The 55,248-nt window shown below is 68.9% G+C and carries 52 protein-coding genes, 1 tRNA gene, 4 pseudogenes and 2 riboswitches; of the genes and pseudogenes, 32 read left to right on the top strand and 25 right to left on the bottom strand.

What is annotated here, in order from left to right; translation table 11 throughout:
- From AB6A66_RS15965 to AB6A66_RS15950, 4 genes and pseudogenes are all read right to left on the bottom strand, one after another.
- Positions 1–309 (bottom strand): annotated as a pseudogene (locus AB6A66_RS15965) (hypothetical protein); the annotation flags it as partial.
- Entirely contained in the window at positions 306–689 is a 384-nt protein-coding gene (locus AB6A66_RS15960; protein WP_371056662.1) for an ExbD/TolR family protein, read from the bottom strand. The pseudogene AB6A66_RS15965 and the gene AB6A66_RS15960, both read right to left, overlap by 4 nt.
- Positions 690–694: 5 nt before the next feature.
- Entirely contained in the window at positions 695–1,072 is a 378-nt protein-coding gene (locus AB6A66_RS15955) for an ExbD/TolR family protein (protein WP_371056661.1), read from the bottom strand.
- A complete protein-coding gene (locus AB6A66_RS15950; RefSeq protein WP_371037296.1) occupies positions 1,072–1,728 on the bottom strand; it encodes a MotA/TolQ/ExbB proton channel family protein in 657 nt (218 codons plus the stop codon). The genes AB6A66_RS15955 and AB6A66_RS15950 overlap by 1 nt, the downstream gene beginning before the upstream one ends.
- Before the next feature lie 133 nt (positions 1,729–1,861).
- A riboswitch (cobalamin riboswitch) is annotated at positions 1,862–2,099 on the bottom strand.
- Between the two features lie 102 nt (positions 2,100–2,201).
- Here AB6A66_RS15950 and AB6A66_RS15945 point away from each other — a divergent pair.
- The gene (locus AB6A66_RS15945; RefSeq protein ID WP_371037295.1) at positions 2,202–2,984 is read left to right on the top strand and encodes a sulfotransferase family protein; all 783 of its coding nucleotides are present in this window, start codon (positions 2,202–2,204) and stop codon (positions 2,982–2,984) included.
- A gap of 4 nt (positions 2,985–2,988) precedes the next feature.
- Here the strand turns inward: AB6A66_RS15945 and AB6A66_RS15940 are convergent, their stop codons facing one another.
- A complete protein-coding gene (locus AB6A66_RS15940) occupies positions 2,989–5,892 on the bottom strand; it encodes a valine--tRNA ligase (RefSeq protein ID WP_371056660.1) in 2,904 nt (967 codons plus the stop codon).
- A gap of 94 nt (positions 5,893–5,986) precedes the next feature.
- The gene (locus tag AB6A66_RS15935) at positions 5,987–6,415 is read right to left on the bottom strand and encodes an Lrp/AsnC family transcriptional regulator (RefSeq protein ID WP_371037293.1); all 429 of its coding nucleotides are present in this window, start codon (positions 6,413–6,415) and stop codon (positions 5,987–5,989) included.
- A 115-nt stretch (positions 6,416–6,530) separates the two neighbouring features.
- Here AB6A66_RS15935 and AB6A66_RS15930 point away from each other — a divergent pair, with 115 nt between their 5' ends.
- The 6 genes from AB6A66_RS15930 (at position 6,531) to AB6A66_RS15905 (ending at position 14,379) form a co-directional block, all read left to right on the top strand.
- The gene (locus AB6A66_RS15930) at positions 6,531–7,673 is read left to right on the top strand and encodes a type III PLP-dependent enzyme (protein WP_371056659.1); all 1,143 of its coding nucleotides are present in this window, start codon (positions 6,531–6,533) and stop codon (positions 7,671–7,673) included.
- 59 nt (positions 7,674–7,732) lie between these two features.
- Positions 7,733–10,027, top strand: a complete 2,295-nt coding sequence (locus tag AB6A66_RS15925; protein WP_371056658.1) for a xanthine dehydrogenase family protein molybdopterin-binding subunit — start codon at positions 7,733–7,735, stop codon at positions 10,025–10,027.
- A 144-nt stretch (positions 10,028–10,171) separates the two neighbouring features.
- Positions 10,172–10,247: transfer RNA gene (locus tag AB6A66_RS15920), tRNA-Val, on the top strand.
- A 268-nt stretch (positions 10,248–10,515) separates the two neighbouring features.
- On the top strand, positions 10,516–11,337 hold the full coding sequence (locus AB6A66_RS15915; protein ID WP_371037291.1) for a B12-binding domain-containing protein: 822 nt from the start codon (positions 10,516–10,518) through the stop codon (positions 11,335–11,337).
- 265 nt (positions 11,338–11,602) lie between these two features.
- On the top strand, positions 11,603–12,748 hold the full coding sequence (locus tag AB6A66_RS15910; protein WP_371056657.1) for an MBL fold metallo-hydrolase: 1,146 nt from the start codon (positions 11,603–11,605) through the stop codon (positions 12,746–12,748).
- A 368-nt stretch (positions 12,749–13,116) separates the two neighbouring features.
- Positions 13,117–14,379: a DEAD/DEAH box helicase gene (locus tag AB6A66_RS15905; protein WP_371056656.1), complete on the top strand. Its 1,263-nt coding sequence runs from the start codon at positions 13,117–13,119 to the stop codon at positions 14,377–14,379.
- 335 nt (positions 14,380–14,714) lie between these two features.
- On the opposite strand, the gene irrA is transcribed toward AB6A66_RS15905, so the two are convergent.
- Complete coding sequence (gene irrA / locus AB6A66_RS15900; protein ID WP_371056655.1) at positions 14,715–15,131, bottom strand: iron response transcriptional regulator IrrA; 417 nt, start codon at positions 15,129–15,131, stop codon at positions 14,715–14,717.
- Between the two features lie 186 nt (positions 15,132–15,317).
- Between irrA and fabA the strand changes: the two genes are divergently transcribed.
- Genes fabA through AB6A66_RS15885 form a run of 3 tightly spaced genes read left to right on the top strand, consistent with a single transcriptional unit; the run spans position 15,318 to position 17,867 of the window.
- The gene (gene fabA / locus AB6A66_RS15895; protein WP_371037287.1) at positions 15,318–15,824 is read left to right on the top strand and encodes a bifunctional 3-hydroxydecanoyl-ACP dehydratase/trans-2-decenoyl-ACP isomerase; all 507 of its coding nucleotides are present in this window, start codon (positions 15,318–15,320) and stop codon (positions 15,822–15,824) included.
- A gap of 13 nt (positions 15,825–15,837) precedes the next feature.
- On the top strand, positions 15,838–17,067 hold the full coding sequence (fabB, locus tag AB6A66_RS15890) for a beta-ketoacyl-ACP synthase I (RefSeq protein WP_371056654.1): 1,230 nt from the start codon (positions 15,838–15,840) through the stop codon (positions 17,065–17,067).
- An 8-nt stretch (positions 17,068–17,075) separates the two neighbouring features.
- On the top strand, positions 17,076–17,867 hold the full coding sequence (locus tag AB6A66_RS15885) for an enoyl-ACP reductase (protein ID WP_371056653.1): 792 nt from the start codon (positions 17,076–17,078) through the stop codon (positions 17,865–17,867).
- A 49-nt stretch (positions 17,868–17,916) separates the two neighbouring features.
- Here the strand turns inward: AB6A66_RS15885 and AB6A66_RS15880 are convergent, their stop codons facing one another.
- Positions 17,917–18,786: a hypothetical protein gene (locus AB6A66_RS15880; protein ID WP_371056652.1), complete on the bottom strand. Its 870-nt coding sequence runs from the start codon at positions 18,784–18,786 to the stop codon at positions 17,917–17,919.
- 105 nt (positions 18,787–18,891) lie between these two features.
- On the opposite strand from AB6A66_RS15880, the gene miaB reads away from it, so the two are divergent.
- The 17 genes from miaB to trpB all read left to right on the top strand — a co-directional run bounded on the left by miaB (position 18,892) and on the right by trpB (position 35,691).
- Positions 18,892–20,214 carry a tRNA (N6-isopentenyl adenosine(37)-C2)-methylthiotransferase MiaB gene (gene miaB / locus AB6A66_RS15875; protein ID WP_371056651.1) on the top strand — a complete coding sequence of 441 codons (1,323 nt, stop codon included), beginning with the start codon at positions 18,892–18,894 and terminating at the stop codon, positions 20,212–20,214.
- Positions 20,215–20,657: 443 nt separating this feature from the next.
- On the top strand, positions 20,658–21,623 hold the full coding sequence (locus tag AB6A66_RS15870) for a PhoH family protein (RefSeq protein WP_371037283.1): 966 nt from the start codon (positions 20,658–20,660) through the stop codon (positions 21,621–21,623).
- A 56-nt stretch (positions 21,624–21,679) separates the two neighbouring features.
- Positions 21,680–22,198, top strand: a complete 519-nt coding sequence (gene ybeY / locus AB6A66_RS15865; protein ID WP_371056650.1) for an rRNA maturation RNase YbeY — start codon at positions 21,680–21,682, stop codon at positions 22,196–22,198.
- Between the two features lie 6 nt (positions 22,199–22,204).
- Complete coding sequence (locus AB6A66_RS15860) at positions 22,205–23,089, top strand: hemolysin family protein (RefSeq protein WP_371037639.1); 885 nt, start codon at positions 22,205–22,207, stop codon at positions 23,087–23,089.
- Entirely contained in the window at positions 23,082–24,593 is a 1,512-nt protein-coding gene (lnt, locus tag AB6A66_RS15855; protein ID WP_371056649.1) for an apolipoprotein N-acyltransferase, read from the top strand. The genes AB6A66_RS15860 and lnt overlap by 8 nt, the downstream gene beginning before the upstream one ends.
- Positions 24,594–24,636: 43 nt before the next feature.
- Positions 24,637–24,685, top strand: a riboswitch (SAM-SAH riboswitch).
- Positions 24,686–24,692: 7 nt separating this feature from the next.
- The gene (metK, locus tag AB6A66_RS15850) at positions 24,693–25,859 is read left to right on the top strand and encodes a methionine adenosyltransferase (protein WP_371056666.1); all 1,167 of its coding nucleotides are present in this window, start codon (positions 24,693–24,695) and stop codon (positions 25,857–25,859) included.
- 93 nt (positions 25,860–25,952) lie between these two features.
- Positions 25,953–27,050, top strand: a complete 1,098-nt coding sequence (locus AB6A66_RS15845; RefSeq protein WP_371037280.1) for a DUF1353 domain-containing protein — start codon at positions 25,953–25,955, stop codon at positions 27,048–27,050.
- Between the two features lie 119 nt (positions 27,051–27,169).
- Positions 27,170–27,892, top strand: a complete 723-nt coding sequence (locus AB6A66_RS15840; RefSeq protein ID WP_371056648.1) for a tRNA (guanosine(46)-N(7))-methyltransferase TrmB — start codon at positions 27,170–27,172, stop codon at positions 27,890–27,892.
- A 73-nt stretch (positions 27,893–27,965) separates the two neighbouring features.
- Positions 27,966–29,318 (top strand): 3-phosphoshikimate 1-carboxyvinyltransferase, encoded by a 1,353-nt coding sequence (gene aroA, locus AB6A66_RS15835; RefSeq protein ID WP_371056647.1) that lies wholly within the window; start codon positions 27,966–27,968, stop codon positions 29,316–29,318.
- 4 nt (positions 29,319–29,322) lie between these two features.
- Positions 29,323–29,946: a d(CMP) kinase gene (locus AB6A66_RS15830; protein WP_371056646.1), complete on the top strand. Its 624-nt coding sequence runs from the start codon at positions 29,323–29,325 to the stop codon at positions 29,944–29,946.
- Between the two features lie 195 nt (positions 29,947–30,141).
- Positions 30,142–30,531 (top strand): DUF4168 domain-containing protein, encoded by a 390-nt coding sequence (locus tag AB6A66_RS15825; RefSeq protein WP_371056645.1) that lies wholly within the window; start codon positions 30,142–30,144, stop codon positions 30,529–30,531.
- A gap of 92 nt (positions 30,532–30,623) precedes the next feature.
- Positions 30,624–32,447, top strand: coding sequence for a 30S ribosomal protein S1 (gene rpsA / locus AB6A66_RS15820; RefSeq protein WP_371056644.1), 1,824 nt, complete (start codon positions 30,624–30,626; stop codon positions 32,445–32,447).
- A 284-nt stretch (positions 32,448–32,731) separates the two neighbouring features.
- Positions 32,732–33,019: an integration host factor subunit beta gene (ihfB, locus tag AB6A66_RS15815; RefSeq protein WP_371037274.1), complete on the top strand. Its 288-nt coding sequence runs from the start codon at positions 32,732–32,734 to the stop codon at positions 33,017–33,019.
- A gap of 2 nt (positions 33,020–33,021) precedes the next feature.
- The gene (locus tag AB6A66_RS15810; protein ID WP_371037273.1) at positions 33,022–33,372 is read left to right on the top strand and encodes a LapA family protein; all 351 of its coding nucleotides are present in this window, start codon (positions 33,022–33,024) and stop codon (positions 33,370–33,372) included.
- An 8-nt stretch (positions 33,373–33,380) separates the two neighbouring features.
- A complete protein-coding gene (locus AB6A66_RS15805) occupies positions 33,381–34,043 on the top strand; it encodes a phosphoribosylanthranilate isomerase (protein WP_371056664.1) in 663 nt (220 codons plus the stop codon).
- 37 nt (positions 34,044–34,080) lie between these two features.
- Positions 34,081–34,311, top strand: a complete 231-nt coding sequence (locus AB6A66_RS15800; RefSeq protein ID WP_371056643.1) for an N-(5'-phosphoribosyl)anthranilate isomerase — start codon at positions 34,081–34,083, stop codon at positions 34,309–34,311.
- Positions 34,312–34,464: 153 nt separating this feature from the next.
- Positions 34,465–35,691: a tryptophan synthase subunit beta gene (trpB, locus tag AB6A66_RS15795; RefSeq protein WP_371056642.1), complete on the top strand. Its 1,227-nt coding sequence runs from the start codon at positions 34,465–34,467 to the stop codon at positions 35,689–35,691.
- A 30-nt stretch (positions 35,692–35,721) separates the two neighbouring features.
- On the opposite strand, the gene AB6A66_RS15790 is transcribed toward trpB, so the two are convergent.
- The 4 genes from AB6A66_RS15790 to pth form a co-directional block, all read right to left on the bottom strand.
- Positions 35,722–36,099, bottom strand: a complete 378-nt coding sequence (locus AB6A66_RS15790; RefSeq protein WP_371056663.1) for a DUF2237 family protein — start codon at positions 36,097–36,099, stop codon at positions 35,722–35,724.
- 69 nt (positions 36,100–36,168) lie between these two features.
- Positions 36,169–37,332, bottom strand: a complete 1,164-nt coding sequence (locus AB6A66_RS15785) for a serine hydrolase domain-containing protein (RefSeq protein ID WP_371056641.1) — start codon at positions 37,330–37,332, stop codon at positions 36,169–36,171.
- A gap of 60 nt (positions 37,333–37,392) precedes the next feature.
- The gene (locus AB6A66_RS15780; protein ID WP_371056640.1) at positions 37,393–38,433 is read right to left on the bottom strand and encodes a DUF2332 domain-containing protein; all 1,041 of its coding nucleotides are present in this window, start codon (positions 38,431–38,433) and stop codon (positions 37,393–37,395) included.
- On the bottom strand, positions 38,430–39,143 hold the full coding sequence (gene pth, locus AB6A66_RS15775) for an aminoacyl-tRNA hydrolase (RefSeq protein ID WP_371056639.1): 714 nt from the start codon (positions 39,141–39,143) through the stop codon (positions 38,430–38,432). The genes AB6A66_RS15780 and pth overlap by 4 nt, the downstream gene beginning before the upstream one ends.
- A gap of 83 nt (positions 39,144–39,226) precedes the next feature.
- On the opposite strand from pth, the gene AB6A66_RS15770 reads away from it, so the two are divergent.
- Both AB6A66_RS15770 and AB6A66_RS15765 read left to right on the top strand, forming a co-directional pair.
- Positions 39,227–39,538 carry an antibiotic biosynthesis monooxygenase gene (locus AB6A66_RS15770; protein ID WP_371037267.1) on the top strand — a complete coding sequence of 104 codons (312 nt, stop codon included), beginning with the start codon at positions 39,227–39,229 and terminating at the stop codon, positions 39,536–39,538.
- A 143-nt stretch (positions 39,539–39,681) separates the two neighbouring features.
- The gene (locus tag AB6A66_RS15765; RefSeq protein WP_371056638.1) at positions 39,682–40,530 is read left to right on the top strand and encodes a hypothetical protein; all 849 of its coding nucleotides are present in this window, start codon (positions 39,682–39,684) and stop codon (positions 40,528–40,530) included.
- Positions 40,531–40,684: 154 nt separating this feature from the next.
- Here AB6A66_RS15765 and AB6A66_RS15760 read toward each other — a convergent pair whose 3' ends face one another.
- Positions 40,685–41,335, bottom strand: coding sequence for a 50S ribosomal protein L25/general stress protein Ctc (locus AB6A66_RS15760; RefSeq protein WP_371056637.1), 651 nt, complete (start codon positions 41,333–41,335; stop codon positions 40,685–40,687).
- A 148-nt stretch (positions 41,336–41,483) separates the two neighbouring features.
- On the opposite strand from AB6A66_RS15760, the gene AB6A66_RS15755 reads away from it, so the two are divergent.
- Complete coding sequence (locus AB6A66_RS15755; RefSeq protein WP_371037264.1) at positions 41,484–42,638, top strand: MFS transporter; 1,155 nt, start codon at positions 41,484–41,486, stop codon at positions 42,636–42,638.
- Here AB6A66_RS15755 and AB6A66_RS15750 read toward each other — a convergent pair.
- The 3 genes from AB6A66_RS15750 to trpA all read right to left on the bottom strand — a co-directional run bounded on the left by AB6A66_RS15750 (position 42,618) and on the right by trpA (position 45,285).
- Entirely contained in the window at positions 42,618–43,238 is a 621-nt protein-coding gene (locus AB6A66_RS15750) for a hypothetical protein (RefSeq protein WP_371056636.1), read from the bottom strand. The two genes, AB6A66_RS15755 and AB6A66_RS15750, sit on opposite strands and share 21 nt — an antisense overlap.
- Positions 43,239–43,246: 8 nt before the next feature.
- Positions 43,247–44,416 (bottom strand): L-lactate dehydrogenase, encoded by a 1,170-nt coding sequence (locus AB6A66_RS15745; protein ID WP_371056635.1) that lies wholly within the window; start codon positions 44,414–44,416, stop codon positions 43,247–43,249.
- A 77-nt stretch (positions 44,417–44,493) separates the two neighbouring features.
- Positions 44,494–45,285 (bottom strand): tryptophan synthase subunit alpha, encoded by a 792-nt coding sequence (trpA, locus tag AB6A66_RS15740; protein ID WP_371037261.1) that lies wholly within the window; start codon positions 45,283–45,285, stop codon positions 44,494–44,496.
- A gap of 169 nt (positions 45,286–45,454) precedes the next feature.
- On the opposite strand from trpA, the gene ychF reads away from it, so the two are divergent.
- Complete coding sequence (ychF, locus tag AB6A66_RS15735; RefSeq protein ID WP_371056634.1) at positions 45,455–46,552, top strand: redox-regulated ATPase YchF; 1,098 nt, start codon at positions 45,455–45,457, stop codon at positions 46,550–46,552.
- Positions 46,553–46,591: 39 nt separating this feature from the next.
- Here ychF and AB6A66_RS15730 read toward each other — a convergent pair whose 3' ends face one another.
- The 9 genes and pseudogenes from AB6A66_RS15730 to AB6A66_RS15690 all read right to left on the bottom strand — a co-directional run bounded on the left by AB6A66_RS15730 (position 46,592) and on the right by AB6A66_RS15690 (position 54,492).
- Positions 46,592–47,917 carry an esterase-like activity of phytase family protein gene (locus AB6A66_RS15730; RefSeq protein WP_371056633.1) on the bottom strand — a complete coding sequence of 442 codons (1,326 nt, stop codon included), beginning with the start codon at positions 47,915–47,917 and terminating at the stop codon, positions 46,592–46,594.
- 273 nt (positions 47,918–48,190) lie between these two features.
- Positions 48,191–48,835, bottom strand: a pseudogene (locus AB6A66_RS15725) (IS5 family transposase); the annotation flags it as partial.
- A gap of 401 nt (positions 48,836–49,236) precedes the next feature.
- Positions 49,237–49,527: pseudogene (locus tag AB6A66_RS15720) on the bottom strand (transposase); the annotation flags it as partial.
- A gap of 108 nt (positions 49,528–49,635) precedes the next feature.
- Positions 49,636–50,568, bottom strand: a pseudogene (locus AB6A66_RS15715) (IS110 family transposase); the annotation flags it as partial.
- A 140-nt stretch (positions 50,569–50,708) separates the two neighbouring features.
- Entirely contained in the window at positions 50,709–51,089 is a 381-nt protein-coding gene (locus AB6A66_RS15710) for a hypothetical protein (protein WP_371056632.1), read from the bottom strand.
- A 269-nt stretch (positions 51,090–51,358) separates the two neighbouring features.
- The gene (locus AB6A66_RS15705) at positions 51,359–52,174 is read right to left on the bottom strand and encodes an amidohydrolase family protein (protein WP_371056631.1); all 816 of its coding nucleotides are present in this window, start codon (positions 52,172–52,174) and stop codon (positions 51,359–51,361) included.
- A gap of 251 nt (positions 52,175–52,425) precedes the next feature.
- Positions 52,426–53,670 (bottom strand): CaiB/BaiF CoA transferase family protein, encoded by a 1,245-nt coding sequence (locus AB6A66_RS15700; RefSeq protein ID WP_371056630.1) that lies wholly within the window; start codon positions 53,668–53,670, stop codon positions 52,426–52,428.
- A gap of 37 nt (positions 53,671–53,707) precedes the next feature.
- The gene (locus tag AB6A66_RS15695; protein ID WP_371056629.1) at positions 53,708–54,163 is read right to left on the bottom strand and encodes a hypothetical protein; all 456 of its coding nucleotides are present in this window, start codon (positions 54,161–54,163) and stop codon (positions 53,708–53,710) included.
- Entirely contained in the window at positions 54,148–54,492 is a 345-nt protein-coding gene (locus tag AB6A66_RS15690) for a phosphosulfolactate synthase (protein ID WP_371056628.1), read from the bottom strand. Before AB6A66_RS15690 ends, AB6A66_RS15695 begins: the two co-directional genes overlap by 16 nt.
- A gap of 441 nt (positions 54,493–54,933) precedes the next feature.
- Here AB6A66_RS15690 and AB6A66_RS15685 point away from each other — a divergent pair.
- Positions 54,934–55,248, top strand: a 315-nt coding sequence (locus tag AB6A66_RS15685) for a transposase (RefSeq protein ID WP_371056627.1), incomplete at its 3' end; no start/stop codon positions are given.

The raw sequence follows: 55,248 nt of genomic DNA, 5'->3' as shown, positions 1-55,248 counted from the left end.
CTGCGGGGCGGTCCGGGGCAGCGTCTCCGCCGCCGGCCCGGACGCGGTGTCGGGCCGGCGCAGGGCGGCGGAAAGCGGCGCCGGACGGTCGGGCGGGGATGGCATCGCCGCCTCGGTCTGGGCGGCGGGCGGGGCGCGCCAGGCCGTGACGAGGGCCGTCAGACCCGCGCCTCCCGCCTCGAGCGAGACCGTGGCCGCACCGCCCGCGCCGGCGGCGGGCGCCGCGCCGCCCGACCATTGCGCGAAGGCGCCCACGTGCAGCGCCAGCGCCACGCCCGTGAAGGCGGCGAATTCGAGCCCTCCCTTCATCGCGGCCGTACCGCCAGTTCGATCTCTGCCGCGCCCGTCTCTGCGAGACGCCGCAGCAGCGCGGCGAACTCCGCCGCCGGGAGCGTCGCGTCCGCACGAACGGTGAGCGGGCCGGCCCCGGGGTCGCGCGCGGCGAGCGCCTCCCACGCCGCCGCGCCTTCCGCGCCGCCGAAGGCCACCCGCCCGGCCGCCGAGACGTGCAGGACCGCGCCGGCCTCGGCGCCCGTCTCCGCGCCCGCCTGGGGCGGGGTCACGTCGAAGGGGGCGGGCGGGGCAATCTCGGCCGTCATCAGGAAGAAGATGAGCAGCAGGAAGACGACGTTGATCATCGGCACGATGGCCTCGGGACGGGTGCGCGCAGGGGGACGGGAAAACTCCATCGCGTCTACTCCACCAGCAGGAGCCGGCCGTGGCCCGCGGCGCGGAGCGTCTCGGCCACGTCGGCGAGGCGCTGCAAGTCCGCGCCCGCGACCGCGCGCAGGACCAGCGGGTCGGCCGGCGTCTCGGTCAGCGGGGCGAGGGCGGCGGCGAGGCCGGTTTCGTCCACGGCGCGGCCGTTGAGCGTGACGCGGTCGGGGAAGATCTCCACCAGCCGGGGCGGGCCGCTCCAGTCCGCGCCCCCGCCGGCCGGTGAAAGCGGCAGGGCCGCGTCGCGCCCGAACTGCGCCACCAGCATGAAGAAGACCAGAAGCAGGAACACCACGTCGATCATCGGCGTCAGGCTCGGGCGGCGGCGCGGACGGGCGGCGGCGAAATCGAACATCAGGCCGCCTCCGCCGCGCGGGGGGGCAGGTGCGTGAAGACGCGGGTGGCAAGATCCTCCATCTCGCCCTGGACCGCCTCGGCCACGCTCTCGAACCAGGTGAGCGCGGCGGCGGCGGGGATCGCCACCGCCATGCCGGCGGCGGTCGTCAGGAGCGCCTCCCAGATCCCGCCCGCGAGGACCGAGGGGTCGGCCCGCGCGCCGCTGGCCTGAAGCGCCTGGAAGGCGTCGATCATGCCGAGGACGGTGCCCAGAAGCCCGATCAGCGGTGCGATGGTGGCGATGAGTTCGAGCGCGCGCAGCCCTTCCCGGAGCCGGGCGAGTTCGGCCCGCGCGATGCGCGTCGTCTCTTCGCGGGCGGCGGGCTCGGCCATGGCCGGATCCTCCGCCGCGCCCATGGCGGCGGCCGCGAGCCGGGCGCGCACGCCGCTGCCGCGCGCGGCCTCGGCGCGGGCCTGCGTCGCGCGGCCCTCGGTCCAGAGCGCCACGGCGGCGCGCGCCCGCGCCCCGCCCCAGGCGCCGAGCCGGGCCAGCCGCCAGAGTTTCCAGAGAATGAGCGCCAGGGTGAGGACCGAAAGCGCCGCGATGACCCAGAGCGCCGGGCCGCCACGGGCGAGGAACTCGCCGATCCCGCCGAACGCCGCGTCGCCCGCCATGCGCCTCTCCTCCCGCCGCCGGGCCGGGCCCGGTCTGCGCTTCGTGTCTTGTCCGGGAAGGGGCGGCCTGCCCGGACCGGTGATCGGGTTCACCACGCCGGAAGGCTCCGTCGCCCCGGCGCGCCCCGCGCCCGGACAGGGTGATCGCTCCGGCAGGTCTCCTGACTCGCGGGTCGTCGCTCGGCCGGGCCTTCCCGCGGGCCGTGCCCGCAGTGGCATCTTCCGGCTCCGCTCNTGCCCGCAGTGGCATCTTCCGGCTCCGCTCGCCGCTTACAGTTGCGGGGGCAGTCGCGGGTTTGGCCTCCAGGCCGCACCGCGTTCCCATTTTCACCGGGCGCGCGAGCGCCCGGACCGGAGCATCCCGACCCTTACGCCGAATCGCGCTTTCGGAAAAGCAGAACCTCGTGCGTGCCACTCAGTTGCACGCCGCCCTGCGGGGCTGTACCCGTGCCGGGAGTGGGGGAGATCCGCCTATGCTGGAGCGCCGCAGCGCGAAGATACGTCTGACGAGGGCGTTCCAGGGACAAGCGCAGCGTCTCTACCCGTTCTTCCGGCAGCACACCTATCGCGGACCGCTTCTGCCTTCGGAGGTCGAGAGTCGGGTCGCCGTTTCGCTGCGGGACGGGTTTCTTTACAACCGGATCCCCAAGACCGCGAACTCGCTCATGACCTGGATGCTCGCCAGGGCCTCGGCAGACGCCGCGGGCGAGCCTGCGCCGGAACGGCCGAAGAGCTATTTCCCGACGCCGCGGCGACTGTCATCGGCCGAGGCCGCCCGTGTCGAGCACGAGATCTTCAAGTTCGCGATCGTGCGGAACCCCTATTCGCGCACGCTTTCGGCGTATCTGGACAAGATCGCCGCGGGAAAACAGCAGGCGCGCACCTTCGAGAAGTGGCGCGGCGCCCCGGTTCAGCGGGAAGAACCGAGCTTCGGCGAGTTCTGTCGCTATCTGGACGCGGTCGGGCTGCGGGACGACGTGCACTGGGTGCCGCAGACGGAGCTGCTTTGCGAGGTGCCGGGCTGGTTCGACCGGATCTACCGGCAGGAAAGGCTGGGCGAGGCCGCCGAGGAAATCATGGGGCGGATCTTCGGCGTGGCGCCGGAGTTCCCGGCGCGGGTGGGGCCGCGCCCGACCGGGGCGTCGAAGCTCATCGCCCGCCACTACGACGACGAGACGCGCCGGATCGTGGCGCGGCTCTTCGCGGCGGATTTCGATGCCCTGGGCTACGCCCCGGATCTTCCGGGCGCGGCCTGATCCGTCAGCCGATCTCGGCCAGACGTTCGAGCGCCGCGCGCAGGCGCTGCGCCTCGTCCTCTTTCAGGGCGAGGGTCGCGCGGGTTTCGTCCACCACCTCCTCGGGGGCGCTTTCGACGAATTTCGGGTTGGAAAGCCGCCCCGAAAGCCCGCCCATCTCCTTCTCGAGCTTGCCGAGCGTCTTCTCGAGCCGCGCCTTCTCCTCTGCCACGTCGATGACGCCGGCGAGCGGCAGGCCGAGGCTCGCGCCCTCCACGGCCACGGTGACCGTGCCCTTCGGGAAGCCGTCGACCTCCTCGAGGCTCTCGATCCGGGCGAGCCGCTTGATGAGCGCCTCGTTCCGGCCCCAGGCGGCGCGGCCGGTCTCGCCGATCTCGGTGGCGAGCATCGGCACGTAGAGCCCCGCGGGGACGTGCATCTGCGCCCGCGCGCTGCGCACCTCCTCGATGACGGAGACGACCCAGCCCATCTCCCGGTCGGCGGCCTCGTCCGCAAGCTCCGCGGCGGTGTAGCCGGGCCAGTCGGCGTGGACGAGCATCTTCGACCGCTCGCCCAGCGTGCCCCAGAGCTCCTCGGTGAGGAAGGGCATGATCGGTTGCAGAAGGATGAGGCACTGGTCGATCACCCAGGCCATCACCGCCTGCGTCTCGGCCCGAAGCTCCTCGTCCTCGCCCTGCAGGAGCGGCTTGGAGAATTCCACGTACCAGTCGCAGACCTTGCCCCAGACGAAGCCGTAGAGCGCGTCCGCCGCCTCGTTGAAGCGGAAGGCGTCGAGCGCGGCGTCCACCTTCTCGCGCACGCGGCCGGTCTCTCCGAGGATCCAGCGGTTGACAGCGGCGGTGGCCGCGGGGACGTCGGCGCCGCCGCCCACCGCGCCGTTCATCTCGGCGAAGCGCGCGGCGTTCCAGAGCTTGGTGCCGAAGTTCCGGTAGCCCGCGATCCGCTCCTTCGAGAGGCGCAGGTCCCGGCCCATCGCCGCCATGGCGGTGAGCGTGAAGCGCACCGCGTCGGCGCCGTACTCCTCGATGAGTTCCAGCGGGTCGAGCACGTTGCCGAGCGACTTCGACATCTTCTTGCCCTTCTCGTCGCGGACGAGGGCGTGGACGTAGACGGTGTCGAAGGGGCGTTCCCCCACCACGGCGTATTGCATCATCATCATCCTGGCGACCCAGAAGAAGATGATGTCGAAGCCAGTGATGAGTACGTCTGTCGGGAAATAGCGGCGAAGCTCCGGCGTGTCCTCGGGCCAGCCCAGCGTGCCGATGGGCCAGAGCCCCGAGGAGAACCAGGTGTCGAGCACGTCGGTCTCGCGCGCCAGCGTGACCTCGGCGAAGCGCGCCACGCCGTCGCCCTCGGCCTCGCGCAGGCCGCCCGATTCCGCGCCCTCGCCGCCGAAGCGGATCTCGGGCCCGGGCCCGTAATATTCCCGCGCGAGGTCGAACGCCTCGGCCTCGGTGGCGGCGCAGAATTCGCGCGGGCCGCCGGCCGGGTCGTCGCGGTCCGGCCCGTACCAGACCGGGATCTGGTGGCCCCACCAGAGCTGGCGCGAGATGCACCAGGGCTCGATGTTCTCCAGCCAGTGGAAATAGACCTTGCGGTCGGCCTCGGGCAGGATCGTGGTGCGCCCGTCGCGCACCGCGTCGATCGCGGGGCCCACGATCTTTTCGGCGTCCACGAACCACTGGTCGGTGAGGTAGGGCTCGATCGCCACCTTGGAGCGGTCGCCGTGGGGGACCATGTGGCGGTCGGCGTCGATGCCGTCGAGCCAGCCCTCCTCCTCGGCGGTGCGCACGATCCAGTCGCGCGCCTCGTAGCGGTCGAGCCCATCCACCGCCTCGGTCACGCGCGCGAGCCCGTCCGGGTCGCAGCCCTCGGCGAAGTCCGGGTTGTCGCGCAGCCACATGCCCGCGCGCGGCGTCATCACGTTGATCGCGCGCAGCCCCGTCCGCTGGCCCACCGCCCAGTCGTTGAAATCATGCGCGGGCGTCATCTTCACCGCGCCGGTGCCCTTCTCGGGATCGGCGTAGTCGTCCGCGACGATCCGCAGCCGCCGGCCAACCAGCGGCAGGATCGCCTCCTTGCCCACGAGATGGGCGTAGCGCCGGTCGTCGGGATGGACGGCGATGCCGGTGTCGCCCAGCATCGTTTCGGGGCGCGTGGTGGCGACGGTCAGGTAGTCCCGCGTCTCGGTGGCGGTGACGTTGCCGTCCTCGTCGAACTCGACCGGGTGCTCGTAGGTCTGGCCGTCGGCCAGCGGATAGCGCAGGCGCCACATGTGCCCGTCGGTCTCGACCTGCTCGACCTCCAGATCCGAGATCGCGGTTTCGAAATGCGGATCCCAGTTCACCAGCCGCTTGCCGCGGTAGATGAAGCCCTTGCGGTACATGTCCACGAAGACGCGCATCACCGCGTTGTGGAAGTCGGGGCTGTTCTCGTGGCCCACCCGCGTGTCGCCGGGCGCGCCGGCCATGGTGAAGGCGTTGCGCGACCAATCGCAGGAGGCGCCGAGCCGCTTGAGCTGGCCGATGATCGTGCCGCCGGAGCGTTCCTTCTGCTTCCAGACGAGATCGATGAAATCCTCGCGGCTGAAATCGGTGCGGCGCTTGCCGTCCCGGGCGAGTTCGCGCTCCACCACCATCTGGGTCGCGATCCCGGCATGGTCCTGGCCGGGCTGCCAGAGCGTGTCGAAACCGCGCATCCGGTGCCAGCGCACCAGCACGTCCTGCAGCGTGTTGTTGAAGGCGTGGCCCATGTGCAGCGAGCCCGTCACGTTGGGCGGCGGGATCATGATGCAGAAGCTTTCCTCGCGCGAGGCGTTGGCGCCCGCGGCGAAGGCGCCGGCCTCTTCCCAGGCGGCGTAGATCCGGCGCTCGGCCTCTTGGGCGTCGAAGGTCTTCGAAAGCGGCATCGCGTGCATCCCGTCTTGAGCGGCGTCGGCCGCTCCTTACCCGAGCGCCGGGCCGAGGAAAAGCCGCCCGGCGCCCGCCGCGGGCCGGCGCCTCTCAGCGCGTGCGGTCGAGCTTCGTGGCCAGGTGGATCAGGCTTTCCGAGCCCTTCACGCCGCGGGTCTCGCCGATCCGGTCGAGCGTGTCGTCGAGCGCCTCGGTGCTGTCGGCCGAAAGCTGCACGATGAGATCCACCCGCCCCGAGGTGGTGTGCACCGCCTCCACCCCCGGCAGCGACTTGAGCCGGGCGAGAACGGCAGGCCCCGAGCGCGGTTCGATCGACACGAGCACCGTGGCGCGCAGTGGCGGCCGAAGCGCGGGGCCCGCGCGCAGCGTGTAGCCCGCGATGGCGCCGCTGCGCTCCAGCCGCTCCAGCCGCGCCTGCACCGTGGTCCGGGCGAGGCCGAGCCTGCGGGCGAGCGTCGCCGTGGGCAGGCGGGCATTCTCGGCCAGAAGCGAAAGGAGGGCGCGGTCAGTTTCGTCCATCTGTCGGCAAATTTCGTCGTTCCGACGCCAGAATGAACGGATTCGGCGAAAAAGACACTCCAAACCGACGGCACGTCGCGGGAGGATTCCGAAAAACGCGAGCAGTGAGGTTCCCATGCAATCCGGCGCGACGCTCTGGCCTTCCCCCGAAACCCACCTGGCGCGGGCGAATCCGCGGGGTCCGGTGCTCTATTTCTGCCCCGACACGCTGCAGCGGACGGCACGGCGTTTCCTCGACGGCTTTCCGGGGCTCGTCACCTACGCGGTGAAGGCGAACGATGGCCCGGAGGTGCTGGAAAACCTCGTGGCTGCCGGGATCGCGGCGTTCGACGTGGCCTCGCCCGCCGAGATGGCGCAGGTGCGCGCGGCCTTTCCGGGCGCGGTGCTGCACTACCACAACCCCGTGCGCGCCCCCGAGGAGGTGGCGGCGGGCAAGACGCATGGCGTCGTCTCCTGGTCTGTGGACTGCGCCGCGGAACTCGACAAGCTCATGCCGCTGCCGGACGGTGCGGAGGTCGCGGTGCGGCTTCGCCTGCCGGTCGCCGGGGCGGCCTATGATTTCGGCGCGAAGTTCGGCGCCGATCCGGAGGTGGCGGCCGCGCTTCTGGCCGAGGTGGCGCGGCGCGGGCTCACGCCGTCGCTCACCTTCCATCCCGGCACGCAATGCGCCGATCCCGAGGCCTGGGCGGCCTATATCTTCTCCGCGGCGGAGGTGGCGCGCCGCGCCGGCGTCACGCTGCATCGGCTGAACGTCGGCGGGGGATTCGCCGCGCACAGGGACGCCGACGCCCCCGATCTGGAGGCGATCTTCGCGCGGATCGGCGCTGCGTGCGCCGCGGCGTTCGGCGCCTCTGCGCCCGCGCTCGTCTGCGAGCCGGGCCGCGCCGTGGCCGCCGAAGCCTTCACCCTCGCGCTGCCGGTGAAGGCGGTCCGCCCCGACGGGGCGCTGTTTCTCGGCGACGGGATCTACGGCGCGCTCGCCGAGCTGCGCGACATCGCCGCGCCGGGGCGCTTCCGGCTCCTCGACGCCGCCGCGCGGCCGCGCACCGGCGCGCCGGTGCCGCGCGTGGTCTTCGGCCCCACCTGCGACAGCCTCGACCGGCTGCCCGAGCCCCTGCCGCTGCCGGGCGACGTGGCAGAGGGCGACTGGCTGGTCCTGCCGGCCATGGGCGCCTATTCCGCGGCGCTTTCGACGCGGTTCAACGGCTATGGCGCGCTCGACCGGGTCACCGTGGCCGCACCCGCCCGCCAGGGGTAGACACCGCCGCGACGCGGCGTAGGTTCCGCGGGAGACGCAGCGGCGGACAAGGGATGAGCATGGAAAAGTTCGGGCGGAGCCAGCCGGTCACGCGGATCGAGGATCAGCGCTTTCTCACCGGCGAGGGCCGGTATGTCGACGACATCGTGCCCGAGGGCGCGCTCGTGGCCCATGTCCTGCGCGCGCCCATGGCGCATGGCTGGATCGAAACGCTCGACGTGAGCGCGGCGCGCGAGGCGGAGGGCGTGCATGCCGTACTCACGGCCGCCGACCTCGAGGCGGCCGGTCTCGACCTGCGGATGCAGGCCGTCCGCGTGCCGAACCGCGACGGCACGAAGGGCGCGGCCACCGAGCGGCTTCTGCTCGCCCGCGACCGGGTGCGATTCGTGGGCGAGCCCGTGGCGATGATCGTGGCCGAGACGCGCCAGCAGGCGCGCGACGCGGCGGAGCTCGTCGAGCTGGAGATCGAGGAGCTGCCCGCCAAGCTCGATCTCGCGCCGGGGGGCGAGCCGCTTCACGAAAACGCGCCGGACAACCGCGCCTTCGACTGGGCGCTGGGCGACGCGGCGGCCACCGAGGCGGCCTTCGAGACGGCGGCCCATGTCGTGCGCCTCGAGGTCGGCGACAACCGCGTCATCGTGAACTCCCTCGAGCCCCGCGGCGCCTATGCCGAATGGGTGGACGGGCGCGTGCACGTCGCCATCAACGGGCAGGGGGTCTGGAGCCAGAAGGCGGCGCTCGTCCAGGCGCTCGGACTGCCCGAGGACGCCGTGCGCGTGACAAACCCCGATGTCGGTGGCGGCTTCGGCATGAAGGGGGCGCCCTACCCGGAATATCCCGTTCTGGCCCATGCCGCGCGGGTGACGGGACGCCCCGTGCACTGGATGGCCGAGCGCACGGAATCGATGCTGTCCGACCATGCCGGGCGCGACCTCGTCACCACCGCCGAGCTCGCCTTCGACGCGGATCTACGGATCACCGCCTACCGCGTCCACACGCTGAGCAATCTCGGCGCCTACAACTCCAATTTCGGCCAGATCATCCAGAGCACGCTCTTCTCCAAGGTTCTGACGGGCGTCTACGACATTCCCGCGGCGTGGCTGCACGTCGAAGGCATCTATACCAACACCACGCAGGTGGACGCCTATCGCGGCGCCGGCCGGCCCGAGGCGATCTATGTGCTGGAACGCGCGATGGATCGCGCCGCGCGCGAACTGGGCGTGGACCCGTGGGAGCTGCGCCGGCGCAACTTCATCCCGAAGGAGAAATTCCCCTACACCACGCCCTCGGGCGAGACCTACGACGTGGGCGATTTCCACCGCCTGCTCGACCGGGTGGAACGGGAGTGCGACCGCGCCGGGTTCCCCGCACGGCGCGCGGAGAGCGCGGCGCGCGGCAGGCTCCGCGGCCTCGGGCTCTGCTACTACATCGAGAGCATCCTCGGCGATCCCTCGGAAGGCGCGAAGGTGACGTTCGAGGAGGACGGGACCGTCAGCCTCTTCGTGGGCACCCAGTCGAACGGGCAGGGGCACGAGACGGTCTACGCGCAATTCCTGTCGGACCAGACCGGCATCCCGGTAGAGCGCATCCGCGTCGTGCAGGGGGATTCCGACCTCATCGCGCAGGGTGGCGGCACGGGCGGCTCGCGCTCCGTCACCGTGCAGAACACCGCGACGTTGGGCGCTGTCGAGAAGATGGTCGCCGCCTTCACGCCCTACCTCGCCGGGAAGATGGACGTGCCGGAAGCAGAAATCCGCTTCGACGACGACACGTTCCGCGCGCCCGGCTCCAACCGGACGCCGAGCCTTCTGGAGGCGGCGGAAATGGCGCGCGCCGACGGGCGCTCCGACCTCTTGACGCACGAGGCGCGCACCAAGCTGCCCGGCCGCTCCTTCCCTAACGGCGCCCATGCCGCGGAGGTGGAAATCGACCCCGACACCGGCCGCGTCCGCGTGCTGCGCTACACGGTGGTCGACGATTTCGGCAACCTCATCAACCCGCTGCTGGCCGAGGGACAGGTCCATGGCGGCGTGGCGCAGGGCATCGGGCAGGCCCTCTGCGAGCGGACGGTCTTCGACGAGGACGGCCAGCTTCTCACCGCGACCTTCATGGACTACGCGATGCCGCGCGCGGACGATCTGCCCATGTACGATTTCACCTCCGAGCCGGTGCCTTCGGTGAACAACGTGCTCGGCATGAAGGGATGTGGCGAGGCGGGCACGGTGGGCGCGCTCGCCGCCGTGGCCAACGCCGTTCAGGACGCGGTGTGGGAGGCCGGTGTGCGCCAGGCCGACATGCCCTTCACCCCGCATCGCATGTGGGACATGCTGCGCCACGCCCACGCGGCGGAATGAGCGCCGCCTGAGGCGCTTTTCGGCGGCGCCTGCCGCTTCGGCCCTGGCGGCCCGTGCGCGCGGCGTGGTCCCCGCCGTCTCGGCACGGCCCGGCGCGGCGAGTCTTGCCATGACGATCGGACGCGCGGTAAGAGCGCGCGGCGTGGGTGATTAGCTCAGCTGGTAGAGCGCCTCGTTTACACCGAGGATGTCGGGAGTTCGAGTCTCTCATCACCCACCAGCGCGCCGGCCCGGCGTCCCGATCCTTCCCGAGGGGCGGGACATGTTCGCGGCCTCCGCCGCAGCCCGACGCAAAGCGGCACCGGGATCGCGCGGGCCGCGCAACTCGTCCGTTACAACGACGCCGGGCGTGGGCAGCCATGCGGCGACCTCGTCGACGGGCCTCGTCCGCCCGGGACCGGACCCCGAAAAAATCATCCCCGAGTCATCTTAACCCACTTGATCCATCGGTATGCCGAGGTATCCTTTCCGCTTGGGAGGCGTTGCCGATGGGAAAGCCCGAGGTCACTTTCGACGAGGAAATCTTCTCGCGCACGGCATCTCTCTTCGCGACGAAACGCGATACCTTCGCCCCGGATGCGGTTGAGGCGCTGGCAGGCGACATCGTGCGACGCCTTGCACGCTCCGCCGGCACGGGCCCCGCCTTCGACGCCCCGGACATCAGCGACGACAGCATCGCCGCGTTCTGCGACGCGCTGGTCCAGCCTGATCCCGACGCAGCCTTGCGTTTCATAGAGGAGCGTCGTGCCGAAGGCGTGACGCGCCAGGGTGTCTACCTGGGATACATCACCGCCGCGGCGCGCTGTCTTGGCGAAGGCTGGGACGAGGATCGGCTGTCCTTTCTTCAGGTCACCTACGGCACCGGGCATCTCTACGCCCTGATGCGGGCCCTGAGGGCCGAGAGCGCCGCCGCACGGCCGACATTCGACGGCGATCGCTGCGCGCTCTTCGCCACGGTGCCGGGCGAGGATCACGGCATCGGCATAACCGTCGCGGCCGACCTCTTCCGGGAGGCGGGCTGGGAGATCGATCTTCAGATCGGCGCCGATCACGACGAACTCATTGTCCATGTCGAACGAACCCAGCCGCACATAATCGGTCTGTCGCTCAGCACCGAGCACAGGCTCGACGCGCTGGTGCGCCTGGTCGTGGCGATGCGGATCGTCAAGCCGCATGCGATCATCGGCGTTGCGCCGGCGTGGAGTGTCGACGCGGAACGGCTTCACGAACTCCTCGATATCGATATTGTCTTCGGCGATGCGAAGTCGGCCTTCCTGGAGCTGGATCGCCTGATACGACTGCGCGGCTGACCGGACCGGTCCTGCGAAACGCCCCGATGTCGGGGCGCGGGGCCGCATGCGAGAATCCCGGAGACGAGGCCGGTTGTCTTGCACAACGCGCCACCTTTCACGGCAGTGGGGCAGGTTCGGCACGCTCCGGATCCGGGGCGCGTCGGTGCTTTCGCGGTGCGGTTCGACGGGGACGCCCGAGGTGCTGCCGCCGCTCGGTGTGCTTTCCACCTTTCCGCCGTGAGCGCCCCGCCAGTCGCAGACGATACCAGGAAAGGCGATTGGCATGAAAAAGGCCAAGGTCTACGGTTTCGCCGGCAAGCGTCTCGATACGGGCGAGACGACGGTCAGGGAAGCGGCCCGGAAACCCTGCGCCGAGGTGGAGGACTGGAAAATGGCAAGGCAGAAATTCATCGCCATGGAGGGCATCATGCCCAGGCGCGCGGATCGCGGCGGACCGCAGGATCATCCATGCGGGCGGCGTCCCCGACCTGGCGAAGCCCGAACCCGGGCCGCACGCATGATCCGCAGGCTCGCCACCGCCGCCATGGTTGCCGCGCCCGCCCTCGCCCATGCCGACATCCTGAAGGTGCAGCCCGTCACGGACGATGTCTGGGCCATCGTCGGCCCCACCGAGCAACGCAGCCCGGAGAATCTGGGCAACAACGCGACCTTCGGCCTGATCGAGACGGGGACGGGCGCGGTGCTGATGGATCCGGGCGGCTCCTGGAAAGGCGCGGAGATGCTGCACGCGGTCATCCGCGGCCTCACCGATCAGCCGGTTGTCCATGTCATCAACACCGGCGGGCAGGACCACCGCTGGCTCGGCAACGGCTACTGGCAGGCGCAGGGGGCAACAGTGATCGCGTCCGAGGCGGCGGTGGCGGACCAGCGGGCCCGCGCCTCGATGCAGATGACGGCGCTAGCGCAGCTCATCGGCGACGCGCTGGAGGGGACGGAGCCGAGCTTCGCGGACGTGACCTTCACGGATGCCTACACGCTCGAGCTCGGCGGGCTGCGCTTCGAGATCGTCCATCCCGGACCGGCGCACACGCCGGGCGACAGCTTCGTCCTGGTGCCGGCGCGCGACACGGTCTTCACCGGCGACATCGTCTATGTCGCGCGTCTGCTCGGCGTGGGTGCGCAGAGCTCCATCAGCGGATGGCCGTCCGCGTTCGAGGCGGTGGAGGCGACGGGCGCGGCGCATGTCGTGCCGGGCCACGGCCCCGCGACCACGATGGAGAAGGCGCGCGCCGACACCTACGACTATCTGATGCACCTTCGCGCCGAGATCGGCGCGCTGATCGACGAGGGCGGGGACATCATGGAGGCGCCGCAGGTGGACCAGTCGGACTTCGCCTATCTCGAGCAGTTCGAGGCGCTCGCCGGCCGCAACGCGCAGATGGCATTCCAGCAGATGGAATGGGAATGAGGGCGCAGTGAACTTCGCCGCGGTCTGTCGGCGCCGGGATCCGGCGCCCCCCATGGGTGCCGTCCGTGGAGAAGGCCGAAGCGGCGTCCACGCCGTGCATGGGACCGGAAACGCTTGACAGCGCAGCGCGGATGCCCCACTTGCTCCCCAGTGCCGCGCTGCCGCGTGAGCAGATCTGGCCGCCCAAGAGGCCAACGGCGCACCGAATTCAGTTCCCCATCACGCAGGGTTCCTGACGCGACGACCGGACGGATCGGGACTCTCCCCTTCGTCGACTGGCCCGCGAACCCTCATCGGCTGCCTTTCGGCGGCCATTCAGCACGGTTGTGCCGGCTCAAGGTCCGTGCGCGGCCCAAGAAGGATACGATTTGTTCGATTTCGACATGCTCGGCCTCGCGCCGACCCTCAACACCGCGCTGAGCCGCGCGGGATTCTCGCAACCGACCCCGATCCAGGCGCAGGCGATCCCGCTCGCGATGGAGGGGCACGACATCATGGGCCTCGCCCAGACCGGCACCGGCAAGACGCTGGCCTTCGGCCTGCCGCTTGTCGATCATCTTCTCGCCGAGCCGGGCAAGCCCGCGCCGAAAACCGCGAAGGCGCTCATCCTCGCGCCGACGCGTGAGCTGGCGAACCAGATCGCGGAAAGCCTGCGCACGCTGACCGACGGAACCAGACTGCGCGTGGCGACGGTCGTCGGCGGGCAGTCGCTGGGCCGGCAGATCTCGCTTCTGTCGCGCGGCACGGATATCCTCGTCGCCACGCCGGGGCGGCTTATCGACCTGATGGAGCGGGGCGCCGTCGATCTCGGCCAGGTGCGCCATCTCGTGCTCGACGAGGCCGACCAGATGCTCGACCTCGGCTTCATCCACGCCCTGCGCAAGATCGCGCCGCGGCTTGGCACGCCGCGCCAGACCATGCTCTTTTCGGCGACCATGTCGAAGCAGATGGAAGAACTGTCGCGCGCCTACCTCACGACTCCCCGCCGCGTTCAGGTCTCGCCGCCGGGCAAGGCCGCCGACAAGGTCACGCAATCGGTGCATTTCCTCGACAAGGCCGAGAAGCCGGGCCGCCTGCGAGAGATCCTCTTGCGGGACGAGGCGGCGCTGACGCTGGTCTTCGCCCGCACCAAGCACGGGGCGGAAAAGCTCATGAAGGGGCTGGTGGCGGACGGCTTCAACGCCGCCTCGATCCACGGCAACAAGAGCCAGGGCCAGCGCGACCGCGCGATCAAGGCGTTCCGCTCGGGCGCGATCAACACGCTCGTGGCAACCGACGTGGCCGCGCGCGGTATCGACATCCCCGGCGTGACCTATGTCATCAACTACGATCTGCCCGATGTTCCGGACAATTACGTGCACCGGATCGGGCGCACCGCGCGCGCCGGGCGCGAGGGTGAGGCGATCGCGTTCTGCGCGCCCGACGAGGCCGATCTGCTGCGCCAGATCCAGAAGCTGATGAAGATCGAGGTGCCCGTGGCCCGGGGCAACAGCCCGCTTGCGGAAGGCGACGATGCTGCCGGCGGCCGCCGAAACGGCGCGCGGCGCCATCGCGGCAAGCCGGCCGGCGGTGCCGGTGGCGCGCCGAAACCGGCGAAGCGGCGGCGTCCGCGCCGCCCGCAGGCGGCCTGAAAACGGCGGCGCGCCGGTCCCCCGGCGCGCCCTTGACGTCCCCGCCTGAGCGCCGTTCCGGCCCGCCGCGGCGACAGCGCTTGCTCGGTGAGCGCCGCCTCCGTGGTCTTCACCTGGTCCACATGCGGATGAACGACGGTCCGCCCGCGTGCGGGGCGTCAGCCACTGCGAGGCCGCTGCGCCATTCGCACTCGCGCGACAAGTCTTCAATCGGCACTTCGGGTTTTCATGCAGCGCATCGGCGTGACGTGCAGCCCGGCGGCCGGTGCGTCCGGACCCGCGGCGATCGTGGCCAGCGATATCAGCGAAGAGAATGTCGCGCCGAGCGCGCCGGGTCAGCCGCGACGGAGCCGGATCACCACGTCGATCTTGGCGATTTCCGCGCCCTCGGGGGCGGTGGGCAGCCGGGTGATCTCGAGTTCCTCCGACGGCGCGTCGGAGAGACGCCCCTCGTCTTCCCAGAAGAAATGCGGATGATCGTGGATGTTGGTGTCGAAATAGCTTTTCGACCCGTCCACCGTGATCTCCTGCATCAGCCCCGCGTCACAGAACGCCTTGAGCGTGTTGTAGACGGTGGCGAGCGACACGCTTTCGCCGCGCTCCCGCACCGCGGCGAACAGGCTTTCGGCCGTCACGTGACGGTTGTGGCCGTCGCCGACGAGCAGCGCGGCCAGCGTCAACCGCTGCCGCGTCGGCCGGAGCCCGGCCTCGGACAGCCATTCGGATCCGCGATCGAGAGCCTGTTGATCCATGACGGTCATCTTCCTTACCTTCCAGCGGGAATATAGAGCTTCAAGCGGCGATGTTTCAATGCAAATCGGGGAATTTTCGCCGGCGCAAGGCTCTGTGCCGCCGGCCGCGCGCAGTCTTGCAAGCGCCTTTCGCGGGGTGCTAGAGGGAGCGCGGTAAACCGCAGTGTCCCGAGGAGCGCGCCCTGAATGGCCGATCATCCCACCAGCTTCGACAAGGACGATCTCCTGCGCTGCGCGCGCGGCGAGCTCTTCGGACCGGGCAACGCCCAGCTCCCCGAGCCGCCGATGCTGATGATGGACCGGGTCACGGAGATCTCCTCGGACGGGGGCGCGCATGGCAAGGGGCATGTGGTGGCCGAACTCGACATCACGCCCGACCTGTGGTTCTTCAAGTGCCATTTCCCGGGCGACCCGGTGATGCCGGGCTGCCTCGGCCTCGATGCGCTCTGGCAGCTCACGGGCTTCAACCTCGGCTGGCGGGGCATGCCGGGCCGGGGCCGCGCGCTGGGCGTCGGCGAGGTGAAATTCACCGATATGGTGACGCCCGCGACAAAGCTGGTGACCTATATCGTCGACTTCACGCGGGTGATCGACCGCAAGCTGAAGCTGGGCCTCGCCGACGGGCGCATGCTGGCGGACGGGAAGGACATCTACACCGCAACGGACATGAAGGTCGGGCTGTTCACCGACTAGGGAGGAAGCGCCGATGCGCCGCGTCGTCGTCACCGGACTCGGCATCGTCTCGTCCATCGGGACCGATGCCGAGGAGGTTCTTGCATCGCTCCGGGCCGGCCGCTCGGGGATCACCGCGAACGAGGACATGAAGGAGCACGGGTTCCGCAGCCAGATCGCGGGCGCCGTCGACATCGACGTGTCCGAGCACGTGGACAAGCGCACGCTGCGGTTCATGGGGCCCGGCGCCGCCTACGCCCATATCGCGATGAGCCAGGCCATCGCCGACGCGGGGCTCGAGGACAGCGACGTGGTGAACGAGCGGACGGGGCTGGTGGCGGGCTCGGGCGGGCCGTCCACCTCGGCCATGCTCGCCGCGCACCAGACCGTGCTGGAAAAGGGCAGCCCGAAGCGGATCGGCCCCTTCGCCGTGCCCAAATGCATGTCGTCCACGGTGAGCGCGAACCTCGCCACGGCGTTCCATATCAAGGGGATCAACTACTCGATCACCTCCGCCTGCTCGACCTCGCTGCACTGCATCGGCAATGCGGCGGAGCAGATCATGATGGGCAAGCAGGACGTGATGTTCGCCGGCGGCGGCGAGGAGCTCGACTGGACGCTGTCGTGTCTCTTCGACGCGATGGGCGCGATGAGCGCGAAATACAACGACGCGCCGGAAAAGGCGTCCCGCGCCTTCGATGCCGGCCGCGACGGGTTCGTGATCTCGGGCGGCGGCGGCATCGTGGTGCTGGAAGAGCTCGAGCACGCGAAGGCCCGCGGGGCCCGCATCTACGCGGAGGTCACCGGCTACGGCGCCACCTCGGACGGGCACGACATGGTCGCACCGTCCGGGGAGGGCGGCGAGCGGGCGATGCGTCTTGCGCTCGCGACCCTGCCGGCGGACCGCAAGGTGGGCTACATCAACGCGCACGGCACCTCCACGCCCGTCGGCGATGTGGGCGAGGTGGAGGCGGTGCGCCGCGTCTGGGGCAGGGGCGCGACGCCGCCCATCAGTTCCACGAAATCCATGACCGGCCACAGCCAGGGGGCGACCGGCGCGCAGGAGGCGATCTACTGCCTGCTGATGCTGCAGCACGATTTCATCGCGCCCTCGATCAACGTCGAGACGCTGGACCCCGCGATCGATCCGGCCGAGATCGCCTTGACGCGGGTGGACGGCGCCGGCCTCGACACGGTGATGACCAACAGCTTCGGCTTCGGCGGCACCAACGGGTCAATGCTTCTGAGCAGATATCACGGGTGACAGCACCGATGTCGGATCTTCTGAAGGGCAAGCGCGGCCTCATCATGGGCGTGGCCAACGACCGCTCCATCGCGTGGGGCATCGCGAAGGCCATGCACGGCGCGGGCGCCGAGCTTGCCTTCACCTACCAGGGGGAGGCCTTCGGCAGGCGGGTCGAGCCGCTGGCGGCCTCGCTCGGATCCGACATCCTCGTAGACGCCGACGTCACCGACGACGCCGCGATGGACGCCGCGTTCGAGGTCCTGGCCGCGCGCTGGCCCGCCATCGACTTCGTGGTGCACGCCATCGCCTATTCCGACAAGTCGGAGCTGACGGGGCGGTTCATCAACACCACCCGGAAGAACTTCAAGCACTCGCTCGACATCTCGGCCTACTCCTTCATCGACGTGGCCCGGCGGGCGCAGCCGCTGATGCGGGAGAATGGCGGCGCGCTCATGACGCTGACCTACCAGGGCTCCATGCGCGTGGTGCCGAACTACAACGTCATGGGCGTGGCGAAGGCCGCGCTCGAGGCCGCGACGCGCTACCTCGCGAACGATCTGGGGCCCGAGCGCATCCGCGTGAACGCGATCTCTCCGGGCCCGATGAAGACGCTCGCGGGCGCGGCCATCGGCGGCGCGCGGCGCACCTACAAGCATTCCGAGGCGAACGCGCCGCTGCGGGCCAACGCCACGCTGGAGGCGGTGGGCGGCACGGCGGTCTGGCTCGCCTCCGACGCCGGCGCCTGCACCACCGGCGAGGTCGTGCATGTGGACGGCGGCTATCACATCGTCGGGATGCCGCAGATCGAGAACCTCTGAACCGCGCGCCGGGCGGTGGGGTCGCCATGTCCCGCGGGCGTCCGGCGGCTCAGAACCACTGGCCCGGCTCCATCAGGCCGAGGTCCAGTAGCTGGCGGGAGTGCCACTCGAACGGCACGGAATTGTGCCAGCGGAACGTGTCTATCCCGTCGCGCGAGCCCGGGTTGGTGCGCAGCGCCTTCGCCGTGCGGAACGAGACCACCGCCGCCGTCAGGTTGTGGTGCCACGGGCAGGCATAGGTGTTGTATTCCTCGTCGTTGAAAGTGTGATCGCCGCGCAGTGCGAGCCCGGGCCTGGCCCGGAAAAGCGAGATGCGATCGATCTTGCGCCGCGCGGGCGGCACGTGCTCCTCGAAGCGCCAGCGCAGCCCGCCATGGAAATCGAGCTGGCGTTCCCTGGGGTGGTCGTGATGCGCCGGATCCTTCCGGGCGAGCGCGTAGTAGCCCGTCCTGTCGATCTGCGCCGTGTCAAGGCAGACCGCGTTCGGCGCGGTGTCCAGATCGGCGGCGTAAAGGTCGATGACGTAGGTCAGCATCGCCGAGCGCCGCTCTTCGGCATGAAAGGCGAGCATCTCGCCCACCGTGCGCGTCTCGCAGAACGGGTAGAACAGGAACTCGGCATTGTAGCAGTAGAAGAACCACGTACCCGGCGCGGCGGCGGCGATGCGGTTGACGGCCGACTGCAGCGCGCCTTCCGCATAGGGATCGCAGGCGATGCGATGCACCGTGTCCACAAGGTCGGTGGCGAGGGGGACGACATCGGGCATCAGCGCCAGAACGGCGCGGAAGCCCGACTGCATGTGGTGGCGCAGCGTGGTGTCCACCTCGGCGTCGTCCTCGACCATGACGATCGCGACGGGCCCCTCGGCCAGTGCCGCGCGCCCGCGCGCCAGAAAGTCGTCCAGGCCCCGGTAATACATCGCGCCTCACTGGCCTCCCGGCGTGAAACTCCGGCAAATGGCGCCGCATTGCAAGGCGGGCCCGATCCGGTGTAGGCAGCGGGCTGGAACGCGCGAGGCACGATCATGACCCAGCCCCGGAAGCTCTATATCAGGACCTACGGCTGTCAGATGAACGTCTATGACAGCGAGCGGATGGCCGAGGCGCTGGGCGGGCAGGGCTATGTCGAGACCGACAGCCCGGACGACGCGGACATGATCCTGCTGAACACCTGCCATATCCGGGAGAAGGCCGCCGAGAAGGTCTATTCCGAGCTCGGGCGCTTCAAGGGCCTGAAAGCCGCGAAACCGGATCTGAAGATCGGCGTGGCAGGCTGCGTGGCGCAGGCCGAGGGCGAGGAGATCATGCGCCGCCAGCCCATGGTGGATCTCGTGGTCGGCCCCCAGAGCTATCACCGCCTTCCCGACCTCGAGGCGCGCGCCCGCGCCGGCGAGAAGGCGCTCGATACCGACTTCCCCGAGGAGGACAAGTTCGCGCATCTGAAGTCGCGGCCCAAGGCCGCGCGCGGGCCGACGGCCTTCCTGACCGTGCAGGAAGGCTGCGACAAGTTTTGCGCCTTCTGCGTCGTGCCCTACACGCGCGGCTCCGAAGTCTCGCGCCCGGTGGAGCGGGTGATGGCGGAGGCGCGCGACCTCGTGGAGCGGGGCGTGCGGGAGATCACGCTTCTCGGCCAGAACGTGAATGCCTATCACGGCGCCGGGCCGGACGGCGCGGACTGGTCGCTCGCCCGGCTGATCCACGAACTGGCAGAGATCGACGGGCTTGCGCGGATCCGCTTCACCACGTCACACCCCAACGACATGGGCAAGGACCTGATCGCGGCGCACGGCACCTGCGAAAAGCTGATGCCCTACCTGCATCTGCCCGTGCAGTCGGGCAGCGACCGCATCCTGAAGCGGATGAACCGCAGGCACACCGCCGAGGGCTACGTCCGGCTGATCGAGCGCATCCGCGCCGCGCGTCCCGACATCCTGCTCTCGGGCGATTTCATCGTGGGCTTTCCCGAGGAGACCGAGGCGGATTTCCAGGCGACCCTCGATCTGGTCGAGGCGGTCGGCTATGGTTCCGCCTTCTCGTTCAAGTATTCGCCGCGGCCGGGCACACCCGCCGCCGAGCGCCCGCAGGTCGATGCCGATGTGGCGTCGGACCGTCTGCAGCGGCTTCAGGCGCTTCTCACGCGCCAGCAGCGGGCCGCGCAGGACGCCATGGTCGGGCGCGATGTCAGCGTGCTGTTCGAAAAACCCGGCCGGCTCGAGGGTCAGATGGTCGGCAAGTCGGAGTATCTGCACGCCGTCCATGTCGCCGATCCCGCGGCCCGGGCCGGACGGATCGCGACGGTGCGTGTCGTCGAAAGCGGGCCGAACTCCTTGTCCGGAAGGTTGGCCTGACGGCCGCCTGTGTCCGCGACAGGCTGCATGTGATTGAAAGAAGTTTGAAATCCGCTTTTCCACAAGGGCGGCGGATCGTTCGCGTTACCGAAACCGATTGACCATCGGATCGGACTCGCTTCCCCAGCGTAAGCCGTTGTATCTTCGGGGGGTGACGAGTTGGCCGGGCGCTGTCGCGTTCTGGTCGGGGGTGTGGACAAACGCGTGGAAATCCCGGGTTTGTCCAGTTTTTCCGGCGGGTTTCAGGGACGTCCTGGAGTCGCCGGCGAAGAAATTGTTCATGTGTCTTGCTGGTTCCGGGCGCCGCGGGGCTGTTCCGCCTCGCGGCGTCCTGCGTCGTCCCGTTCCGACCCGGCGCTCCCGCCGGCGCGCGCGCCCGCGCGGTTGCAATGGCGCGCCGGACGGGGCACCCTTACGGTGTCCATCCGCGGCAGGAGACATGCGTGAGCACAGGCACTTTGACCGAGGCGCTTATCGAGTTCCCCGACAACCGGCTCCTGATCGACCTTTGCGGCGAACATGATCGCCATCTCGCGGACATAGAGCACAAGCTTCACGTTCAGATCCTGCGCCGGGGCAACCAGCTTGCCGTGATCGGCGAGGAGGCGCCGCGGCAGGAGGCGGTCGAGGTTCTCGAATCGCTCTACCAGCGTCTCGAGCAGGGCAGGCCGGTCAGCGCGGACGATGTGGACCGGGAACTGCGCATGGGCGCGGCGCCGGGCGACCAACTCGAGATGTTCGGCTCCGGCCCGGTGGAGATCAAGACGCGGAAGAAGCTCGTCGAGCCGCGCACCGACGCGCAGCGCACCTATGTCCGGGCGCTTTTCGGGCACGAACTCTGCTTCGGCATCGGCCCGGCCGGCACCGGCAAGACCTATCTCGCCGTGGCGGTGGGCGTCTCGATGTATCTGGCCGGCCACGTCGACCGGATCATCCTGTCGCGTCCGGCGGTGGAGGCGGGCGAGCGGCTGGGCTTTCTGCCGGGCGACATGAAGGAGAAGGTCGATCCCTACATGCAGCCGCTCTACGATGCGCTGAACGATTTCCTGCCCGCCAAGCAGCTGGCCCGCCTGATGGAGGAGAAGACGATCGAGATCGCGCCGCTGGCCTTCATGCGCGGGCGCACGCTGTCGAACGCCTTCGTCGTGCTCGACGAGGCGCAGAACGCGACCTCGATGCAGATGAAGATGTTCCTCACCCGTCTCGGGGAAGGCTCGCGCATGGTCGTCACCGGCGACCGCAGCCAGGTGGACCTGCCGCGCGGCGTCACCTCCGGGCTCGCGGACGCGGAGCGGCTGCTCTCGCCGGTGACGGGGATCTCCTTCAGCTACTTCACGGCGCGCGACGTGGTGCGCCACCCGCTCGTGGCCGCGATCATCGAGGCTTACGACGCCGACGCGCCGGCCTGACCGGCCGGCCGGGAAAAATCGCAAGGGAGCGGGGCCGCCCCCCGGGTATCGAGGCCGTGGTCACGGAAACCGTCATCGAGGATCCGCGATGGGCAGAGGCGGGGCTTGCCGCCATCGCCGAACGCACGGTCGGCGCCGCGCTCGCGCATCTCGGTCTCGGTGCCGAGCCGTGGGAGGTGGTCGTGCTGGGATGCGACGACGCGCGCATCGCGGCGCTCAACGCCCAGTTCCGCGGCAAGGCGGTGCCCACCAACGTGCTGAGCTGGCCCGCGGCCGAGCGCGGCGCGGCGCGGCCCGGAGAGCGCCCCTCGCCGCCCGATCCCGCCGACCCCGAGATCGGCGATATCGCGCTGGCCTTCGAGACCTGCGCCCGCGAGGCGCAGGCGTCCGCCATCCCGTTCGAGCGTCACGTCGCCCATCTGGTGGTGCACGGGCTGCTGCACTGCCTGGGCTACGACCACGAAACCGATGCGGATGCGACACTCATGGAGAGCGAGGAGGCCGAAATCCTTGGCAATCTGGGCCTTCCTGACCCATATACCGCATTGCGGCCCGACCTGCCGCGCTCTGGATAAAAGATGATGGACGATACCGACGGGTCCTCTAGCGCAGCGCAGAGCGCGCAGACCCAGACTGACGACGACTCGGGGGGCGGCCTGATCCGCCGCGTTCTGGGGATATTCTCCCCTTCGGACGAGGAAGAGACGGAGGCCGGAACCGAGGAGATGGCCAGCGCGAAGCCGCAAACGCACGGGATGGTGAACCTGCGCCGCCTGCGGGTGGAGGACGTCGCGATCCCCAAGGCCGAAATCATCGCCGTGCCGGACACGATCTCGCGCGAGGAACTCGTGGACGTCTTTCGCGAGACGGGCATGTCGCGCCTTCCGGTCTACTCCGGCACGCTCGACAACCCCGTCGGCATGGCGCACCTGAAGGACTTCGCGCTCAGCCACGGCTTCAACGGCGGGCAGGAGACGTTCGATCTCGAGGCGCTGCTCCGGCCGCTGCTCTTCGTGCCGCCCTCGATGCCCATCGGCGTGCTCCTGACCAAGATGCAGACGGAGCGGCGCCACATGGCGCTCGTGATCGACGAGTATGGCGGGGTGGACGGGCTGGTCACGATCGAGGACCTGATCGAACAGGTCATCGGCGAGATCGAGGACGAGCACGACGTCGACGAGGACAGCTGGTGGCACGAGGAGCAGCCCGGCTGCTATTCGGTGCAGGCCAAGACACCGCTCGAGGATTTCGAGGCGGAGATCGGGCGCTCTCTCTCCGACGTGGCCGAGGTGGACCCCGAAGAGATCGACACGCTGGGCGGGCTCGTCTTCATGCTGGCTGGCAGGGTGCCCGCCCGAGGCGAGGTGATCCCGCATCCGGCCGGGCCCGAATTCGAGGTGGTGGACGCCGACCCGCGCCGGATCAAGCGGTTGCGCGTGCGCCTGCGCGAGGCGCGCGATGGCTGAAGGCGCGCGCCCGCGGCCCGGGGCCGCGGCGCTCTCCTTCCGGCCGCGGCTGGGGCTCGGGCTGGTCGCGGGCGCGGGCGCGGCGCTCGGGCAGGCGCCCTTCGGGCTCTGGCCCCTCACGCTTCTGGGCTTCGCGGCACTTGCCCTCTTGTGGTCGCGCGCGGGCGCGCCGCGGCGCGCGGCCTTCGTGGCCTGGGTCTTCGGACTTGGGCATTTCGCGCTCGCGCTGCACTGGATCGTGGAGCCCTTCTTCGTGGACGCGGCGCGGGACGGCTGGATGGCGCCTTTCGCGCTGGCATTTCTCGCAGGCGGGCTCGCGCTTTTCTGGGGCGCGGCGGGGTGGATCGCGGCGCGCCTCCGGGCGGGGGCGGTCGGGCTTGTCGCCGCGCTCTGCCTTTCGGAGCTTGCCCGCGCCTATCTTCTGACCGGGTTCCCGTGGGCGATGCCGGGCCATGCCTTCATCGGCACGCCCGTGATGCAATGGGCGGCGTGGATCGGACCGCACGGGCTGACCCTCGCCACGCTCGCGCTGGCCATGCTGCCAGCGGCGCTTTTCGGCGCGGGGCGCCGGGCGTCCGCCCTTGTGGTTGCGGCGGGCGCGCTCGCGGTCCTGTGGGGGGGCGGGCTAGCCCGGCTGTCCCTGCCCCTGCCGGAGCCAACGCCCCACACCGTCCGGCTGATCCAGCCCAATGCGCCCCAGCGCCAGAAATGGGACCCCGAGCATATTCCCGTCTTCTACGCGCGGCAGGTGAGCTTCACCATGGCCGCGCCGCGTCCCGACCTCGTGGTGTGGCCCGAGACCGCGCTGCCGGACCTGCTCGAGCGCGCAGAGGCGCCGCTTGCCCATATCGCCGAGGCCGCGGGCGGCGCCGGCGTCGTTCTGGGCATCCAGCGGAGCGAGGCGGGCCGCTACTACAACTCCGCCGTCTTCCTCGATGCCGGGGGCCGGACGGCCGATGTCTACGACAAGCACCATCTCGTGCCCTTCGGCGAATACATGCCCTGGCCGGCCTTCTGGCGGCGTCTCGGCATCCACGGCCTCGCCGCGCGCGCCGACGGCGGCTACACGCCGGGGCCCGGGCCGCGGCTTCTCGACACCGGCCCGCTCGGCTCCGCGCTGCCGCTCATCTGCTACGAGGCAGTCTTTCCGCAGGACGTCGGGGGCGCGCCGGAACGGCCCGACTACCTGCTGCACCTGACCAACGATGCGTGGTTCGGCACCTTCTCGGGGCCCTATCAGCACCTGGCCCAGGCGCGGCTGCGCGCGGTCGAGCAGGGGCTGCCGCTGATGCGTGCGGCCAATACCGGCGTCTCGGCCGCGATCGACGCGCGCGGCGCCGTGCTGTCGGAGATCGCGCTCGGGCAGGCGGGCTACATCGATGTCGCGCTGCCCGAGGCCCTGCCGCCCACGCCTTACGCGCGCCTCGGGGACTGGCCGGCGGCGCCCGCGCTTCTCGTCCTTTTCGCCATCGCGGCCCGGCGCGCGCGCGGAAAAACCGATTGACCTTTGGCGGGCGGCTGCATACCCCGATCCGGATATAGCGAAACGACCGTCACAACGGCTTCCTGGCGTGGCGGGACAACCCCAATGGAGCATCCCCCGATGGCGCGCGACAACTACATCTTCACCTCGGAGTCCGTCTCCGAGGGCCACCCCGACAAGGTCTGCGACCGGATTTCGGACGCCATTCTCGACACGCTGCTGGCCGAGGAGCAGAACGCGCGCGTGGCGTGCGAGACCTTCGCCACCACCGGTCTCGTCGTCATCGGCGGCGAGGTGGGCCTGTCGGACCCGGAGCTTCTGAAGAACTACATGGGCCGGTTCGGGCAGATCGCGCGCGACTGCATCAAGGATATCGGCTACGAGCAGGAGCAGTTCCACTGGAACACCTGCCACGTCCTCAACTTCCTGCACGAACAGTCCGCGCACATCGCGCAAGGCGTCGACCGGGACGGGGCCGGCGATCAGGGCATCATGTTCGGCTACGCGGTCGACGAGACGCCGGAGCTCATGCCCGCGCCGATCCAGTATGCCCACAAGATCCTGCGCCGTCTCGCCGAGGCGCGGAAATCGGGGCAGGAGCCGGAGCTGCGCCCCGACGCCAAGAGCCAGCTCACGGTGCGCTACGAGGGCGGAAAGCCGGTGGAGGTCACGCAGATCGTGCTCTCGACCCAGCACGCCCATGAAGGCCAGAGCTCGCGCGACATCCGCGACATCGTGGAGCCCTACATCCGCGAGGTGCTGCCGTCCGACTGGATCACCGACGCCACCGAATGGTGGGTCAACCCGACCGGCACCTTCGTGATCGGCGGCCCGGACGGCGATGCCGGGCTGACCGGCCGGAAGATCATCGTGGACACCTATGGCGGGGCGGCGCCCCATGGCGGCGGCGCCTTCTCGGGCAAGGATCCGACCAAGGTCGACCGCTCGGCTGCCTACGCCGCGCGCTACGTGGCCAAGAACATCGTGGCGTCGGGGCTGGCGCGGCGCTGCACGCTTCAGCTGTCCTACGCGATCGGCGTGGCGAAACCGCTTTCGATCTACGTGGACACCCATGGCACGGGGCAGGTGGACGACGAGGCGATCGAGGCGGTCATCCCGAAGGTGATGGACCTCACGCCGCGCGGCATTCGCGAGCATCTGATGCTCAACCGCCCGATCTACGCGCGCACGGCCGCCTACGGCCATTTCGGGCGCGAGCCCGATGCGGATGGCGGGTTCTCGTGGGAGCGCACGGATCTCGTGGACGCGCTGAAGAAGATGGTGTGACCCGTCTTCGCCATCGCGCAAGAAATCTTGTAAGATTCCGCCGTTTTTGAAACACTCGTCCCCGGGTCGATCTTGCGCCCCGGGAGCGCAATCATGGGTGTCCGAAAAATCGTCGTCGTCGGCGCGTGCCTCATCCTGGCAGGCTGCAGTCCGGACGTTCTGCAACCCTCCAGGGCGGATGGCGTGCTGTCGACGCGGGTGTGCCCGGCCGACGCCCCCGAAACCTGCCTGTTCTTCAATTCCCCCGTCCGCCTGGAACCGCGCGAGGTCCCGGTGCCGTTCCGGTTCGGCCGCTTCTTTCCCATGGCGGAGTCCCTCACTTTCGTCGATTCGGGCGGCAAACGCTGGGTCGCGCCGCGGGGCACCCTGACCGACGGTGCGTCGATTCCGCGTGTCTTCGTGCCGATCGTGGGTCAGCCGCGAAGCCCGGAATTCGTCAACGCGGCGGCCATCCACGACGCGTATTGCGGCATCGGCAACGAGAACCTTCCGCAATGGCGCAAGGACGAGTGGCGAAGCGTCCACAGGATGTTCTACGACGCGCTGCGCGCCAGCGGGACGGATGAAATCCGGGCGAAGGTCATGTTCGCCGCGGTCTATCTGGCCGGACCGCGATGGGGCGAGCCGCGCGGCGGGGTGCAGACGCTGCCACCGCCGCGGCAGCGCCAGGTCATGCAGCGCTTGAAAGAGAGCATCGAGGACGAGAACCCGCCTTTCGCGGAGTTGCTGATCGCGCTGGAGGAACTCGATGCCGAGGCCTCCGTCGAAATCGCTCGCAGCCGCGAGGGCCGCGGCCTTGAAAGCGTTCTTTCCCCGGGCAATGGCGACGGGTCCGACGGGGACGACGGGGACGAAGATGGGTCCGACGGGAATGACGACGGGTCGGACGGGGACAACGACGGCTCCGACGGGGACGATGACGGGTCGGACGGGGACGACGGCGGGTCCGACGGGGAAGAGGGCGGATTCGACGGGGACGACGGTGGGTCCGACGAGGACGGCGACGGCTCCGACGGGGACGGCGACGGGGCGGGCGGAACCGGCGACGGGTCCGGCGGGGATCCTGCCGGGGCAGGCGGGACCGGCAACAACATGGGCGTCGGCAACGGCAATGGTGACGGGCGCGGCGACGCCGTGCCCGGCGAGCAGGGCAATGGGGGTCAGGCTCAGGAGAGCGTGGACCTGCCCTGACATCGCGCATGGCCCGCAAGCGCGCCGCCCCCACCGGCCGGTCGGGCCGCCCGCCCTGTTGCGGCGGCGCGCGCCCGGTTATTGCGCCCCCGCTGCGGCCTGCGCTATGTCCCCGCTCCATGAGCGACCGACGCACGACAACGCATTCTTCCGGCGCGCCCTGGCGGAATTTCTACGGCCGGATCCGCGGCAAGGGTCTGCGCGAGAGCCAGCGAGCCTATCTCGAAGAGGATCTGGACAAGCTCTCGCCCGGCCCGGTGGGCTGGCACGAGAACCCCGGACGCAGGCCTCTCGACCTCGATGCGCTGTTCGGCGGCGCGCCGGTCTGGCTCGAGGTGGGGTTCGGCGGCGGCGAGCACATGATCCATCAGGCGCGCGCCCACCCCGGGGTCGGGATCCTTGGTTGCGAGCCTTACGTCAACGGCGTCGCCATGCTGCTCGGCAAGATCCGCGAGGCGGGCGTGTCCAACCTGAGGGTCCATCCCGGCGACGTGCGCGACCTCTTCGACGTGCTGCCCGATGCCTCGCTTGACCGCGTGTTCGTGCTCTACCCCGATCCCTGGCCCAAGAAGAAGCATCACCGCCGCCGCTTCGTGACCCCGGAATACCTGGCCCCGCTCGCCCGCGCGATGCGGCCGGGCGCGGAACTCCGTATCGCGACGGACATTCCCGACTACGTGCGCCAGGCGCTCCAGGAGGTGCCCCGCCACGGCTTCGCGTGGCTGGCCGGGCGTCCGGACGACTGGCGCAGGCCGTGGGCCGACTGGATGTCCACCCGCTACGAGCAGAAGGCACTGCGCGAGGGCCGGGTGCCGCACTACCTGACCTTCCGCCGCCGCTGACGCGCCGCCTGCACAGGCTGGACGGCCCGGACGGGCTGCGCTACTCCGCCCGGGTGCAGCACAAGAGAGGCCCATGTCCGCCCACGGCACCCCCGTTTCGATGACCGCGCGCCGCGCGGGGCCGCTCGCCGGAGAGGCGGTCGTGCCCGGCGACAAGTCGGTCAGCCACCGCGCGCTGATCCTGGGCGCGCTCGCCGTGGGCGAGACGCGGATCACCGGGCTTCTGGAAGGCCAGGACGTGCTCGACACCGCCAAGGCGATGGCCGCCTTCGGCGCCGAGGTGACGCGGCAGGGCGAGGGCGCCTGGAGCGTTCACGGGCTCGGCACCGGCGGCTTCGCCGAGCCCGGGCAGGTGATCGATTGCGGGAATTCGGGGACGGGCGTGCGCCTTGTCATGGGCGCCATGGCCACGACGCCGATCACCGCCACCTTCACCGGCGACGCGAGCCTGAACCGGCGCCCGATGGCACGCGTGACCGATCCGCTGGCGCTTTTCGGCGCGCGCGCCGTGGGCCGCTCGGGCGGACGGCTGCCGATGACGCTGGTGGGGGCCGACGACCCGCTGCCGGTGCGCTACGAGGTGCCCGTTCCCTCGGCGCAGGTGAAGTCGGCGGTGCTTCTTGCCGGGCTGAACGCGCCGGGCGAGACGGTGGTGATCGAGCGCGAGGCGACCCGCGATCATACGGAGCGGATGCTCGCGGGCTTCGGCGCGCGCATCGCCACCGAGCAGACCGGCGAGGGCCGTGTCATCACGCTCGCCGGTCAGCCCGAGCTGCGCCCGCAGTCGATCGCCGTGCCGCGCGATCCGTCCTCCGCCGCCTTTCCGGTCGCGGCGGCGCTGATCGTCGAGGGCTCGGACGTGCGCGTGCCGGGGATCGGCCTCAACCCCACGCGCGCGGGTCTCTTCGAGACGCTGCGCGAGATGGGCGCGGAGCTGGCCTTCGAAGCCCTGCGCGACGAGGGCGGCGAGCCGGTGGCGGACCTTCGCGCGCGGTTCTCGGGCGGCATGACGGGAATAGAGGTGCCGCCCGAGCGCGCGGCCTCCATGATCGACGAATACCCGATCCTGTCGGTGGTGGCAGCCTTTGCCGAGGGGCCGACCGTGATGCGCGGGGTGCGCGAGCTGCGCGTGAAGGAAAGCGACCGGATCGACGCGATGGCGGCGGGGCTGCGCGCCGCGGGCGTCGAGGTCGAGGAGGGCGAGGACTGGTGGATCGTCCACGGCCGGGGGCCGGGCGGCGTGCCGGGCGGCGCGACGGTGGAAAGCCGTCTCGACCATCGCATCGCCATGTCGTTCCTCGTTCTCGGGCTGGCGTCGCAGGCGCCCGTGACCGTCGACGACGGCGGTCCCATCGCCACCTCCTTTCCGGTCTTCGAGCCGCTGATGGCCGCGCTCGGCGCGGATATCAGGCGGGAGGAGGGGTGACGCCATGGGGCTGACCATCGCCGTCGACGGGCCTGCGGCCAGCGGCAAGGGCACGATCAGCCGCGCGATCGCCGCGCGTTTCGGCCTTGCCCATCTCGACACCGGGCTGCTTTACCGCGCGGTGGGGCGGCGCATGCTCGACGGCGAGGAGCCGCTGGTCGCCGCGCGGGCGCTCAGGGCGGAGGATCTCGACGCCGAGGATCTGCGCGGCCCGGACGTGGCCGAGGCGGCAAGCAAGGTGGCGGCGCTGGGCGAGGTGCGTGCCGCGCTCGTGGATTTCCAGCGCGCCTTCGCCGCGCGGGCCGGGGGCGCGGTGCTGGACGGGCGCGACATCGGCACGGTGATCTGCCCGGACGCGCCGGTAAAGCTCTTCGTGACCGCCTCCGCCGAGGTGCGGGCGGAGCGGCGGCACAAGGAACTTCTGGCGCGCGGCCACGACACGCGCCTCGAGGAGGTGCTGGCCGACATCCGCGCCCGCGACACCCGCGACGCGGGCCGCGCCGACGCGCCGATGCGGGCGGCGGAGGATGCGGTGCTCATCGACACCAGCGGGATGGGCATCGACGAGGCCGTGGCGCGCGCGATCGCCGAGGTGGAGGCGCGGCGCCCCGAACCGGACGACGCGTGACAGGGTCCGGGCACACCGCCTGACCCGCGCTTTTGCGGCCGCGCCGGGGCCCTCGCCCCGCCGCTGCCGGCGCGATCCCTCCCTGTGCCCGCACTGCCAGCGGATTCCCGCGCACAGGGTTGCGAGGGCTGCCATGTCCATTAGCTGTAACTTGCAGCAATCGACTGCACCGAATTCACGTTCAACGGAGATCACATGCCCTTCGGAAAAACCCTGACAGCGACAACCATGGCCCTCGGCCTTGCGATGACAGGCGCATCGGTGACGGCCCTGACCGCCCAGAGCGCGGCGGCCCAAGAGGCGGCGGAATACAGCGGCGAGCAGCTCGACGCCTTCACCGTCGCGTATCTGCAGGTGATCGACCTGCGCGAGAAATACGTCCCGGTCCTTCAGGCGGCGGAGAGTCAGGACCAGCAGCAGGCGATCATCGAGGAGGCGAACGCCGAGATGGTCGAGGCCATCGAAAGCACCGATGGCATGACGCTCGACGATTACGAGTCGATCGCGCAGGCGGCCGCCGAGGATCAAGACCTGAACGCGCGGATCATGGCGCGGATCGAGGACATGGCCCAGCCCGCCGAGTGACGGGCGGCCGGTATCGTGGCGGGGCGGCCTTGCAGGCTTGATTCCCTGCCGCGATGCCGCTATGAGCGGCCCGTCACCTGGTCGGGGCGCCGATGACAACGCAGGGGAAACGGGCAGGGTCGGGTCCATCCGGCCCTATTTCGTTTTTGGCCCGTGCTGCCAGGACCAATGTCAAGACCGGCGGAGACAACCGCGCGGCCAGTCAAATTAAACCGAAGGAAACCAAAAGCCACATGGCTCAGAACGCATCCATGGAGGAATTCGAGGCCCTCCTGAACGAAAGCCTCGAAATGGACACGCCCGACGAGGGCACTGTCGTCAAGGGCCGGGTCCTCGCCATCGAGGCCGGGCAGGCCATCATCGATGTCGGCTACAAGATGGAAGGCCGCGTCGACCTCAAGGAATTCGCGATGCCCGGCGAGACGCCGGAGATCAGCGTCGGCGACGAGGTGGAAGTCTACCTGCGCGCGGCCGAGAACGCGCGCGGCGAGGCCGTGATCTCGCGCGAGATGGCGCGGCGCGAAGCTGCCTGGGATCGCCTCGAGAAGGCCTATGCCGACGACCAGCGCGTCGAGGGCGCGATCTTCGGCCGCGTGAAGGGCGGGTTCACCGTGGATCTCGGCGGGGCGGTCGCGTTCCTGCCGGGCAGCCAGGTCGACGTGCGCCCGGTGCGCGACGCGGGTCCCCTCATGGGCCTGAAGCAGCCCTTCCAGATCCTCAAGATGGATCGCCGCCGCGGCAACATCGTGGTGTCGCGCCGGGCCATCCTCGAGGAGAGCCGCGCCGAACAGCGCGCCGAGGTGATCGCCAAGCTCAAGGAAGGCGACGTTGTCGACGGCGTGGTGAAGAACATCACCGAATACGGCGCCTTCGTGGACTTGGGCGGCGTGGACGGCCTGCTGCACGTCACCGACATGGCGTGGCGCCGGGTGAACCACCCGTCCGAGATCCTCTCGATCGGCGAGACGGTGAAGGTGCAGGTCATCAAGATCAACAAGGAGACCCACCGCATCAGCCTCGGCATGAAGCAGCTGCAGGAGGATCCGTGGGACCTCGTGGCCGCGAAATACCCGCTGGGCTCGGTGCATGCCGGCCGCGTCACCAACATCACCGATTACGGCGCCTTCGTGGAGCTGGAGCCGGGGGTCGAGGGGCTTGTCCACGTCTCCGAGATGAGCTGGACGAAGAAGAACATCCACCCTGGCAAGATCGTCTCCACCTCCCAGGAGGTCGAGGTGATGGTGCTCGAGATCGACCAGGCCAAGCGCCGCGTCTCGCTCGGGCTCAAGCAGACCCAGCGCAACCCGTGGGAAGTCTTCGCCGAGACGCACCCGCCGGGCACCGAGGTCGAGGGCGAGGTCAAGAACATCACCGAGTTCGGCCTCTTCGTCGGCCTGCCGGGCGACATCGACGGGATGGTGCACCTCTCCGATCTCAGCTGGGACCAGCGTGGCGAGGAGGCGATCCAGGAGTACCGCAAGGGCGACGTCGTCCAGGCGGTCGTGCAGGAGGTCGACACCGACAAGGAGCGGATCTCCCTCTCGATCAAGGCGCTGGGCGGTGACAAGTTCGCCGAGGCGATGGGCGGCGTGAAGCGCGGCTCCATCATCACGGTGACCGTTTCGGCCATCGAGGATGGCGGGATCGAGGTCGAGTATGACGGCCTGAAATCGTTCATCCGTCGCTCCGACCTCAGCCGCGAGCGGTCCGAACAGCGCCCCGAGCGTTTCAGCGTGGGCGACAAGGTCGATGTGCGCGTGACCAACGTGGACCCGAAGACCCGCCGCCTCGGCCTGTCGATCAAGGCCCGCGAGATCGCGGAAGAGAAGGAAGCCGTGCAGCAGTATGGCAGCTCCGACTCCGGCGCGTCGCTCGGCGATATCCTTGGCGCCGCCCTCAAGGGCGACGAAAAGTAAGCGCGGCGCCCCTCGGGCCTGACCGCTTTACGGCGAGAATGACCCCCGCGGCCTGCCGGCCGCGGGGGTTTTCATGTGCGAATCGGTGCCGCCGGCGCCCGGCCGTGGCCGCATGCGCGCGTCCGCGACCGGCGTCATGCCCCCCGGCTGACGGCCGAAGCCGCTGTCATGGATGGAAAAATGGCCTCGTCGCGGTGTTGCGAGGTTTCCGTCCGCGGCCTTTTCGGCCTATAGTTGCCTCTGAACGAACAGGCCGGTCCAAATCCGGCGGGGGGGCTTCCGGCATGATCCGATCGGAACTGATTCAGAAGATCGCGGACGAGAACCCGCATCTCTACCAGCGCGACGTGGAGCGGATCGTGAACACGATCTTCGAAGAGATCACCAACGCGATGGCGCGCGGCGACAGGGTGGAACTGCGCGGGTTCGGCGCGTTCTCCGTCAAGAAACGCGACGCCCGGGTCGGTCGCAACCCGCGCACGGGTGAGGCCGTGCAGGTGGACGAGAAATGCGTGCCCTTCTTCAAGACCGGCAAGCTCCTGCGCGAGCGTCTTAACCAACATCAGGACTGACCATGCGCTACATCCGTTATCTCTTCTTCGCGGTGCTCGCGGTGGCGCTCGTTTCCGTGGCGGTGGCGAACCGTGACAGCGTGACGCTGCAGCTTCTGCCCGAGGCCCTGTCGCGTCTTGCCGGGCTGAACCGCACGATCGAGCTTCCGCTTTATGCCGTGATCTTCGGCGGTATCGCGGCCGGCCTGCTCATCGGCTTCGTCTGGGAATGGATGCGCGAGGGCAAGTACCGGGCCGAGGCCGCCCGCCACGCGACCGAGGTCAAGCGCCTCAACCGGGAACTGCGCCGCGTGAAGGGCCAGCGCGACGAGGGCAAGGACGACGTTCTGGCGCTGCTTGACGAGGCGAGTTGAGCGGCCCGATGGAAGAGCGTGTCAGGGTCAAGGTCTGCGGGCTGACCCGGGCGGCCGATGTCGCGGCGGCCGCGGGGGCGGGGGCGGCCTATGTGGGCTTCGTGTTCTTCGCCCGGAGCCCGCGCAACCTCGACCCCGCGGCGGCGCGCGCGCTGGCGCTCGAGGTGCCGCCCGGCATCGTGAAGGTCGCCCTCACTGTGAACGCGGAGGATGCGGCGCTCGACGCGATCCTCGACGAGGTTCCGGTGGACATGCTCCAGCTGCACGGTGCCGAAAGCCCCGAGCGCGTGGCGGCACTGCGGGCGCGCTACGGCCTGCCGGTGATGAAGGCGGTGGGGGTCGCGCAGGCCGCGGACCTCGCCGCGCTCGACCGCTACGCCGAGGTGGCCGACCAGATTCTCGTGGACGCGAAGCCGCCCGCGGGCGCCACGCTGCCCGGCGGCAACGGGCTCGCCTTCGACTGGCGCCTTCTTTCCGGGCGGCGCTGGACGTGTCCGTGGATGCTCGCGGGCGGGCTGACCCCCGAGAACGTGGGCGAGGCGATTTCGCGCACCGGCGCGCGGCAGGTGGACGTATCGTCGGGCGTGGAGCGCGCGCCGGGAGAGAAAGACCCCGCTCGCATCGCGGCGTTTCTGCGTGCCACGGCAAGGCGCGCGGAGAAAGCCTCGTAGTCACGTCCTCTTAACCTTCCTGCGCGAGGCTCGCGGCATGTCCACCTTGCCACCCCACCTCACGCCCGACCTCTGGCTCGCCCAGATCTTCGCGTCGCGCGAGGCGCGGACGGGTGGCGTGGTGAAACGGCAGGTGCGCGACGTGGAACGCCTCGTGGGGCGCCGCGCCTTCGCGAGGGAAGTGGCGCGCCGCGGGTTCCAGGCGGTGGAGAACGGACGCCACTTCGTCGTCTTCTGCAACGACGCGCCGGTTCGCCCGCTCCGCTGAAGGGCCTTCGAAGGCCCTTCGCGGAAGCCGCTTGAAAGCGGCTTCCACGCGGTTTCGAAACCGCGTGGGCAAGGCCTTTCGAAAGGCCTTGCCCTTGCCCCGGGCGCGGTGCGGGCTTACTCAGTCCAGAGCACGAGCGCAGGAGGGATCGCGATGCCCGAGGATCTGATCAACAGCTTCATGACCGGCCCCAACGAAAAGGGCCGCTTCGGGGACTATGGCGGCCGCTTCGTTTCGGAAACGCTGATGCCCCTCATCCTCGAGCTCGAGGCGGAATACGAACGCGCCAAGGCCGACGACGATTTCTGGGCGGAGATGGAGCATCTCTGGACGCATTATGTCGGTCGGCCCTCGCCGCTCTACTTCGCCGAGCGGATGACCGAGCGGCTGGGCGGCGCGAAGATCTACCTCAAGCGCGACGAGCTCAACCATACCGGCGCGCACAAGATCAACAACGTGCTGGGCCAGATCCTGCTCGCCCGGCGCATGGGCAAGACGCGCATCATCGCCGAGACCGGCGCCGGCCAGCACGGCGTCGCCACAGCGACCGTCTGCGCCAAGTTCGGGCTCGACTGCATCGTCTACATGGGCGCGCATGACGTGGAGCGGCAGGCGCCCAACGTCTTCCGGATGAAACTCCTCGGCGCGAAGGTCGTGCCGGTGACGTCCGGGCGCGGCACGCTGAAGGACGCGATGAACGACGCGCTGCGCGACTGGGTCACCAATGTGCGCGACACGTTCTACTGCATCGGGACGGTCGCGGGGCCGCACCCCTACCCGGCGATGGTGCGCGACTTCCAGTCGATCATCGGGCGCGAGGCGCGCGAGCAGTTGATGGCCGCCGAAGGGCGTCTGCCCGACACGCTGGTGGCGGCGATCGGGGGCGGCTCGAACGCCATGGGGCTCTTCCATCCGTTCCTCGACGAGAAGGAGGTCGCGATCATCGGGGTCGAGGCCGGCGGCAAGGGCGTGGATGACAAGATGGAGCATTGCGCCTCGCTGACCGGCGGGCGTCCGGGCGTCCTGCACGGCAACCGCACCTACCTGCTGCAGGACGAGGACGGCCAGATCCTCGAGGGCCACTCGATCTCGGCGGGGCTCGACTATCCCGGCATCGGGCCCGAGCATGCCTGGCTGCACGACGTCGGCCGCGCCACCTATGTCTCCATCACCGACAAGGAGGCGCTCGAGGCGTTCCAGTTCTGCTGCGAGACGGAGGGCATCATCCCCGCGCTGGAGCCGTCGCACGCGCTGGCCCATGTCATGCAGATCGCGCCGGAGCTGCCGCAGGATCACCTGATCTGCATGAACATGTGCGGCCGGGGCGACAAGGATATCTTCACCGTCGCCCGGGCGCTCGGTTTCGATATGGACGACTGACGCGGCGGGGGCGCGGGCCCCCGCCGGGTTTCAGCCCGCCTCCAGCGCGTGCCGGCGCAGCACGTCGAGGGGCACGATCTCGAGGGCGCGGGCGTGGGTCGCCGCGAGATTGACCCTCGGTGCGCAGCCCTCGTCGTGGGCCTGCAGGAAACGGCCCGCGCAGACGCACCACTGGTCGCCGGGATTCAGGCCGGGAAAACCGAACTCAGGGCGCGGGCTCGACAGGTCGTTGCCGACATATTTCGAGTAGGCGAGGAACTCGGCGGTCATCACGGCACAGACCGTGTGGCTGCCGTGATCCGACGCGCAGGTGTTGCAGTGGCCGTCCCGGAAAAATCCCGTCAGCGGATCACGGGAGCAGGGCGCGAGCGCCTCTCCCAGCACGTTCTCGGACGGGTCCATTTCCATCATGCGCCTCCATTCCTCGCTTCGGGGCCAGTCTAGCGGCCGCGCGCGCCACGTCCAGCCGGCCCGGCGTCACAGGGCCGCGGCGATGGCGCGGAACATGGCGACATTGCTTTCGTGCACGCCGGGATCGCGGAAGCGCCGGTCGGCGGCGTTCACCGCGACGACGACGCCGCGCGTCCGGTCGACCCAGACATACTGGCCGTAGATGCCGCGGGCCATGAACTCGCCCTCGGCCGCGCCCACCGGCACCCACCAGTGGAACCCGTAGCCGATCTCACCCGGATCGGTCGGGGCGGAGGCCGCGGTGGAGGCGCGGACCCAGCCCTCCGGCACGATCTGCCGCCCGCCGAGCCGGCCGTCCCGCGCGTAAAGCAGCCCGAGGCGGGCATAGTCGCGCGTCGTCATGTTGAGCCCGCCCAGCACGAAGGCCGTGCCTTCGCCGTCTGTCAGGTAATAGGGTTCGGAGTCGAGACCCATCGGCGCCACGATCTTTTCGGACAGAAGCTCGGGGATCGAGCGGCCCGTCGCCCCCCGGATCACCATTCCGATCACATGGGTGTCGATGGAGACGTAGCGCCACTCCGTACCGGGGGCCGCGAAGCTGTCCCGCAGCGCCGCGGCGAACCCGTCCATCGAACCGCCGAGCGCGAGCACGCGCCCCATGCGGTTGATGTCGGAGTTGGGGTCGAGGTAATCCTCTTCGAAGACCACGCCCGACGCCATCTGGAGCACGTCGCGGAGGCGCGCGCCGTCATAGGCCGTGCCCGCGAGCCCGGGCGCGTAGCCGGTCACCGGGGCGTCGAGCGAGGCGATCGCGCCCTCTTCGAGCAGCACGCCGAGAAGCGCCGAGAGGAAGCTCTTGGCGATCGACCAGGAAATGCGGCGATCCTCGGCCCGGGTGCCGAGGCGATAGTCCTCATGGACGACCGTGCCGTCCTTCAGAACGACGATGCCGGTCACGTTCCGCGCGTCGAGCCAGGCGTCGAACCCGTCCGGCATGTCGGCCGGCCGGCCCGGGGGCAGGGGGGTCACCGGGCCGTCGCCGCGCGGCACCGGCACCGACAGGAAGGCCCGGTCCATCGCGCTAAAATTTTCCACGATCCGGGACTCGTCGAAAAGCGTGTTCACGGCCCAGAGCCGCGCGATCGCCTCGCGTTTCCAGAGACCGACCAGAAGCGCGGTGAGGGCGAGCCCCGCGACGATCCGTCCGCCCCAGATCAGGATTCTGCGCATCCACCTTCCCCGTTCCGCGCGAAAGGAAGCACGCGGCGCAGCCTTTGGCAAACGCGATCCTCAGGCAAGCCGGGCAGGCCCGTCCCAGCGCACCCATCGGCCGTGGAAATCCGCCCGGCCGAGCGCCTGGCGGCGATCTCCGGGCCAGAGGCGGAGCGCGAGCGCGGCGCCGTCGGGCCGGCCATCGGTCTCCATCGAGAGCCAGGCGAGGGGCGCGTCCTCGCCGGCCCGTGCGCCCGCGGCCTCCAGCACCGCTGTGGCCCGCGCCTGCGTGGCGCGGGGAAAATACTGCCAGGCGATGGTGTGGTAGACGAGGTGAAGCCGTCCGGGCCGCGCCCGTGCGAGCCGCGCCTCCAGCCAGTCCGCCGCGTCGGCCGCATCCACGGTCGCGTCATGGGCGGCGATGACCGCGCGGGTGCGCGCGAGGCGCTCTGGCTGGTCCGGCCAGAGATAGGCGAGAAGCCGAAGCGCATCGTCGGTGCGGCCGGGATTGAGGGGGGCCACGTCCACGCCGCGGCGCTCTGTCACGCGTATCGGCGCATCGGGTGGCGGCGGACCGTCCCAGTCGGGCGCGAGGGTGAGCACCGGCCCCGCCGGCCCGTACCGCCGCGTCCCGAGATCGAGCGCGAAGCGGTCGAAGTTGAGATTGAGTCCGCCGCTCGCGCCGAGTTCGGACAGGACGAGGGGCAGCGGGTGGCGCTCGGCCAGCCAATGCGCCGCCGCGATCAGCACCGCGCTGCGGCGGATCTCGTTCGTCTGGGGCGCGCGGTCGATCCAGTCGAGGAGAAATGGCTCATGCGTGGCGAGCGTCTCCGCCAGGGCGCGCGCCAGCGCGGCCTCGCCCGCCTGTGCCGGAGGATAGACGGCGGCCAGCGACGGCGCGCGGGCGGAGAGGCAAAGCGCATGGAGCCCGCCCGCAAGGCGCAGCGGCAGCGAGGCGCCCGCCGGGCCGATGTCGCCCTCCCATGCCGCGAAGCGCCGCCCGAGGGCGCTGGTTTCGTCCCAGCCTGCCGCCAGCGTGTCGAGCAGCCGCGCCATGAACGGAGAGCCGAGCCGGTCGCAGGCCCGCGCCTGGGACCGGAAGGCGCCCGGCACGCTCACCGGAAGCGGTCGGCAAGCTTTTGCAGTGGGGAGCGGCGGTCGGGCGGGTCCGCCGTGTCTGCCTCGGGCTCGGGGTCTGCCGGCGCCGACTGCTTCGCCCCTTCCTCCTTTTCCTTGCCCTTCGCGCCCCCCGAAGAGCGCGGCGGGGCGACGCGCTGCGCCACCGCGTTCAGGAAGCGCCCGGTGTCGCCGCGGGCGAGGGCGGGCGCGCCGTCGGCGATGCCGCGAAGAAGATCGTCGAGCCAGTCCTCGTCGGCCTTGGCGAAGTCGTGCAGGACGTATTGCGCCACCAGCTCCTTGCGGCCCGGATGGCCGATGCCGAGGCGCACGCGGGCGTAGTCCGGCCCGATATGGGCGTGGAGCGAGCGCAGCCCGTTATGGCCGGCATGCCCGCCGCCCTGCTTGACGCGGCACTTGCCCGGCGCGAGGTCGAGTTCGTCGTGGAAAACGGTGATGTCCGCGGGCGTGAGCTTGTAGAAGCGCATCGCCTCGCCGACCGACTGGCCGGAAAGGTTCATGAAGGTTTCGGGCTTCAGAAGCAGCACCTTCTCGGCGCCGAGCCTGCCCTCGCAAAGCTGGCCCTGGAACTTCGCCCGCCACGGGGCGAAGCCGTGATCCTCGGCGATGCGGTCCACCGCCATGAAGCCGATGTTGTGCCGGTTCCGCGCGTATTTCGCGCCGGGGTTCCCGAGGCCCACGAAGAGTTGCATGGGGTCTCTCCTTGCTGGCGGCGGTCGCGGACTCTACATCGCCCGAAACGGCCCGGAAGGCCAGAGCTGGGAAGGAGACCGCGATGTATCTGACGATGAACCGTTTCAAGGTGAAGCCCGGGGAGGAAGCGGCCTTCGAGGAGGTCTGGACCCGGCGCGACAGCCATCTGAAATCGGTGCCGGGGTTTCTCGCCTTTCACCTTCTGAAGGGGCCGGAAAAGGACGGGTACCGCCTTTACGCCTCTCACACTGCCTGGGAAAGCGAGGGGCACTTCCTCGACTGGACACGGTCGGAGGCGTTCCGGGAGGCGCACAAGGGCGCGGGCGACAACAAGCATCTCTATCTCGAAGCGCCCGAGCTGGAGGCTTTCGAGACCGTGCAGGCGATCGGCTGATCGCTGTCCCGGCCCGGCGCATCGGCATGTTTTGGTCGGCGCCGCGCCCGATTTCCGCCAGATTTCTGTTCGACCCGTGAAACGGTCGCGGCCGGTCGGACCGATCGTGTCCACCGGGTGGCGATCAGCAGAAGGGGTTGAACATGGGACAGTCTTTCATTCGAACGATGGGCGCCGCGGCGATATCCGCGCTTGCGCTGGGCACTCTTGCCGTCGGCGCGACGGCACTTTCCACCACGCAGGTCGAGGCGCAAGGCCAGGGCAATGGCGGTAACGGCAACGGAAATGGCGGTGATCGCGGCGGCGGCAACGGAAATGGCGGCGGCAACGGCAAGGGCGGCGACCGCGGTGGCGAGCGCGGCGGCAACGGCAAGGGTGGCGATCGCGGCGCCGGCGCATCGGGCGCCAAGGGCGGCAACGGCGCGGAGCGATCGGCCCGGGCGGGATCCCGCGGCGCGATCGCGAGCGAGCTCAAGGGCCTCAACGCCATGAACGCGAGCCCGCAGGCCTTCGCGAACGCCGCGCCCGAAAGCCAGGTGGGCCGGATCCGGGAATACCGCGATGCCGTGATTGCCTCGAAGGAACTCGATCAGGCGGCGACGGACGCCGCCAATGACCTCGAGGAGGCCCGCGCGTCCTTGAGTGGCGCCCGAAACGATGCGGTCAGCGCCCTCGGGGGCGTCGAGCCGACCGACACCCTCTCGCAGGAGACGATCGATCAGGCGATCGCGGACCTCGAGGACGGGGTAATCGGGACAGAGGCGTTGAACGACGTGGCGGCCGCGCTCGAGGGCACCGAGACCGCTGGAACCCTCGACGCTCTCTTCGACAGCGCAACAACCTACGCAACGGCAAAGACGACGGCCGAGACTGCGGAAGCTGCGGCCGAGACCGCGCAGGAGGACGCCGATGCCGCGCTGCTCGACGCAAGTGGCGGGCGCACGCTTTCGGATGCGGCTCTGGCGGAGTTGAACGCCACGCTGGGGCTCTGAAGAAGCGCCGCGTGCGGGCTTCGCCCGTTTCCGGGTCGCGCGGGGCGGCCATCGCCGCCGCCCCGGCCATGCGCCCCCGATCCAGAAAGACCGGCTGAAACGAGAACGGGGCCCCGCGGGGCCCCGTCGCCGTCTTTCGTGAAGTGCGGAGGGTTCAATCCTCGGCTTCGGTCTCTTCCACCTCGGCTTCGGCGTCTTCGCCCTCTGCGCCCGCTTCGGCTTCGTCGGCCTTGAGGCCCGACGGCGCCGAGATGTTCGCGATGACGAAGTCGCGGTCGATCGTCGGTTTCGCGCCGGCGGGCAGGCTCACCATCGAGATCGTCACGGTGTCGCCGATGTCGAGGCCCGTCAGGTCCACGGTGATCTGCTCGGGGATGTCGCCGGCGGTCACGACGAGTTCCACCTCCGGGCGCACCGTGGTGAGCACACCGCCCCGCTTCAGGCCGGGCGCGGCCTCCTCGTTCTCGAACACGACCGGAATGTAGAGGTTGATCTTGGTCGTGCGGCGCAGGCGCATCAGGTCCACATGGGTGGGCAGGTCCTTGACCACGTCGCGCTGCACGCTGCGGCAGATCACGCGCACGTCGTCGTGCCCGTCCACCTTCAGGTTGAACAGCGTGGCGAGGAAGCGCCCCGCCCGCAGCCGCTTGATCAGCGCGTTGAAGGGGATGTTGATCGGCAGCGGATCGACGCCGCCTCCGTAAACGATCCCCGGCACCAGGTTCTCTCGGCGTGCCTGACGGGCGGCCCCCTTGCCTGTCCCCGTCCGAACCTGGGCGTGAAGATCCGGAATCTCTCCAGCCATGTCGGTGTCTCCTTGATTGAGGCGGGCATCCTCCAAGGGTGTATGCCCGCGTGAAGGCGCGCGGATAAACCGGATCGGCCCGGTTGGCAAGAGCGGTTCGGCAGAGACGCGGCTTGCCCGGGCGCGGGCGCCGTGACAGATCCCGTCCATGCCGGCCTTGCGAGACCTTGCCCTGACACGCGCGCCCTCTGCCGCCTTCGCGGCGATGGCGCTCTTCTGGGGCATGCTCGCCGCGCTGATGCCGCAGATCAAGACGCGCGCGGGGGCGAGCGATGCGGAGCTCGGCCTTCTGCTGCTGCTGGCGACCTGCGGCGCGGGGGTCGCCGTCCTGCTGGCGGGGCCGCTGGAGCGGGCGCTCGCGGGCCGGGCTGCGGCGCTTTCGGCGCTGGCCATGGCGGTGGCGCTCGCGCTGCTGGGCGCGGCGGACACGCGCCTTCTGTTCGGCGTCGCGCTTTTCGTGGGTGGCACGGCCTCGGGGCTGATGGACGTGACGGTGAACGTCCGCATCGCCCGGACGGAGGCGGGCACCGGGCGCGGGCTGATGAACCTCGTCCACGGCATCTACGCCGTCGCGCTCGCGCTCGCCGCCTTCTCGGCCGGCCTGGCACGTGAGGGCGGCGTGCCCCTGCCGGTCATCCTGTGGGTGGCGGCCCTGCTCGTGCTGCCCCTTGCGCTTGCCTGCGCCGGGGCGGATCCCGATGCGCGGCCCGAGCCTGCCGCCGTGGGGCGGCCGCCCGCCGGCGCGGGCGCGCTAGTCGCCGCCGGGGGCGCGGTGATCCTCGTGGGCTTCATCGCGGAGCAGGCGAGCGACGGCTGGTCCGCGCTTCACCTCGAACGCAGCGCGGGTGCGGGCCCGGCGGCCGCGGCGCTGGGGCCGGTGATCCTGAGCCTTGCCACCGGGGTCGGCCGCCTGTCCGCGCAGGCCGTCCTCGGCCGCGTGGGCGAGGCCGCGCTTCTGCGCTGGGCGGCCGGGTTCGCGGCGGCGGGCGCGGGGCTGGCCGCCTGGGCGCCGGGGCTGGGCTGGGCCTATCTCGGCTTCGCGGCGATGGGGCTCGGCGTGTCGGTCATCGTGCCGCTCGCGCTCGCGCTCGTCGGACGCGGCGCGGGCGAGCGCCGGATGCGGGCGATCTCGCTCGCCTCGGCGATCGGCTACACGGGCTTCTTCCTGGGCCCGCCCGCCATGGGCTTCCTGTCGGAATGGCAGGGCCTGTGGCTGTCCTTCCTCGCCGTGGCGGGGGCGCTCGCGCTCATCCCTCTGGCCCTCGGGCCCTGGCTTGCCGCGTCAACGCGCCGGAGCGGCTGAGCCGGGTCCGAGGTAACCCCCCGCCGCCATGAGGCGCGCGTGAAGCGCGTATTCCTGCGCCCGCGCCGCGCGCAGGCGATCGTGCAGCGCCCCGGGCAGCGCGGCGTCGCGCGGTGCCGAGACGTTCTTGCGCGGCAGCGAGATGTCCGTCTCGAAGCGTTCGGACAGGAAGGCCAGCAGGCGCGGCATCGCCTCGTAGGCGAAGAGATGGTCCACCGCCAGCCGCCCCCCGTCCGTCAGGAAAGCGTGCTGGTCGCCCACGCCGGCCCAGGCGGGCGGGGAGGGGGACAGCACCGCCTGCACGAAGGCCGGGAAATCCGCGTCGCCGACGCCGTTGGTCGCGCCGGGGCGGCTGCGGTAGCGCCACCAGCTTGCGAGCCGGTCCGTGGGCTCGCGCATCACCGCGACCACCTCCGGCGCGAGGCGGTAGCCGTCTTCGAGCAGGGGCGCCACCCGGCGCGCGAAGCGCCGCGCGGTCATGTGGCGGAACCGGCCGCGAAAGACGATGTCCGCGCGCCCCCGCAGCGCCGTCTCCAGCGCGGTGGAGCCGGTCTTGGGCACCGCCAGCAGGGCGAGGTTCTGGCGCGAGAAGATCAGCACGGGGCCGGTCAGCCGGTCTGCCAGGTGCCCTCGAAATCGCGCGGCACCAGCAGGATGTCGCGGTCGAGCTCGTCGACGCGCCGCCGCCCGCAAAGCGCCATGGTCGTGTCGAGCTCCTTGCGGATCACGTCGAGCGCCGTGCTCACGCCCTGCTGGCCCATGGCGCCCAGCCCGTAGACGAAGGCGCGGCCGATATAGGTGCCCTTCGCGCCGAGCGCGACCGCCTTCAGCACGTCCTGGCCCGAGCGGATGCCGCCGTCGAGATGCACCTCGATCCGGTCGCCCACCGCGTCGAGGATCGAGGGCAGGGCCCGGATCGACGAGAGCGCCCCGTCGAGTTGCCGCCCGCCATGGTTCGAAACCACGATCGCGTCGGCCCCCACGGCGAGCGCGGCCTTCGCATCCTCGGCGTCGAGGATGCCCTTGAGGATCACCGGCCCGTCCCACTTGTCGCGGAGCTTCTTCACCTTGTCCCAGTCGAGCGTGAGGTCGAACTGCTCGTTGATCCAGGACATCAGCGAGGCCGGGTCCGAGACGCCCTTGACGTGGCCCACGATGTTGCCGAACTGCCGCCGCTTCGTGCCGAGCATCTCCAGCCCCCAGCTCCATTTCGTGGCGAGGTCCGCCATGGTCGAGAGCGTCAGCTTCGGCGGGGCGGAGAGGCCGTTCTTCAGGTCCTTGTGCCGCTGGCCGAGGATCTGCAGGTCGAGCGTGATGACGAGCGCGGAGCACTTCGCCTCTTTCGCGCGGGCGATCAGCCGGTCCACGTAGTCCTCGTCCTGCATGACGTAGAGCTGGAACCAGAAGGGTTTCGAGGTGTGCGCCGCCACGTCCTCGATCGAGCAAATCGACATGGTCGACAGGGTGAACGGCACGCCGAAGCGCTCGGCCGCCCGCGCGGCCTTGATCTCGCCGTCGGCGGCCTGCATCCCGGTCATGCCCACGGGCGCGAGCGCCACCGGCATCGCCACGTCCTCGCCCACCATGCTCGAGGCGGTCGACCGGTCCGCCATGTCCACGGCGACGCGCTGGCGCAGGCGGATCAGGTCGAAGTCCGAGACGTTCTCGCGGAAGGTCTGTTCGGTCCAACTGCCCGACTCGCAGTAATCGTGGAACATGCGCGGGACCCGACGGGCGTAGATCCGCTTCAGGTCGTCGATGTTCGTGATCACGGGCATGGTCGCCGCCTCCTCGCGCAAATCCCGAAAAGGCGTAGCAACGTGCGCGCGGCGTGGCAATTGCGAGGACGCCGCGCTCAGCCCCGGTGCGCGCCGTCCGCGAGGCTTCTCACGAAGGAGAGAATGTCCGGCACGGGCTTGCCTGCGGCGATTTCGCCCACGATCGCGCTGCCCACGACGGCGCCGTCGGCCACCCCGGCGATGGCCTCGGCGGTCGCGGGCGACCTGATGCCGAAGCCCACCACGACGGGCAGGTCGGTCTGCGACTTGATGCGCGCGACATCGGGGCCCACGTCGGCCGCCTGCGCCTCCGCCGCGCCGGTGATCCCGGTGATCGAGACGTAGTAGACGAAGCCGGAGGTGTTCTCGAGCACCTTGGGCAGGCGCCTGTCGTCCGTGGTCGGCGTGGCCAGGCGGATGAAATCGAGCCCCGCGGCCTTCGCCGGCAGGCAAAGCTCGTCATCCTCCTCGGGCGGCAGGTCCACCACGATCAGGCCGTCGATGCCCGCCGCGCGCGCATCCTCGAGAAAGCGCGCGACGCCGCGATTGTAGATCGGGTTGTAGTATCCCATGAGCACGATCGGGGTCTCGTCGTCGCGCTCGCGGAAGGCGCGCGCCATGGCGAGCGTCTTCTCCAGCGTCTGGCCGCCCTCCAGCGCGCGCTGGCCGGCACGCTGGATGGTGGGGCCGTCGGCCATGGGGTCGGTGAAGGGCACGCCCAGTTCCACGATGTCGACGCCCGCGCCGGGCAGGCCCATGAGCACGTCCAGCGAGGTCTCGTAATCGGGGTCGCCGGCCATGATGTAGGCGACGAACGCCTTGCGGCCCTCGGCCTTCAGCCTCGCGAAACGGGCGGCGATGCGGGTCATGGGCTCCTCCGGGCGCTGATGGTCCGCGCTCCATTGCCTCACGGGCGCGGCGAAATCAATGGCTGCGCCCGTCCGGCCCGCGCGGTTTTTCCCGCCGTCGCCCTGCGCGGCTTGCGCCGCCCGGCCTTCCTGCCTAGACACGCGCCGTCACGCCAGGGAAGGGACGCGCATGGGCTTCAAGGTCGGAATCGTGGGGCTGCCGAACGTGGGCAAGTCCACGCTCTTCAACGCGCTGACCCGCACCGCCGCGGCGCAGGCGGCCAATTTCCCCTTCTGCACGATCGAGCCCAATGTGGGCGAGGTCGCCGTGCCCGACGCGCGGCTCGACCGGCTGGCCGCCATCGCGGGCTCGCGGCAGATCGTGCCGACCCGGATGACCTTCGTGGATATCGCGGGCCTCGTGAAGGGCGCCTCGAGGGGGGAGGGGCTCGGCAACCAGTTCCTCGCCAACATCCGCGAGGTGGATGCCATCGCCCATGTGCTGCGCTGCTTCGAGGACGACGACGTGACCCATGTCGAGGGCCGCGTCGATCCCGTCGCCGACGCCGAGACCATCGAGACCGAGCTCATGCTCGCCGACATGGAAAGCATAGAGAAACGCCTTCAGGGCCTGTCGCGGAAGGTTCGCGGCGGCGACAAGGAGGCGGTGCACCAGGAACGGCTGCTCAACGCCGCCCTCGCCATGCTGTCGGAGGGCAAGCCCGCGCGCCTCGTCGAGGTGGACGAGGAGGACGCGAAGGCGTGGAAGGCGCTCCAGCTTCTGACCGCGAAGCCCGTGCTCTACGTCTGCAACGTCGAGGAAAGCTCGGCCGGACACGGCAACGCGCAGTCCGCCCGCGTGGCCGAGATGGCGGCGGGGCAGGGCGCCGGCACGGTGGTGATCTCGGCCCGCATCGAGGAGGAGCTCGCCCAGCTCGACGCCGAGGAGGCCGAGATGTTCCTGGCCGAGATGGGGCTCGAGGAGCCGGGTCTCGACCGGCTGATCCGCGCGGGCTACGAGCTGCTGCACCTTCAGACCTTCTTTACCGTGGGCCCGAAGGAGGCCCGCGCCTGGACGATCCGCGAAGGCACCCGCGCGCCGCAGGCGGCGGGCGTCATCCACGGGGATTTCGAGAGGGGCTTCATCCGCGCCGAGACCATCGCCTATGACGATTTCGTGGAGCTTGGCGGCGAGCAGGCCGCCAAGGAGGCGGGGCGGATGCGCGCCGAGGGCAAGGCCTACGTCGTCAAGGAAGGCGACGTGCTGCACTTCCTCTTCAACACCTGAGAGAGGGACGGGCCCGCCCCCGTCGCGCAGGCCCCCGCCTCATTCCGCGGCGAGGAAGTCGCCGACCTCGAGCAGGATCATCTCGGTGTCGTCGGCCCGGCCCTGCTGTCGGCCCACCGAGAAGGGGTAGTTGTTGTCGTTGGCCACGACGATCCGGGCCGGCCCCACCCGGTCCACGTTCTCGATCGTGACGAAGGGGAACGCGAACACGCCGTCGATCGTGCCGCGGGGCGCGACGCCTGCCGGATCCGCGATCGCCATGAGATCGATGTAGGCGATCTTCTCCAGCACCCCCGACGGATCGGTCCGCGCGAGATCGACGAGATAGATCCGCTTGAACCCGGCCGGGCGCGCGGGCCAGCCCTCGCGCGGATCGCCCTGGCCGCCGTCGCGCTCGATGACGAGCGCGCGCGTGCCGTCGACGATGTTGAAGTCGCCGATGGCGTGGCCGACGTCTTCGAGCGGGTAGTAGCGCACTGCGCCCCCCCATTCGCCGGTCAGGGCGTCGAACTCGAACATGCGCAGGACGGGCCGTCCGTCGATCGTCTCGGGCCCGCCCGTGGCCGGATCGAAAAGCGGCTTCTCGAGCAGGGGATGGAGCGTCCGGCCGTCCGCGGAGAGCGCCATGCCCTCGAAACCGCCCGAGCGCGGGGCCACGACGTCCGCGGGCAGGTCGGCGCCCGGGTCGGGCGCGGCGACGAAGGCATTGTCGGGCGAGCGGATGAGATCGCCGCCGGGTGAAGTGGCGATCACCTGCCGGATCGCGCCCGCGCCGTCCACCTCCAGCAGCCAGGGCCCGAACTCGTCGCCGATCCAGTAGCCGTCGCCCACGGGCTGGATGGATTCGGGGTCGAAGTCCGCGCCCGTGAGATAGCGCGTCTCCGTGGCCTCCGTGGCGATCGGGAAGGGCACGACGCGGTCCGGGTCGGACAGGAAGACCGTGCGCTCGGGCACGAGCCGCCCCGCCTCCCAGTCCGCCCGGAGCACGCTGAACATCAGCAGCGCGTCGGCCGAGTTCGCCTTGGAGCCGAAGCCGTTGTCGGTGAGCATCAGGAAACGGTCGTCGCCGAGGCTCCGTATGCCGGAGAAGCCCTGCAACGCCATTGCGGGGAAGGGGCGGGCGAGGCCGGTCGCCGGGTTTCGAAGCGCGTAGAGCGACTCCGTCCGCGCGCCGCCGGTGAAGCGGCCGGACATCGCGAAGAGGGCCGGCGCGTCCGGTGGCGCGGGCACGAAGGACTGCGCGGGCAGGACCGCATGTGCCCTGAGCGTGGCCGTGAACGACTGGGGATCCGCCGCGGCGCGGCCGCCGGCAAGGCCGGCGAGAACGAAAATGGCGGCACAGCGCCGGAAAACGGGACCGAGCATCGGGACATGTCCGCTGCGGTGCATTCTGCGTCGTACCCCTTGCCACGCTTTCTCAACAGGGGGGTTGCAGTTTCATGACGGAACAGTGACCCGTGACCGCGGCGTTTTCATGGGGCACGTCCGCGGCGTGGCGTCCGATGGTCGGCCGCGTGCCCACCAGGGGCGATCCCCGCTCAATCGGGCGCGGCCGGGTGCGCGGCGCCACCTCTTGTCGTGGCACCGCCGAGAAGACCGGGCTCGACGCGCCATGTGCTCGCGTTGCGCATCCGCGCGAAGGCTGGCGCGTGTTCTGCCCCGGATGGCATCGTGGCAGTTGCGCGTGTCGCAGGCCCCGGCGGCGGTAACGGAGCCAATCTTCACATCAGCCGGGATCTGGCTGAGCAGCTCGGGCAGCATGGGCGCACCCCCAACGTTGCTTCCGGTGATTTCGATGGCGCGGATCTCCAGCGTCTGTTCATCGACACCGATGTGGATCTTGCGCCAGAGACGGCGTTTCGCGCCACCATGCTTGCGGGCGTGCCATTCGCCTTCGCCCTCCGCCTTGATGCCGGTGCTGTCGATCAGCAGGTTCAGCGGCCCCTGCGAGCCGCGGTAGGGGATGGTCACGGCCAAGGTCTTCTGGCGTCGGCTCAGCGTGCTGAAATCCGGCACCGTCCAGTCGAGGCCGACCAAGCGGAGCAGGCTCTCCACAAACCCGGTCGTCTGCCGGAGGGCCATGCCGAAGAGCACCTTCATCGTCAGGCACGTCTGGATCGCAGCATCGCTATACTGCGGCTGCCTGCCTCGCTTTCCGGTTGGCGGTGGCACCCACGCCATGTCCGGGTCGAACCAGATCGTCAGGGAGCCGCGCTGCTTCAGCGCTTCGTTGTAGGCTGGCCAGTTCTTGGTCTTGTAGCTCGGCGGGATCGGTCTGCTCATGCAGACCAGCTACCACGCTGGATTTACGAGATGAGTCCCCCCCCTCGACATTTGCGCAACAAAGCCACGCGGGAGTATCACCAACGGTCAAGAGAGGACCAAACCCTGAACAGACCTGATCCATAAACGCGGACTCAAAGGGGCGCAGGTCATCACCGAATGTTGGATGCCGGTCGCGTTGGCGGAGGGGATGGGTCTGGGATCGAACGTTCTCCGCCCTGTACGTTATTGTTATTATTATGCCGTTCGTTGGTTCCGGCGCAAGCCGCCTCAAATGCGACCCGGAAACAACCTTACATCGTCACCGCCAGGCGGATGACTTCGGGGCTGCTGTGGAAGTACTTGAAGGGATCACGTTTTTGTCATGGCCGGACGCTACGAGGCCGCCCTGCCTGCCTCAAACGGATTCCTTCTGACAACGCCCGCGCCACGGCTCCAGCGGTGATCGTCTTCCAGCGCTTCGCGTTCTTGCGGGGCGGGATGACGGCATGGGCACCGCGATCTGCAATCGCATCGTGGCACTTCCGCGTGTCGTGTGCGCCGTCTGCCGTGACGCTGCCGGTTTCCTGGTCCGCCGGGATCTGGCCGAGAAGATCGGGTAGCACAGGAGCGTCACCGATGTGACTCCCGGTGATCTCGACAGCCCGAACCTCCAGCGTTTCCTCGTCGATCCCGAGATGGATCTTGCGCCAGCCGTGGCAGACGGCCGTCACCGGAGGCTTACTCTTCATAGGGCTCCCTCCCGGTCAAAAGACCGACAGGGTAGCCCGCTGCACATCGCCTCGCAGCAGATCGTAACGGGGTGGGCGGATGCGCACCAGCAGATCCCCGAGCCATGTCCCCGGCTGCGCCATCGGGTTCGTCTGCCGCTTGATAACGACGCTGTTGGCCCCGAGGATCAGAAGTCGCCTGAGCGACCGCTCGCCCATCTTCGTGGTCGCGCCGAGCCGCTGCTTGCCGCCGGTCGAGTGCTGTCGGGGCGTGAGGCCGAGCCACGCCGCGAAATCACGCGCTCGCCGGAAATGCTCGGGCGGCGGGGCAAGTGTTGCCAGCGCCGTGGCGATCAGCGGGCCGATCCCGGGGATCGTCATCAGCCGCCGCGCGACCTCGTCCTCCCGCGCCCGGCGGGCGATCTCCGCATCGAGCCCTGCAATCCGCTCGTCGAGATGGCGCAGACCATCGATTAGAACCTGTAACGTCTCCCGCGCCGTCTCCGGCAGCGCGTCGTCCTTCGCCTCGACCAGCTCGGCCAGGCGCCGCGCGTTCCAAGCCCCCTGAGGGACGACCTCGCCGAACTCGGTAAGGTGGCCGCGCAACGCGTTGATGGTCTGCGTGCGCTGCCGGATCAGCAGCTCGCGCACCCGGAACACCGCCGCCGAGCCCTGCTTTTCCTCGCTCTTCACCGGCACGAAGCGCATGTTGGGCCGCTGCGCCGCCTCGCAGATGGCCTCGGCGTCCGCCGCGTCGTTCTTCCGCCTGCGCACGAACGGCTTGACGTAGGCCGGCGGGATCAGTCGGACCTCATGGCCCAGCTTGCCGATCTCCCGGCCCCAGAAGTGTGCGCCACCGCAGGCTTCCATCGCCACCGTGCAACGCGGTAGCCCGGCCAGCACCTCGAGCACTTGCCCCCGCCGCAGCTTGCGACGCAGGACCGCCCGACCGGACGCGTCCGCTCCGTGCAGCTGAAACACATTCTTCGCCAGATCGAGCCCGATCGTGATAATCTCCGACATGATCGCCCTCCTCGTGGATCGTTGATGACCCACCTTGGCACACAGATGCCGTCGGGAGGCGGTCACACCATCAGAGCCGTTCACCCGGAGATTACGCCGCCCTTGAATTTTCACCAACTCCGCGACACGACCGCCCCACCTCAGCCGAAAGATGACCGAAGCTGTGCAGCCCAGCGGTCTGCGAGCCGTGCGATAACCCAAAGAGATCGGAACGTCACTAACAACGAGCCATCGACGCGAAATCGGCGCACCTCGACATCGAGATGTACCTTGTCGCCGCTCGCTTCCAAGACATTGATCTCACCCCATTCGGTATGACCCCACTCCTGTCCCGCCCGCGCTCTGAAATCGTCAAAATAGCTGTCGGGACTTTCCCAGATCGTCATCTTCCCTCCGCTGAGCCGGTAGTGTGGAAAGTGTAGGCTCCGTGCGACGGTTTCAGGGTCGCGCGCGTTGAGCCCCTCCAGGTGAAGGCGCATCACGGCGAGGGCCGCATCGGTTGCTGACGTGTAATCTGACATATTTTCTCCAAAGTCTTCTCTGGTAGTTGATTTCCGCGCAGTGGTGTTGCGGTGCGATCTGGCCTTCTTCCGGCGCATCCTGACACATCTGCCTGTCTGGGGTGTGCAGGAAATGCCTTGTGCTGGCTCAATAATCTCTGAGGCCCTCACTCAGAGTGCGCCATGACTCGCCGACCGATTTCGGGAATCATTCTATGAGTGTGCCGTTTGCCGCAAAAAATCCCAAAAGAATAAATCCTGAGTGTGGGGAGCTGCCTCCGAAAGATCAGCTATGTGCTGAAGCCGTACAGCCGTGCGGGATTGGCGACCAGTATTCGATTGCGCTGGCCGTCATCAGATACCCAATCTGCCAAGAGATCGATGAGGTCACCATCATTCGGCATTGGTCCCGTGATATGTGGATGTGGCCAGTCGCTCCCCCAGACGAGATGCTCAGGGTTGGCGGCGACAAGCGCCCGTGCCAGCGGCGCAACATCTGGGTAAGCGACATCATGTGAATCGGTCAGTCTGTAGGCGCCAGATAGTTTTACCCAAGCCTTTTCGTCGGACAACAAATAAAGAAGCGCCTGAAATCCCTCTGATCTTATGCCTTCGGGCGCGGGAACGTGCCCCAAGTGGTCAAACACCACCGGAACCGGCAGTTGCCGCACCAGGGCTTCGATGTCGGGAATATCCGCGAGGTTGACAAGAAGTTGCAAATGCCAGTCCATGTCAGCGAGTTTGTGCGACAGACCGCTCAGATCATCGACCCGTGTATCCGATGCAAAAAGCAGATTGACTCGCGCGCCTCTTGCTCCCTTGTGATGCAGGGCCTTGAGTTCTGACAGGGTCACGCTGTCGTCGACAACGACAACCGCGCGAAACGCCTCGCCCGCCTCGGCCACTGCGGCGAGCGTAACTGAATTATCGGTTCCGTACACGCTGGGCTGAACGATGACGCCACGCGCAATACCGAGGGTATCGAGCATCTTTCGATAGGAAACGAGCGGTGCTGGCGAGGGCGTATAGGTACGCGGCGTAATCAGAAGGGCCTCGGCGCTGCCGGAAAAAATATGGGCATGGCAATCGCAGGCAAGCGCAGGCATGTCAAACCGAGGCGGATGCGGACTGGGATCGAACGGTAGATACGGTAGTTCCTGCGGGTCTCGGTCTTGCAAATCTCGCCTCCATATCCACCGAATGTCATCACTTGCGTGGGCGTCAGATTATGGGGAACTCCGTAAAGAAGTTCAACAGAGCTGCATAAAGACCTGGTCGATCACGTGGATATCTGGGTCTAAGAATAGCGCGACGTTGCGCATGGGATGCAGTTCAATGGTCTTCCGGCGTCGCAAGGCTATTGCTTGCCGGATAAGGGGGGAGCCGACGAATTCCGGGAGCCCGCGTGAACTGTGCCTTCGGCCAGCAAAGCTTCAATCTGGGTGTCGGTGAAACCGAGTTCACGCAGGATGACCAGACTGTCTTCGCCGTGCTCCGGCGACGGGCAGTGCGCAGACAGGGGCTCTCCGTCGGTAAAGCGAAACGGGAGTGTCCCACGTCCGACATCGTCGCCGGGCTTTCCATCAAGGAATCTACGGGCGACGACTTGCGGTAGTGCCAGACTTTCGGGCAATGTCCGCATCCGGGCTGCCGGTACTCCGTTCGCCAGCAAGAGTGTTTCCCATTCCTCGGCGGTGCGGGTCGCCAGAACCTCGGTCAAGGAAGCGGCCATCTCGGCGGCATTCTTCTTGCGGACTTCCGGATTGGCGAAACGCGGATCTGAGATCCATTCAGGCTTCCCGAGCGTTTCTGCCAGAAGGGTGAATTGGCTTTCTTCACTTACACCCAGACTGAGAATGCCTTCTTTGCAGTGAAAGTTGCCAGAGCTGGCGCTGCCGCTATTTGCAGCATTACCGCGAGGTTTTGGCAGGTTTCCGGTGACCAGTAAATCGGTCACGGTCGAGGCCATGAGCGCATGTGCCGTTTCAAGCATTGAAACGTCGATGAAGGTGCCCTGTCCCGTTTGCTCACGCTGATAGAGCGCAGCACTGATCGCAAGGGTTGCTGCAAGAGCGACTCCGTAATCGATGATCGGAGCACCCGTGCGCAGGGGGCCGCTTTCGGCGGTTCCGGTCAGCGTCATGAGGCCACTGATCGCTTGGATATTGACATCGTAGGCCCGCGCGTTCTCCATCGGGCCGCCGCGTCCGTAGCCGGTCATTGCGCAATGGATCAGGCGGGGGTTGAGGTGCCGCGTGCGGCTTTCGTCGAGCCCGAGATTCTGGATCGTTTCAGGCATGTGGTTTTCGACCAGCACATCGGCGCCTTTCAACAACCGTTCCATCACATCACGCCCCGCTTCACCGGCGATATCAAGCGCAATTGAACGTTTTCCAGCGCCCTGCGTCAGGTATGATGTGCTCATGCCAGATGCGGCGCGATCGGGATCACTGCCGCCGCGATGACGCATGGCGTCACCTCGGATCGTGCCCTCAACCTTGATCACGTCGGCTCCAAGAAGCGCCAGATAATACGCGCAAGCCGGCCCAGCCAGCACATGGGTGAAGTCGATGACGCGTAGACCTTGGAGTGGAAGAGTCATGTCGATCCTTTCAAGAATGCCCAAGAGGGGCTTGGGGCTATGAAAGCCGCCCTGCCAAGCCAAGCCCAAGGCGAGCTTTCTCCGTTTCGATGGCTGTATAGGTGGTGAGATTGCCTATGTGTACGTCCGCGCCGACTGCCTTCGTCAAGCCTGTCTTGCCGGCATAAATCTGCACCGTCATCGTACCGACGCGCGGATTGGCCTGCTCGAACACGCACCAGCTTGTGTAGCAGTTGTCTTTCAGGATCAGGGCCTCGTCCCGAATGCCGCTATCCATCAATTCCTGCCCCTCGATCATTGCGAGGTCGGCACGACCGGCGAGAACCCCATTTACCTTCGCCAACATCGCTTCATGATCGGCATTGTCGCGCCTTTCACCGATCTCTTCCACGGGTGACAGTCCGAGATCACGGACCATCGCAAGTCCGCGGTTGAGCGTGCCCGCGTCCGGTTCGACAACGTTGTCCGAGGCCTCGATCATGTCGAAACCCACGGCGCGCGCTTTGGACGGCTACGCCTGCATTGGGGCAATGCCATTGTAGGGAGGGCATATTCCTGGATCTGCCCAACTAGAAGGGAACGCACGCCGCCGGCGAACAAGAGCGCCAATTTCTCCATCAGATACTCGCGTGGAAAAACGCAAGCGGTCCCTCGTGTGATCCTGACGACGTCGATGTAAGCAACAGCCACGTCAAGAAGCCAAGTGAGTGCCGGGAGCGACACTTCGCGGTCGGAGAGCATTTTCACCCCCGGATTTCTAAGCCTTCCAAGTGACCGACGCTTCTCCAATGGGATCAGCGCAATTGCGCGAGTAAGAGGCATCCAGTGTCTCCATCTTTCTTGGGTTTCACAGTAAACCGAGGAATTCTTCTTGTGAATACGAATAATCTGCCGACGTCTTCAGTATACTGGAAGGCTCAGCGCCTATCGCCGTGGCCTGTGCTGCCTCCTGCAGGATATCTTCCACTATTTTTATCAGGGAATACCTGGTTCGTTGTTCTGCCAGAAATGAACAAGCTTGAGCACCGTTGCCATGTTGTCGACAACGGCAATTGCACCGGGCCGTCAGATCGACGCAATCGAGCAAATATGGTTCATGCCAAAGCCGATGCAGCAAGCAGTAAGGACAAAGGCTACGCGGTTTTTATCACCTGGTCAAAGCCATCTTTAGCCTGATTTTCAAAGATGCAATTGACTTAGGCTCAGGACCCATTGATTTCAGTCGAAGGGCATGATTCACCGCGCGAAAACCGGGCGGTGAACATGTCTGATCTCTTCTGGCTGAGCGACGCGCAGATGGCACGTCTGGAGCCCTGTTTTCCGAAGTCCCACGGCAAGCCGCGCGTCGATGACCGGCGCGTCCTCAGTGGGATTATATTCATCAATCGCAATGGGTTGCGATGGCGAGATGCGCCGAAGGAATATGGACCCCACAAGACGCTCTACAACCGTTGGAAACGTTGGAGCGATAAAGGCATCTTCGCGAAGATGATGGCCGGACTGGCTGCCGGGCACGGCGAGAAGAAGACCGTGATGATCGACGCCACCTACCTGAAGGCCCACCGCACCGCGTCCAGT

Origin of the sequence: Rhodosalinus sp. K401 (genome assembly GCF_041365735.1) — a bacterium.
Lineage (GTDB): Bacteria > Pseudomonadota > Alphaproteobacteria > Rhodobacterales > Rhodobacteraceae > Rhodosalinus.
Note: the sequence above shows the minus strand (reverse complement) of the source record. Positions and strands in the feature narration are given on the sequence as shown.

Excerpts from the sequence above, each read along its gene's own strand:
- AB6A66_RS15845 (WP_371037280.1), top strand. The coding sequence starts at position 25,953 with ATGGGTGTCCGAAAAATCGTCGTCGTCGGCGCGTGCCTCATCCTGGCA.
- AB6A66_RS15935 (WP_371037293.1), bottom strand. The coding sequence starts at position 6,415 with ATGGACGAAACTGACCGCGCCCTCCTTTCGCTTCTGGCCGAGAATGCC.
- AB6A66_RS15880 (WP_371056652.1), bottom strand. The coding sequence starts at position 18,786 with ATGTATTACCGGGGCCTGGACGACTTTCTGGCGCGCGGGCGCGCGGCA.
- ychF (WP_371056634.1), top strand. The coding sequence starts at position 45,455 with ATGGGCTTCAAGGTCGGAATCGTGGGGCTGCCGAACGTGGGCAAGTCC.
- AB6A66_RS15860 (WP_371037639.1), top strand. The coding sequence starts at position 22,205 with ATGGACGATACCGACGGGTCCTCTAGCGCAGCGCAGAGCGCGCAGACC.
- fabA (WP_371037287.1), top strand. The coding sequence starts at position 15,318 with ATGGCCGATCATCCCACCAGCTTCGACAAGGACGATCTCCTGCGCTGC.
- AB6A66_RS15800 (WP_371056643.1), top strand. The coding sequence starts at position 34,081 with ATGTCCACCTTGCCACCCCACCTCACGCCCGACCTCTGGCTCGCCCAG.
- AB6A66_RS15810 (WP_371037273.1), top strand. The coding sequence starts at position 33,022 with ATGCGCTACATCCGTTATCTCTTCTTCGCGGTGCTCGCGGTGGCGCTC.
- pth (WP_371056639.1), bottom strand. The coding sequence starts at position 39,143 with ATGCAACTCTTCGTGGGCCTCGGGAACCCCGGCGCGAAATACGCGCGG.
- AB6A66_RS15690 (WP_371056628.1), bottom strand. The coding sequence starts at position 54,492 with ATGCCTCTTACTCGCGCAATTGCGCTGATCCCATTGGAGAAGCGTCGG.
- AB6A66_RS15765 (WP_371056638.1), top strand. The coding sequence starts at position 39,682 with ATGGGACAGTCTTTCATTCGAACGATGGGCGCCGCGGCGATATCCGCG.
- AB6A66_RS15825 (WP_371056645.1), top strand. The coding sequence starts at position 30,142 with ATGCCCTTCGGAAAAACCCTGACAGCGACAACCATGGCCCTCGGCCTT.
- ihfB (WP_371037274.1), top strand. The coding sequence starts at position 32,732 with ATGATCCGATCGGAACTGATTCAGAAGATCGCGGACGAGAACCCGCAT.
- AB6A66_RS15745 (WP_371056635.1), bottom strand. The coding sequence starts at position 44,416 with ATGCCCGTGATCACGAACATCGACGACCTGAAGCGGATCTACGCCCGT.
- fabB (WP_371056654.1), top strand. The coding sequence starts at position 15,838 with ATGCGCCGCGTCGTCGTCACCGGACTCGGCATCGTCTCGTCCATCGGG.
- AB6A66_RS15790 (WP_371056663.1), bottom strand. The coding sequence starts at position 36,099 with ATGGAAATGGACCCGTCCGAGAACGTGCTGGGAGAGGCGCTCGCGCCC.
- irrA (WP_371056655.1), bottom strand. The coding sequence starts at position 15,131 with ATGGATCAACAGGCTCTCGATCGCGGATCCGAATGGCTGTCCGAGGCC.
- AB6A66_RS15955 (WP_371056661.1), bottom strand. The coding sequence starts at position 1,072 with ATGTTCGATTTCGCCGCCGCCCGTCCGCGCCGCCGCCCGAGCCTGACG.
- AB6A66_RS15945 (WP_371037295.1), top strand. The coding sequence starts at position 2,202 with ATGCTGGAGCGCCGCAGCGCGAAGATACGTCTGACGAGGGCGTTCCAG.
- metK (WP_371056666.1), top strand. The coding sequence starts at position 24,693 with ATGGCGCGCGACAACTACATCTTCACCTCGGAGTCCGTCTCCGAGGGC.
- trpA (WP_371037261.1), bottom strand. The coding sequence starts at position 45,285 with ATGACCCGCATCGCCGCCCGTTTCGCGAGGCTGAAGGCCGAGGGCCGC.
- AB6A66_RS15840 (WP_371056648.1), top strand. The coding sequence starts at position 27,170 with ATGAGCGACCGACGCACGACAACGCATTCTTCCGGCGCGCCCTGGCGG.
- AB6A66_RS15785 (WP_371056641.1), bottom strand. The coding sequence starts at position 37,332 with ATGCGCAGAATCCTGATCTGGGGCGGACGGATCGTCGCGGGGCTCGCC.
- AB6A66_RS15755 (WP_371037264.1), top strand. The coding sequence starts at position 41,484 with ATGCCGGCCTTGCGAGACCTTGCCCTGACACGCGCGCCCTCTGCCGCC.
- AB6A66_RS15770 (WP_371037267.1), top strand. The coding sequence starts at position 39,227 with ATGTATCTGACGATGAACCGTTTCAAGGTGAAGCCCGGGGAGGAAGCG.
- AB6A66_RS15940 (WP_371056660.1), bottom strand. The coding sequence starts at position 5,892 with ATGCCGCTTTCGAAGACCTTCGACGCCCAAGAGGCCGAGCGCCGGATC.
- AB6A66_RS15805 (WP_371056664.1), top strand. The coding sequence starts at position 33,381 with ATGGAAGAGCGTGTCAGGGTCAAGGTCTGCGGGCTGACCCGGGCGGCC.
- AB6A66_RS15910 (WP_371056657.1), top strand. The coding sequence starts at position 11,603 with ATGAAAAAGGCCAAGGTCTACGGTTTCGCCGGCAAGCGTCTCGATACG.
- AB6A66_RS15710 (WP_371056632.1), bottom strand. The coding sequence starts at position 51,089 with ATGTCAGATTACACGTCAGCAACCGATGCGGCCCTCGCCGTGATGCGC.
- AB6A66_RS15915 (WP_371037291.1), top strand. The coding sequence starts at position 10,516 with ATGGGAAAGCCCGAGGTCACTTTCGACGAGGAAATCTTCTCGCGCACG.
- aroA (WP_371056647.1), top strand. The coding sequence starts at position 27,966 with ATGTCCGCCCACGGCACCCCCGTTTCGATGACCGCGCGCCGCGCGGGG.
- AB6A66_RS15925 (WP_371056658.1), top strand. The coding sequence starts at position 7,733 with ATGGAAAAGTTCGGGCGGAGCCAGCCGGTCACGCGGATCGAGGATCAG.
- AB6A66_RS15705 (WP_371056631.1), bottom strand. The coding sequence starts at position 52,174 with ATGCCTGCGCTTGCCTGCGATTGCCATGCCCATATTTTTTCCGGCAGC.
- miaB (WP_371056651.1), top strand. The coding sequence starts at position 18,892 with ATGACCCAGCCCCGGAAGCTCTATATCAGGACCTACGGCTGTCAGATG.
- AB6A66_RS15760 (WP_371056637.1), bottom strand. The coding sequence starts at position 41,335 with ATGGCTGGAGAGATTCCGGATCTTCACGCCCAGGTTCGGACGGGGACA.
- trpB (WP_371056642.1), top strand. The coding sequence starts at position 34,465 with ATGCCCGAGGATCTGATCAACAGCTTCATGACCGGCCCCAACGAAAAG.
- AB6A66_RS15830 (WP_371056646.1), top strand. The coding sequence starts at position 29,323 with ATGGGGCTGACCATCGCCGTCGACGGGCCTGCGGCCAGCGGCAAGGGC.
- AB6A66_RS15960 (WP_371056662.1), bottom strand. The coding sequence starts at position 689 with ATGGAGTTTTCCCGTCCCCCTGCGCGCACCCGTCCCGAGGCCATCGTG.
- AB6A66_RS15885 (WP_371056653.1), top strand. The coding sequence starts at position 17,076 with ATGTCGGATCTTCTGAAGGGCAAGCGCGGCCTCATCATGGGCGTGGCC.
- lnt (WP_371056649.1), top strand. The coding sequence starts at position 23,082 with ATGGCTGAAGGCGCGCGCCCGCGGCCCGGGGCCGCGGCGCTCTCCTTC.
- rpsA (WP_371056644.1), top strand. The coding sequence starts at position 30,624 with ATGACAACGCAGGGGAAACGGGCAGGGTCGGGTCCATCCGGCCCTATT.
- AB6A66_RS15730 (WP_371056633.1), bottom strand. The coding sequence starts at position 47,917 with ATGCTCGGTCCCGTTTTCCGGCGCTGTGCCGCCATTTTCGTTCTCGCC.
- AB6A66_RS15930 (WP_371056659.1), top strand. The coding sequence starts at position 6,531 with ATGCAATCCGGCGCGACGCTCTGGCCTTCCCCCGAAACCCACCTGGCG.
- AB6A66_RS15950 (WP_371037296.1), bottom strand. The coding sequence starts at position 1,728 with ATGGCGGGCGACGCGGCGTTCGGCGGGATCGGCGAGTTCCTCGCCCGT.
- AB6A66_RS15700 (WP_371056630.1), bottom strand. The coding sequence starts at position 53,670 with ATGACTCTTCCACTCCAAGGTCTACGCGTCATCGACTTCACCCATGTG.